The sequence below is a fragment of the Enteroscipio rubneri genome, assembly GCF_002899715.1.
Taxonomy (GTDB): domain Bacteria; phylum Actinomycetota; class Coriobacteriia; order Coriobacteriales; family Eggerthellaceae; genus Enteroscipio; species Enteroscipio rubneri.
The window spans coordinates 1-48,494 of sequence record NZ_PPEK01000016.1; the positions used below are offsets into that span (position 1 = coordinate 1).

The 48,494-nt window shown below is 62.5% G+C and carries 1 protein-coding gene and 1 pseudogene; both read left to right on the forward strand.

Annotated elements, in window-relative coordinates:
- Positions 1–46: 46 nt before the first annotated feature.
- The gene (locus C2L71_RS12055) at positions 47–47,665 is read left to right on the forward strand and encodes a M26 family metallopeptidase (RefSeq protein ID WP_204600484.1); all 47,619 of its coding nucleotides are present in this window, start codon (positions 47–49) and stop codon (positions 47,663–47,665) included.
- Between the two features lie 59 nt (positions 47,666–47,724).
- Positions 47,725–48,494 (forward strand): annotated as a pseudogene (locus C2L71_RS10615) (hypothetical protein); the annotation flags it as partial.

Below are 48,494 nucleotides of genomic sequence, written 5' to 3' on the forward strand. Positions count from 1 at the left end.
CCCCGACGCCGAGCCCACCCCCTCAGATACGGCCCCCGCCAAGCAGGTGTCCTCATGGGACGTGCCCGGCCAGGAGTCCTACGACTACTCCCTCTACGTGACCGACGCCGCAGACGGCTCCGGAAGACAGCTCGCGCTGGCAAGCCTCGCGCCGCTTGCGGACATGAGCGCCGAAGAGGCCGCAGCTGCCCTGCTGCCCAAGCAGGTCGTGGTCACGCTGGCCGCCGAGCCGGCCAACGGTGCCGCCCAAGGCGGAGCCGACGAGAGCGCATCCTCCGACGAGGCCGCCGCCAACGCCGCGTCCCCCGACGAGGGTGCCGCGTCCCCCGAGCCCTCCCTCTCCGGCGACGCCGTCGACACCACCCCCGAGCGCTCCATCCTGGACACGGGGCGCGCCCTGTCGGCGGGCCCGCTCACCCTCGAAGGCACTGCCATGACGCTCGACGTCTCCTGGGAAAGCGCCGACTACGATCAGCAAACCGTCGCAACAGAAGGTGCCACCTTCACCGCGAAGCTCCCGCAAGGCTACGAGCTGGCCGAGGGCGCTATGCCGCTGTCCATCCGCATCGCGTCCGGCGAGGCGGCACCACTGGCCAACCCCACCTATGCCGACTGGGGAGATGTGGGCGAGGCTATCGCCAACGCCGCCACCGCGGCTGGCAAGGGCTTGGCCTCCGGCGAAACCGTCTCCGTCATCAAGGCAGACGGCACGGCCAAGGACGTCGTTCTTCCCACCTACGACGCCAGCGCAGGCGGCCTGCAAATTGGCACGGCCGAACAGTTGGCGCTGTTCACCTATCTGAACGAGGGCACGTCTCGCAAGATGCAGACGTCCTCCATCGATGCCTCCAAGCAGAACCGCCAGCTCTCGGCAGTCCTCACCGCAGACATCGACCTCACCGGCACCGACTGGGGCGGCACCGATGCCGCGCCGCTCAACTGGACACCCATCGTGTCCATGGGTCACGGTGCTGCTGCCGAAGACTATTCGGGCACCTTCGACGGCAAGAGCTACACTATCGACAACATGACCATGCACCAGAATTTCGTCTTCGGAGCAGGCATTGGCCTGTTCGGCTTCGTGGGCACGGGCGGCGTGGTGAAAAACGTGCTGCTCAGTAACGTGGACATCAACTCCACCTTCGCCACCGGCAGCGAGATGTACGGCACCGTCGGTGCCGTTGCCAGCCAGCTGCTTGGCGCCACCGTGGAATCGTGCGGCGTGGTGTCGGCGACAATCCATATCGTTGATGCCGGCACCCACGGCATGACAGGTGGCCTTGTGGGCGATATCCACGCCGGAGGCGGCACCATCAAGAACTCCTTCGCGAACGCAACTATTACGTCAGGGGGAACCGATGCTGGTACCGGCGGGCTCGTAGGTCGCGCGAACAACACGGTGGCAATGGAAAACTGCTACTTCGTTGGCAGCGCCACCAAGGCGATCATCAACAAGCCCTCTTCCTCCTCTACGTTCATCAACTGCTACTATTCCAGCACGGCGACCGACGACAAAGGCACCTCCCTCACCTCCGACCAGTTGAAAACCTGGGGCGCGGCCTACCAGATGAACGGCGGTCTCACCGGCGGCACGTCAGGCGACGGCGCCATAACCAGCATGACCACCTGGCGCATGGATGACGCAACCGCTCCCACAAACAACGGCTACCCCGTGCTCTGCACCGCAGGCGAAACCATGACCAAAGCAACCGACTGGCAAGACGTGGGCGAATGGGTGGAATCCTTCAATCCCAACACCGCCAGTGGCCAACCTATAAAACCCACGGGCGACGGCACCGATGCGAACCCCTACCTCGTAGATTCCCCCGAGGCGCTTGCGTGGATTGGCTACATCACGAACGTGAAAGAGCAGCGGGCGTCCGCCAAGCTCACAAGCAGCATCGACCTGGCCGGCACTCGCTATGGCGGCCAGGTTGCCGCGGGCGCGTCGACCTCCGAAGAGCGCTATCAAAATGCTCTCACCTGGGTGCCTATTGGCAAATACTATGGTGCAGCCGCACCGGAAATCCCTGAAAATAAGGGATACATCGGTACCTTCACGGGCCAGGGCAACAGCATTCGCAACATGAAAGCAACGGCGCTGGTCAACAACGTTGACAACGCGGTTACCGGCAATCTTCCCTGGGCTGCCGGCCTGTTCGGCTGCCTCGCACACGATTCGTACCTGCGCGACCTCACGCTGGAGTCGGGAGTCGTGCTGGCTGAGAGCCCGCAAGGCGATATCTACGCGGGTGCCTTCGCCGGCGTTCTCGGCATGGACGCAACCATCGCTAACTGCAAAAACGCGGGTGTGGACGTGGTGGTGCGCAACGGCGCCGCCCAGAACGCCATCGCCGGCGGCATCGCAGGCTACACCTATTTCACCATGAGCCTCGGGTGCATCAACGACGCGAACGTGACGGCGAACCAGCCAGGCACCGGAAAAATCTCTTCTATCGGCGGCATCATCGGTGCCGACGCCGGAGCCGGACAGTCCTACATGAATGCCAACTTCGGCGATGTAGCGTTCGCCGCGGGCACCGTTGCGGACGGCTCGTCCGCCGGCGGTATCGTGGGATACGTGTACGAAGACGTCGTCGACCGTGAGACGTACCGGTTGGCCGCCTGTGCCAACGTCGGATCCATCGCCGTGGACGGCGCGGATTCTGTCGCGGGCATAATGGGCGGCAATCAGGGCGGCACTGGTTTCTTTACGGCCTCCTACAGCGGCGGCCGGGTGGGTTTGTGCTCCGGTGGATATGATGCGCAGCCGTACGCGTTTTCGACGAATGACGACTCGTGCATCGATAACGATGGAAGCGCGAACGACAACATACTGAGTTACTATGACCAGGAAGTGCTTCCGAATCCTCAGGAAGTCATAAATGGCAATCAGACCGGGGGCTTCATGGTTCCGCTGTCGGCGACGGATATGAAGTCGACTACGCTTGCCACCAACGCGAACGCGCAGATTGGTGAACTCTGCCGCCTCAATAAAGAGGACATATATTCGAGCCATTACGAAGTTCCCAATGGTCAGATGATCTCCGATGTCTACGAATGGAAGAGCGACCCGGCCGGCCACAACGGCTATCCCATACCGCGCATTAAAGCGGCCAGCTCAAGCTCGGCGTACGCCAACTGGGGCGCAGTGGGCGCGGCCATTTACGCGAAACAGGCCGACCTAACCGCCGCATCGGCCACCATCGACACCGGTCTCGCCAACCCCCTGGCAACCGGCTCATCCACCATCACGGTTCCCAAGGTACAGAAAGATTCGTCCAACACGTTGCTCATCTCCACGCCCGAGCAGCTGGCCTGGTTCCAGGCTGCGTTGGCGGCCAACGCCGCCACGTGGAAGAACGTGTCCCTCAAGCTGACTGCCGACCTCGACCTCACGGGCACCACGTACGGCGGCAGCGTGAACCCATCGGCCGCCACGCCGGCCGAGCAGTTCGCGAACTGCTTGCAATGGACGCCCATCAAGAACTACGCCGCCGGCACCTTCGACGGCCAGGGTCACGCGATATCGAACCTCTACATTTCCAACACGACCAACAAGCAAGGTCTGTTCGAAAGCTTGAACGCTTCCACGGTGAAGAACCTGAACATGGATAGCGGATGTATCAGCGCTCAATCCTACGTCGGCTCCATCGTTGGCTTCGTTGAAGCAAGTAGTGCCACGGCTACCGCCACCATCCAGGATTGCACGTCCAACGTGACCCTTTCGGGCGATCGCTACGTGGGTGGCTTCGTCGGCGAGGCCAGTACAGGCAACCTGACGATTGAGCGGTGCGCCAACTATGGTGACGCTACAGCCTTTTCAACGGCCACAACTGGCTCGGTCGAGGCTGGCGGCATCGTGGCAAGTGCGCACAGCAACGGCACGCTTACTATCAATGATTGCTACAACCGCGGCAACATGAGCGGCAAGGGTGGTGCCACCAGCACCTCTGAGGGTGGTGGAGCTGGCGGCATATTCGCCCGTGGCAACAACGGCAACAGTGGTCACGTCGTGAAAATCAACAGGTGCTACAGCACGGGCACCTTGACCGCCGCGTCGGGAATCGCGCTGCGCAGCGGTGTCGCAAATGGTGATGCCTCGTGGATCACCGTGACCGATAGCGCGTATGTCAACATCGAAGGCTTGACGCCGCATGCGGGCGAAGTTGCTCTCACCGCCGACCAGATGAAGGGTTGGTCTGTACCCTACCAGCTGAATGGCGGCGCCACAGGCGGCGACTCGTCCAAAAAGGGCGACGTGTCGGGCATGACCACCTGGCGCATGGCCTCAGCTGGCGAAAACGACGGTTACCCGGTGCTTATCTCGGCGAGCGGTGCGGGCGTCGAACAGGACGGCACCACACCGACCACCACCATGCAGAAAGCAACCAATTGGAGTCAGGTGGGCGAGTGGGTAGCGCTGTTCGACCCCACGGCCGCCGACGGCTCCACCAAACTCAAGCCCAACCTGTCCACCAACAACGGCACTGCGGCTGCCACTCCTATCACGCTGACCACCCCCGAGGCGCTGGCATGGTACGGCTATAAGCTCAATACGAATCCAACGGAAATCACCTCCGGCTCCACCACGTACGCCAATGCATACGTGAAGCTGGACGCGCCGTCGGGCACCATCGACCTCACGGGCGAACTCTACGGAGGCTCGCTCAACACCGGTGCCGCCACCCAAGAGGAGCAGCACCGAGACGTGCTGAAGTGGGTGCCTATAAATGCACCCGGCAATTACTTCTTCGGCACGTTCACGGCTACGGGGACCACGATCGAGCACCTCTCCATTTTGCAGAGTCTTAGCGGCGCGGGATTGTTCTGCTCAGTCGGGAATGCGCATCTTACGGGTATTTCCATCGGCAGCGGCTTCGTGGCCACTACAGGATCGGGTTACAATGCAGCCGCCCTCGTGGGGCAGGTTCCAAGTGGATACACGCTCACGATGACCGATTGTCGCAACGCAGCCGATGTCGTCACCGGTGATGAGAATGCCGGCGGCCTGGTCGCGTGGGTGGATGACGACCGGAACAGCGGACTCGTCATGGAACGCTGCGGCAACACGGGCAACATAGCTTCGAGTTACAATGCCGGTGGCTTGCTGGGCTATTTCGGGGGCGGTTCTCTGCGTATCGCCGACTGCTTCAATACAGGAAGCGTGACGTGCGACTTCGGCAGCGGCGGTGTGTTGGGACAAGTGCCGGATAACTATTCCGCAGGCGATTCGCTGCTCATCGCCAACTGCTACAGCACTGGCGCGGTCGCGATCACATCCACAAACACAGCCGAGATCGGCGGTATTGTGGGACTCAACACGGCATCCGATGGCGTTCTTAAAATAAGCAACTGCTACTACAGCTCCACCGCCACTCCCGGCGCGGTGGGCGACGCCGGTTCGGCCATACCCAAAACCGCCGCTGAGTTCCTCTCTGGCGAGGTAACCTGGAAGCTGAACGCCGCAAACGCAGACGGTGTGCTTAATCCCGCCACCTCTGCCAACCGCACCGCGTGGCACCAGAGTGTCACGCGCCATGCGACAACGGGTCTGCTGCAACCCTACGGCGATCCGGCACCGCTGTTGGGCGCGTCGGTAACCGTTCCCAAACTGGTACGGGCAACGTTTGTGTCACCCGCGCCGCTGGCCACTACCACGTACGCCTATGCGAACGAGAACTCGAAAATGGCGCTGCCGGCCGGCTACTCGGTTTACCACCTGGGATCCACGGGTGGCACCACAATAACCAGCCCCTACACCATTGCTGTTGGTACGGGCGATTTCGAAGTGTACACCGGCGAAACCGATTCTTGGGCAGGCATCGGCTCCCTGCAGGACGAAGCCACGCTGCGCGCCACTGACGTGCCGGGCGCAACCGGCCTCAAGGCGCTCTCCGGCTCCGGCTCCAAGGAACACCCCTACGTCATATCCACCCCCGAGGCGCTGGCATGGTTCGCTAACAAGGTGAACACCCAAAGCCTGCTCGCCATCAACAACGCGGCAGCTTCCGGCGTGGACGACCCGACTTTTGTTGCCGCGCCGACGCAGGTAGACACGACCGGTGCCGCAGAAGCCCTTACCTATTCGTCTGCGTACGCAGAGCTTGGCGCCGACATCGACCTGCTGGGTGAGGCGTACGGCGGCACGGTGAACGACGCCGGTGCCACGTCGGCCGACAAGTACGCGAACGTGCTCGACTGGGTGCCCATGGATCAGAACGCCCCCCACTTCGACGGCTTAGGCCACACGATCGACCACCTGTACATCAATGCTCCCGACAAGGATAATCAGGGTCTGTTCGGCAAAGTGTACGCCGCGGGTCAGAACACGTACGTGCAGAACGTGTCTGTCGGAAGCAAGAGCTACGTGTGCGGCGGCCAGGGCACCGGCGCCATCGCTGGATCTACGAGTACGGGCAACACCAACTTCATCAACTGCGCCAACGCGGCCGAGGTCAAGGGTGAGAGCTCGGTCGGCACGGTCGGCGGCATCGTGGGCTGGACCAACGAAAGCAAAATCATCGGCTGCTCCAACTCGGGTGCCATCAGCGCCGTTACGAGCGTCGGCGGCGTCTACGGCGTCGGCTATGCCCACTTGTCGAACTGCTCCAACATCGGCACCGTCACCGCGAGTGCCGGCAACGCCGGTGGCGTCGCCGGCGGAACGTACGGGAAACTCGTAAGCTGCTACAACGCGGGATCTGTCAGCGGCGACGCTAATTCGGGCGCCGTCGTCACCCGCGGCGGTGCGCAATGCTATAACTGCCTCTACGATGGGGAAGTCTCCAAGCCGGCCACCGTCGGGTTCGGCGCTAATTCCGACGCCCCCGGCAAGGTGGAGAGCGTTACCACCGACGTGCTCAAGAGCTGGGGTGCGGCCTACCAGCTCAGCCGGGTTGCGACAACGCTCAACGACAGCGGCACGCTCGACTATGCTTCCGTGACCGACCTCGCGAACATGACCACGTGGCGCCAGGCCACGGGCGACGCGGGCGCGGGCACACTGGAAAACAGCGGCTACCCGGTGCTCGTCGCGCTCGACGGCACCGACGCCTCCGGCAACGCGGCAGCCTCCCTGCAGAAGGCGGCCGACTGGTCTCAGGTGGGCAACTGGGTTGACGTGTTCGTCACCGTCGACGAAAAGGCCGACCAGCGCGTACCCGGCGCCACGGCGGGCGAGCCTTTGGGCTACAAGCCCAACCTCGCCACCAACAACGGCACGACCGAGGACTTGGCCATCCAACTGACCAACCCCGAGGCTTTCGCGTGGTACGCCTACAAACTGAATACCACGCCAAGTGAAACCATTTCCGGTTCCACCACATACGCCAACGCGAACGTGAAGCTGACGGCGAACATCGACCTGACGGGCGTGTCCTACGGCGGCTCGCTGGACACGACGACGGGCATCACCCCAGAGGAGAAGCACCAAAACGCCCTCAAATGGGTGCCTATGGGCAGCGCCGCCAACCCCTTCACCGGCACGTTCGCAGGTACCGGTACGCGTACAGCAAGAACCTCCATCAGCCACCTGACCATTTCCCAAGCTGCCGAAAATGCAGCTCTGTTCAGCGTTGTGGGGAATGCGAAGTTTTCGGGTTTGTCGGTGGAAAGCGGTTTCGTGGCTACCACGGAAACGAATAGCGGAGCAGCCTCCTTCGTGGGACAGGTTCTGGATGGCTCCACGCTCACAATAACCGATTGCAACAACAGTGCCGATATCAGCTCGGCGGGCTTCTTTGCCGGCGGCTTGGTAGCGAACGTGGAGGGCGACACGGCAGGTATCGTCATGGAACGGTGCAGCAATAAGTATGGCACCATTACTGCTGAAAACCGCGCTGCTGGTGGTCTGCTGGGCTACATGGGGGGCAACTCGCTTCGCATCGTCGACAGCTATAGTACCGGATATGTGACAGCCGAAGCGCGTGCCGGTGGTGTGCTGGGATCAATTGAGGAAGACGTTACCGGCTCGTTCTTGATTGCCAACTGCTACAGCACGGGCGCGATAACAAGCACCTCCACAAACGATGTTCACGGCATAGTAGGACGCTCGGGAACCAACGATCTTACCGTGTCCAACTGCTACTACAGCTCCACCACAACGCCCACCACAAATGGTGCGAAAGACGATGGGGCTATCGCAAAAACCTCCGACGAGTTCGGCTCGGGCGAGGTGGCGTGGCTGCTCAACGCCGCCAACACCGAAGGCGTGCTCGATGTGAATGCCTCTGCCGACCGCGCTTTGTGGAATCAGTATCTCGTACGCACCCCGTCTACCGGCGAATTCCAGGGCGGCGAACCGAACCCGGTGCTGGATGAGTCCGATCGCACGGGGAAGCTCGTGCGCGCGGCGTTCATGATTCCTGCACCTTTCGACAACACGTATGCCTACGCGAATGAGGGCACAAGGATAGCGCTGCCGAGAGGCTATACGGCCTACCATCTGAATTCCTCCACGGGCACCACCATAACCAACCCCTATGCAATTGCTGCTGGCACCGGCGACTTCAGTGTGTACATGGAAGGTATCGGTACCTGGGAGGCTGTGGGTGCCGGACAGGATGAAGCCACGCTGCGTACCACGGCGGTTGTCGGTTCCAACAACGGCTATGCGCTGTCGGGTTCCGGCTCCGAGGCGGACCCGTATGTCATTTCCACCCCCGAAGCGCTTGCATGGTACGCCTACAAGGTGAACCAGCACAGCAGAACCAACATCGTCAACTCCGATGGCACGCTTCCTGGTCTCACGTACGACTATGCCTATGTGCAGCTGGGTGCGAATATCGACCTGGAGGGCAAGCCCTACGGCGGATTGGCCGACGAGACCCAAACCACCGCGGCCGACAAGTACGCGAACGTGCTCAAGTGGATACCTATTGACCAGTATTACCCCCGCTTTGATGGTAAGGGTCACACTGTCGACCATCTTTACATGAACAGCAATGCAGAAAACCAGGGTCTGTTCGGCAGTGCGCGCAAAACTGACACCGAGGTCTCGTTCATTCGGAACACGTCCATCGGCAGTGCGAGCTACGTGCAAGGTATAAGCTTTGTCGGTGCCCTCGTGGGCAGCGGTGGTTCGCTCACCATTACCAATTGCACCAATGCGGCCGAAGTTGTGAACTCCGATAGCTCGTCCATGGGTGGTGTCGGTGGAATCGCGGGACAAATCTATGCTCCGGGTAGTATCGCCGGCTGTTCCAATACGGGCACCGTTTCGAAGACGGTTGCTACTACTATGAGGGGTTTCGCCGGTGGTATCGTTGGTACCTGTTCTGGTGCGTCAATTTCGAATTGCTCCAATATCGGTACCGTTACGTCGAGTACGTACTTTGCAGGTGGCATCATTGGACGAGGGATTACTTCACCAGCTGTCAAGAACTGCCTCAACGCAGGATCGGTCAGTGCCGCGAGGGCGGGTGCTATTGCGTCGCAGGGAAGCTTCGTCCTCACCAACTGTTTCTACGACAAAGAAGCTTCCAAGCCAGTCACTGTTGCAGCTTACGGCAAATCTGACGCGTATGGCGTGGCGCAGGCTGTCTCTACCGCGGCGTTGAAAACCTGGGGCGCGGCCTACCAGCTAAACGGCGGCGCTGCGGGCGGCTCGCAAAACGGCAACGTGGCCGGCATGACCGCATGGCGCCAGGCCACGGGCGACGAAGCCGCAGGCACGCTGGAAAACAAGGGCTACCCGGTGCCCATCGGTTTCAACCTAACCGATGCTGACGGCAACGCGGCAGCCTCCATGCAGAAGGCCACCGACTGGTTCGACGTGGGCGCCTGGGTTGAGAACTTCGACCCCACGCAAGCCGGCAGCTCGGATAAGTTCAAGCCCAACCTCGCCACCAACAACGGCACCACGGCCGATCTTGCCATCGAGCTTTCCAGCCCCGAGGCGCTGGCGTGGTTCGCCTACATGGCCAATAACACGCCCGACGAGGTTATCTCTGGAAGCACCGCCGCTTACAAGAATGCCTACACCAAGCTCGGTGCAAACATCGACCTTGAGGGCAAGAACTACGGCGGCGCGGCGGACGAGTCCAATGCCACCGCGGCTGAAAAGTACGCAAACGTGCTGGACTGGGTGCCCATCAAGCAGAATACCCCGAATTTCAACGGCGCGAACTTCGTGATCGACCACCTCTACATCAACGCACCTGAGAAGAGCAACCAGGGTCTGTTCGGGGTTGTGAACGACGGCAAACTGGAGAACGCATCCATCGGCAGCAAGAGCTACGTGTACGGCAACGGCTACGTGGGGGGTCTCGTCGGGCGAACGGGCATCACCAGCTTCGTTAACTGCTCGAATGCAGCCGAGGTCAAGAGCGGTTCCGTATACGCCGGCGGCATTTTCGGTGCGAGCATCCGCAGCAGCGTCACGACCGGTTGCTCCAACACCGGCACTGTTACCTGCGCAATGTCCGCTGGCGGCATTGCCGGCGGAGGCCCCGGGAATTTCTCGAACTGCTTTAACACTGGCTCCATCACGGCCACTAGCACGGCGCCCGACAGTGCCGTCGGCGGCATAGTCGGCATGTGGCAAAACAGTGCCGGCTCTATCGAGAGCTGCTACAACGTGGGTTCCGTCAGCGGGGTCAACGCGAGCGGCATCGGTGTGAGCAGCTCGTCTCGCAACAACTACTACCTGGCCGACACTGCTACCGACCTGGTAGACGGCAAGGCGGCGCGCACGGCCGACCAGTTCGCTTCCGGCCAGGTGACCTGGGAGCTGGACACGGGCGCCAATGCGGACGGCTCGCACAGCAACGCCTGGGGTCAGAAAATAACGCGCAATGCAATTACCAACGAACCGGAACCTGCGCCGCTGAGCGATCCGCTGCCGGTGCTGCGCGATGCCACGCTGCATCCGACGGTGTACCGCATGAATGTGGTGTTCGACACCACCGCGTTCCCTGGTGCTACCGGCATTACTACGTACAGCAACACCAACACCACGCTGAAGCTTCCTGTTATTTCAACGGGTACCATCCCGAACTACTACAAGGGCACTTCGTCGGCCGATGCGGTTGATGCCAACAAGCTCACCTCTCCCGTCACGCTGGCTACGGAAGACCTGTCCGTGTATGCCACACTGAGCATTACCTCCTGGACAGACGTGGGTGCCGCGCAAGACGAGGCTGCGCTGCGCTCAAGGGTGGTGGATGAGGCGACCGGCCTCAAGGCGCTCTCAGGCTCCGGCTCCAAGGAATACCCCTACGTCCTTTCAAGCCCCGAGGCGCTGGCGTGGTTTGCCAACAAGGCGAACACCCTGCACGCCGCCGCCATCACCAACACGAAGGGCGTGGAAGACCCGACGTTCGTCGCGGCGCCCGCCGGTATCACCTACGACTCCGCCTATGCCAACCTGGGCGCCAATATCGACCTGACGGGTGCGGCCTATGGCGGCAGCGTGAACGCGGCCGGCGCCACGTCGGTCGACAAGTACGCGAACGTGCTGGACTGGACGCCCATCGAACAGGAAACCCCCCACTTCGATGGCTTGGGTCACACAATCGACCACCTGTACATCAATGCTCCTACGAAAGACAACCAGGGTCTATTCGGTTACTCGGATCCCGTTTCCGGCGACTACTCGTTCGTACGAAACACGTCTGTCGGCAGCGCGAGCTACGTACACGGCAACAACAACGTGGGCGCCATTATGGGATACACGTATAACACCGATGCTGTCAACTGCTCCAATGCGGGCGAAATCGTGGCTGAAGGCCAAGGTGCCGCCGGTATCGCGGGGTTCAGCGACAGCGGTGACCCTTCTGGCTGCACAAACACGGGTAACGTTACGAGTAACGATTATGCCGCAGGTATTGTCGCTACGGGAGACTGCGCTGTCTACAGCTCCTCCAACACCGGTGCTATCACGGCAACCGCCGCAGACGGCTTCGCCTCCGGCATTGCGGTCGGCCCGAGCGGCTATTTCGAGAGCTGTTACAACGCGGGTCCCATCAAGGCCGCCAAACCATCCGCCATCGCAAGCTACGTCAGTGCAAGCTACAACTGCCTCTACGACAAGGACGCCTCCACGCCCGCCGGTGCGGCTGCACCCGTCACCGGGGGCAGAGAGGACGCCGACGCCCACGGCCGTGCGGAGGGTGTCTCGACCGAGACGCTCAAGAGCTGGGGCGCGGCTTACCAGCTGAACCGGCTGAAAACAGCGACCAACAACGATGGCATGATCAACGAAACCATCGAGACCAATGTCGCAAACATGACCGTCTGGCGCCAAGCCACCGGCGACGCGTCTGCGGGTACGCTCGAGAACAACGGCTACCCGGTGCTCTGCGCCATCGATGCGACCGATGCCTCCGGCAACGCGGCGGCCTCCCTGCAGGCTGCCGACACCTGGGCTGACGTGGGCGCGTGGGTGGATACGTTCATCGTTGCTGGCGAGCTGGACAACGCGCTCATGCCCTATGCCGACCCAGCGGACGGCACGCCGCTGAACTTCAAGCCCGACACCTCCACCGGTGCCGGTTCTGCGAGTGCCAAAGCCCTCAAGTTTACCACCCCCGAGGCCTTCGCGTGGTTCGCCTATAAGGCGAACACCGCGCCGACCGAGAACATCCCCACCACCTCCACCCCGTACGCCGGCGCGTACATTGCGCTGGGAACGGTGGGAAGCACTACCGCTCTCGACCTGACGGGCGCACCCTACGGCGGCTCGCTGGATGCGACGCCTGGCGCCACCCAGCAGGTGCAGCACCAAAACGCCCTCGCGTGGTCGTCCATCGGCGCCGATCGGGATCATCCCTTTACCGGCGATGTCATGGGGTATGTTGCGATCGATCACCTGCGCGTTCGGACTGATCGCGCAGACGGCACCGTGAACAACGCCGGCCTGTTCGGCTACGTGGGCAACGCCTCGCTCACGTACGTAAACATAACCAGCGGCTACGTGGGCGCTGACAGCGGTTCAACGACCGCGATCGGCAACGTGGGCGCCCTCGTGGGCGAGAGCGTGCCCGGCTCGCTCATTCTGCGGGGCTGCTCCAACGCGGCGGATGTGAGCGCGAATGGCGCAAACGCGGGCGCTCTGATTGGCCTGTGCGGATCTACCACGGTTACGGTGAACGAGTGCTTCAACACGGGCAGCGTGCAGGCGGCGTCGTCTGCTGGCGGCCTGGTGGGCGCCGTGCGCGACGGCGTGGCAAGCGTGGGCGGAAGCGCACAAGCCGCCTTCGCCAACTGCTTCAACACCGGTTCGGTTGCAGCCGACGACGGGAAGGCTGCGGGAGCCTTCGGAACCCCGTGCCCCGCAAGCGCTCGGTGCGGCAATATCTTCTACGACTCCACCGTCGCCCCCGCCGACGCTACGGTGGGCACTGTGGCCAAGAGCACTGCCCAGTTCGCCTCGGGCGAGGTGGCCTGGATGCTCAACGCCGTCGCCTCTTACAGTGGCGTGTTCGATCCTGATAACCTGGAGGACAGCGGTACGTGGCGCCAGCACATCGCCCGCGACGCGTCCACCGGCGAGTTGCAAACCACCGGCGATCCGCTGCCGCTGTACGGCAGACCCGAGGACGGCACCACAACGGTTGGCCGCGCAACATTCGTGGCTCCGTCTCCTCTGGCCGATACGTATGCCTACGTGAACGACGACTCGAAGCTGGCGCTGCCCGCCGGCTACTCGTCCTACCATCTGGATACCGCTACCGGCACCTCGATAACCAGCCCCTACACGGTGCCGAATGACGGCAGCGCCTACGACTTCAAGGTGTACTTGGGCGACGGCGCCATCGACTCCTGGGCGGCGGTAGGTGCCGCGCAGAACGAGGCCACGCTCCGCGCCACGGACGTGCCGGGCGTAAGCGGGCTCAAGGCGCTTTCAGGCGCAGGCTCCGAAGCGAACCCCTACGTCCTGTCCACCCCCGAGGCTCTTGCCTGGTTCGCCAACCAGGTGAACACTCAGGGTGGCAACGGCATTTCCAACACGCCGGCTCCCGGCGTAGACGACCCGACGTTCGAGGCGACCGCGGGCACGAACACCGAATGGGACGGCACTGTAGTGCCTATCACCTACGGCGAAGCCTGCGCCAGCCTGGGCGCGGATATCGACCTTCTGGGCGCAGCCTACGGCGGCGCGGCGGACGAGTCCAAAACCACCGCGGCCGAGAAGTACGCAGACGTGCTGGACTGGGTGCCCATCAACCAGAGCAACGCCAACTTCGATGGCCAGGGCTACACCATCGACCACCTCTACATCAACAGCACGGCAAACAACCAAGGCCTGTTTGGCGACGGAGCAAACGGCTACGGAGTAAATGGCACCATCAAAAACACGCTCATCGGCAGCAAGAGCTACGTGCAGGGTGGAAGCCAGGTGGGTGCCATTGCGGGCAACCCGAGTGATCTTTTCATCGAAAACTGCTCGAACGCGGCGGAGGTCGTGGGTGCCGGCGAACGCATTGGCGGTATCACCGGAGGAAGCGGCGACTCCAACGTTATCAGCTGCTCCAATACGGGCAAAATCACCGGCAATACGTCTGTCGGCGGCGTCATGGGTTACGCGGAATGTACGACCGCGAACTGCTACAACACGGGTGTTGTTACAGCCACAGCTACGAACGGCGAAGCTGGCGGTATTATGGGAATGCTAACCGGCAGCGCCTGGAACTGCTACAATGCAGGATCCGTGAGCGCCGCCAATGCGGGCGCTATCTCGGGCGACAGCAACTACTGCACCAACTGCTTCTACGACCCGGTCGCCTCCACGCCCGGCGGCACCGCTCCGTACCTTACCGGCGCCGGTTCTGACCCCGACGCTTCCGGTGAGGTGGAAGCCGTCTCGGCCGATGTCCTTAAGAGCTGGGGTGCGGCCTATCAGCTGAGCCGGATTGCCGTCACCTACGATCCTATGGACGGCAGCAACCACGCCGCCGTGGCCGACCTCGCGAACATGAACGTATGGCGCATGGCCAAGGCCGACGATGGCACGGGCAACCCGGAGAACAACGGCTATCCGGTGCTCATTGCGGTTGACGGCGAAGGCTTCGAGCAGGACGGCACCACGCCTACAACCACCATGCAGAAGGCGACCGACTGGACGCAGGTGGGCGCGTGGGTTGAAACGTTCGACCCGACGACGCCGGCCTACAGTGACAGCGGCACCGTGACCAAGATCAAGCCCGCGCCTTTGGCCGACACGTTCACCATAACCACCCCCGAGGGCTTGGCGTGGTTCGCCTACAAGGCGAGCATCGCGCCTGCGAGCGAGACCATATCCGCCGGCAGCACCAAGCACTACTCCGACGTGCCTGTGAAGCTTGGCAACGACATCGACCTTCTGGGCGACACGTACGGCGGCTCTGTCGACAGCACTGAAACCAGCGCTGCGGCCAAGTACGCGGGCGCACTCGATTGGTCGCCCATCAACCAGAATACCCCCGACTTCGACGGCCAGGGCCACACGGTAAGTCACCTGTACATCAACGCCCCAACGAAGGACTTCCAGGGTCTGATCGGCAAAACGGACGGCGGCACCATACGCAACACGTCCATCGGCTCCGAGGGCTACGTGCACGGCAACAACAACGTGGGTGCCCTCGTTGGGTACCATTTGAGCGGCGGCACCATGTCCAACTGCTCCAACGCAGCGGAGGTTGCGGGCGAGGGTAGAAGCGTCGGTGGTGTTGCGGGCATCATCAGCGGTACCATCACGAACTGCTCAAACGCGGGTAATATTACCGGCAAGGACTATAACGTCGGTGGTGTCGCAGGCAGTGCAAGCGACAACATCACCAACTGCTCCAACACGGGCACTATCACCGGCACAACGAGCGTCGGCGGCGTTGCAGGCGGCAACGACTATGACGTTGTGAACTGCTCCAACACGGGCAATGTGACCGGCGAGACATACGTCAGCGGCATTGTGGGTCGGGGCGACACCTCGTTCCGCAACAACTTCAATACGGGTGCCGTGACGGCAACCGATGCAGACGGCATGGCCGCCGGCATGCAAACGTTCGGGGCGGGCGATGTGGTGAACTGCTATAACGCAGGTCCCATCAAAGCCAACCAAGCGGCCGCCATCGTTGCGGACATGAATGAGAACTACTGCTACAACTGCTTCTACGACAAGGACGCCTCCACGCCGGCAGGCGCCACTGCACCCGTTGCGGGTGCCACCGGGTTCGCCGACGCGCACGGCCGTGTGGAGGGCGTCTCCACCGAGGCGATGAAGAGTTGGGGCGCGGCGTACCAGCTGAACCGCCTTGCGGTTACCGACGCGGGCGACTATACTCCCGAAACCAACCTTGCGAACATGACCACGTGGCGCCAGGCTACGGGCGACCAAGCCGCGGGCACGCTAGAGAACAACGGCTACCCGGTGCTTATCGCGCTCGACTCGGCCGCCGCCGATGGCACGGCGGGGGATCGTATGCAGACCGCCTCTTCCTGGTCCCAGGTGGGCCACTGGGTGGACGCGTTCCTCACCGCCGACGAGCTGGACAACGCTCGCGTGCCCTACGCCGACCCGGCCGACGGTACGCTGCTGGGCTACAAGCCCGAAATGTCCGCCACAAGCGACGGCTCGGCGGCCGACAAGGCCATCCAGCTTTCCAACCCCGAGCAGCTGGCCTGGTGGGCGTACAGCTCTACTGGCTACGCCAGCCTCGCAGGCGACATCGACCTGTTCGGCACCCCGTACACGGGTGTTGCCGCTGGTGCTAACAACATTGGCGATGCGCTTTCGTGGACAAACGACACCACGGGCACAAACCTCGATGGCGGCAAGCACACTGTCACGCACATGAATGCCACCAACGGCCTGTTGACTAATGCATTCTCTCTACGCGACCTCACGCTGGCCGACGGCCTGGTGGACGCCTCTGGGCAGTCCGCGGCAGCCGCGGGCGCGTTCGCTTCCACCGGCGCGTCGGGCGCCACCTTCGTGAACCTGACGAACAAGAACGTGGCCGTGTGCGGCTCGGGCGATGCGGGCAGCTATGCTGGCGGCATCGTGGGCTTGGGCGGCGACGATTCCGCATACGTGCTGTGCGCGAACCAGGCGGGTGTGAGCGCAGCCGAGCGGGCCGGCGGCATCGTGGGCTTCAGCAGCGGCAGCTCAGCCACTGCCTCGTCGTTCGGTCTCAGCTCCAACACGGGTGCCATTGATGTTTCCGGCGTAGACGGCTCCACTGCTGCCGGCATCGGCTCCGCCAACTACCTGAATATGGAGGCGTGTTTCAACACCGGATCGGTGGCTGCGAAGAACAACGCGGCCGGGTTGAGCTTTGTTGGCAACCGCGTTCCCCTCACGGGCAGCTACAACGCTGGCGCCGTTGCGGCCACAAACGCATTCCCTGTGGCCAACAAGGCTACTGCCACAAACACGTACCACAACTCCACGCTTGCCGACGCTACGGGCGCCGTGCACAAAGACGACGCCGACATGAAGGCCGACGCCTTCGCCGAGGCGCTTGACTCCACGCTGTCGGTCAACAATGCTCAGCTGGCGGGTATCAACCTGCACGACTATTCGTGGAAGCGCACCGCCGGCACGAACGGCGACTACCCCTACCTGACTGCCGCACGCCAGTACTCCAGCTGGGAGGACGTGGGTGCTGTGCAGAACGAGGCCATGCTGCGCGCCCAGGTTGTGACCGGGTCGGACAACGGCTACGCGCTTTCCGGCTCCGGCACACTGGAGAAGCCCTACGTCATTTCCAGCCCCGAGGCGCTGGCCTGGTATGCCTACCAGGTGAACACTAAGAAAACAACGGTCGTCGTCAACACGCCGGGCGTCGGCGTGAACGACCCGATGTTCGAGATCAGTCCCACGTATTGGGGCAGCTTCGGTTCGCGGGAAAATCTTGACTATAAACACAGTTGTGTGCAACTGGGTGCCGACATCGACCTGCTGGGCGAGCCTTACGGCGGATCGGAAGATCTCAGCAAAGGCACCGCTGCCGAAAAGTACGCAGGCGTTCTTGACTGGGTGCCCATCCAGCAGAGAACCCCCAACCTCGATGGTAAAGGCCATACGATCGACCACCTCTACATCAACAGCTCGGCGAACAATCAGGGGTTGTATGGCGGTTACCTGGATGCCTCCTACGAAATTAAATGTTCCATAACAAACACGTCTATCGGTGCGAACAGTTACGTACACGGCAACAACAACGTAGGTTCCCTTGTTGGATCTGCGGATGATGTCTACATCGTCAACTGCTCCAACGCGGGTACTGTCGAGGGCGAGAGCAAGGTCGGTGGCATTGCGGGCATCAACAATGGTAGCCTACGCGGCGGTATAACCATCGGCTGCTCCAATACGGGCACGATTACCTCCACCACCTTCGCTGGCGGCATTGTCGGTTCCGAAAACTCCAACATTGCGAACTGCTTCAATGCAGGAGCCGTTTCGGCCACGGCAGTGGACGGCCAGGCTGGCGGTATTATTTCAAGCCGCTCGCCAGGCGTGGATCATGAACTTGTGAACTGCTACAATGTGGGGCCTGTCAGCGCCGCCACAGGGGGTGCCATCACAAGCACCTCGAATGGCAGTATCTACAACTGCTTCTACAATACAGAAACTTCCACACCGGCAGGCGCAGCCACTGTTACCGGGCTTGGTAGCGGCGGTGACGTTCCCTGTCAGGTCGAGGGTCTCACAACCGATGAGCTAAAGAGCTGGGGCGCTGCCTACCAGCTGAACCGTGTCTCTTGTGTGCTCGAGGATAATTTCTACCACGTGAAATACGCCAATGAGAACAACGTGGCGAACATGACCGCGTGGCGTCAGGCCACAGGCGACGAAGCCGCGGGCACGCTGGAGAACAACGGCTACCCGGTGCCCTGCGCTCCGGGAGAGACCATGCAAGCCGCTGCCGACTGGAGGGCAGTGGGCGAGTGGGTGGATGCGTTCATCACCGTCGGCGAGCGAGAGAACAGCCGCAAGCCCTTGGAGTATGCAAGTGGTCCCGGCGCCAACCCGCCGGGCGAGCTCTTGAACTACAAGCCCGACACCTCGGTGAATGATGGCTCCGCGGCCGATAAGGCCATCGAGCTTTCCACGCCGGAAGCGCTTGCCTGGTGGGCGCTCGTGAACAGAGCGACCGGCAAATACGTTGCCATGACGACTGACATGGACCTGTTCGGTACTCCCTACACAGGTGTTGCCGCCAACCTGGTGACAAGCACCGACTGGGGTGCGCCCAGCAATATCGAAGACGGCCTTCTGTGGAAGTCTCCCGACACGACCAAGGCGCACGTTGACGGCCGTGGCAATACCATCAAGCATATGCATGCGTTCAGCGGCCTTCTGTATCAGGCGCTGGAAGTGCATGACCTTACGATGGTCGAGGGTTTGGTGGACGCAACCGGAGGATTCGGGACGTATGTTGGTGCGTTCTCGTCAGAAAGTGCGCAGGATGCAACCTTCACCAACCTGGTGAACCAGAGCGTTGCCGTGCGCGGTTCGGGCGGTTCGGGCGACTGCGCCGCTGGCATTGTGGGTCAGAGCAAAGGCAGCAGCGTGTTCGTAGGATGCGTGAACCAGGCGCCGGTGAGCAACGCGGAGTACTATACCGGCGGCATTGTGGGCAGGAACTACAGCGGTACGCCCTCGTTCTATCTCTGCGCGAACGAAGGCACCGTTGACGGCACGAACGCCTCCACTGCCAGCGGTATTGGTCACGGCGATGCAGGAGTTACTGCGGAAGCGTGCTACAACACCGGCTCCGTGGTCTCAAGTGCGAGTGCCACGGGTCTGTTCGGTGTCAGTGGCAGCAACGCCGCTGTGGTTGCGGCCAGCTACAACGCTGGTGCCGTGACGGCTCCCACCGCTTTCCAGATAGCGAAAACCTTCACCGGTACCGACACCTACTACAATTCCAGCCTCGCTGCTAGTGCGGGCACCGGCACGGCGGAGGGTAAGTCGGCCGACGACATGAAGACGACCGGGTTCGTCTCCACCCTTGACACGCCGCTGGCCGCCAGTGCCACCACGGCGGCTGGCATCAACCTGAGCGACTTTGGTTGGGTGCGCGCCGACGGCACGAACAAGGGTTATCCCTACCTTGCCAGCCGCGCACGCGACAACTGGGCGGCTGTGGGTGCCGAACAGGATGAAGCTGCGTTGCGAGCCACCGATGTGCCGGGCGCAACCGGCCTCAAGGCGCTTTCGGGTGCGGGTTCCGAAGCGAGCCCCTACGTGGTTTCCACCCCCGAGGCGCTCGCATGGTACGCCTACCAGGTGAATCAGCACAGCACCACGAACATTACTAACTCCGACGGCTCCACCCCGGGTCTCACCTACGACTATGCCTACGTGCAGTTGGGTGCCGACATCGATCTGTTGGGCGCGGCCTACGGCGGCAAGGTGAACGACGCCGGTGCCACCTCGGCCGACAAGTACGCAAACGTACTCGACTGGGTGCCCATGGATCAGAAGGCCCCGCACTTTGACGGTCAGGGTCACACGATCAACCACCTGTACATCAATGTCTCGGGGGACAACCAGGGTCTGTTCGGCACCACGGAGGCCGAAGCTGCAGACGGCGCCTTCATACAGAACACGTCCATCGGCGCCGAGGGCTATGTGTGCGGCAACGGCACCGTGGGCGCCATCGTCGGGCACGCGAAGGATACCGACCTCATCAACTGCTCGAACGCGGCTGAGGTCGAAGGATCCTTCGACCTCGGCGGCATCGCAGGCAATAACACCAGCAGTCTCTTTCTCGGCTGCGCCAACACGGGCAACATCAAAGGCAAAAGCGGCAACACCGGCGGTATCTGCGGCAGGACCGGCCAGGTCAGCGAAGAGTTCGCGAACTGCTACAACGCTGGCGCCGTCGAAACCACGTGGGACTACCGATCTGCCGCCGGCATCGTCGCGTACACCACCGGCCCGGTAACGAACTGCTACAACGTTGGCCGCATAACGTCAACAACAGACAGCGTGTACGCCATTGCAGGCGTTCCCTACGGCGCCTATCTCCATAACTGCCTCTACGACAAAGATGTCTCCAAGCAAGACGGCGCCACTGCCGACCAGGCGCAAGGCGTTACGGCTGCGGAACTCAAGAGCTGGGGCGCTGCCTACCAGCTGAACCGCGTGTCCGCCACGCCCAACGACAGCGGCGCGTTCGACTACGCCTCGGTGACCGACCTCGCGAACATGACCACGTGGCGCCAGGCCACGGGCGACGAAGCAGCGGGCACGCTCGAGAACAACGGCTACCCGGTGCTCGTCGCGCTCGACGGCACCGACGCCTCCGGCAACGCGGCAGCCTCCCTGCAGAAGGCGACCGACTGGTCTCAGGTGGGCGGCTGGGTTGACGCGTTCATCATGGCCGACGAGAAGATCGACCAGCGCGTGCCCGGCGCCACAGCGGGCGAGCCTTTGGGCTACAAGCCCGACCTCACCACCAACGACGGCTCTGCAACCGATAAGGCTATCGAGCTTTCCACGCCGGAAGCACTTGCCTGGTGGGCCTACAAAATGGGTAGCAAGTACGCCACCATCACAACCAACATTAACCTGTTTGGTACCCCCTATACGGGCGTTGCTGCCAACCTGGTAGCAACCACTTCCTACGGTGCACCTGCAAACATCGAAGACGGCCTTCTGTGGACAGACAACACCGCAGGTTCGCAGCACCTGAACGGCGGCGGCAACACCGTCAAGCACCTGCATGCAACCAACGGTCTGCTGAAGAACGTAGCAGAAATGCGTGACCTTACGCTGGCCGAGGGCCTCGTAGATGCAAGCGGGCAAACGTCGCTGGGCGGCGCAGGTGCGTTCGCGTCCACCATGGCAAGCGGTGCGACCTTCGTGAACCTGGTGAACGAGAGCGTTGCTGTGCGCGGTGCGGGCAATACGGCTGGCAGTGGCATCTACACGGGTGGCATTGCGGGTTACGGCATGGGCAGCACGCCGGTGTTTGTGATGTGTGTGAACCGTGCGCCGGTGAGCAATGCGTCCATCGCAGGCGGCATCCTCGGCTTCAACGTGGCTTCCGAAGCCTCGTTCTACCTCTGCGCCAACGAAGGGGCCATCGGCATTGCCGGTGAAGGCTCCACCACGGTTGCCGGCATCGGCTGCGCTCCCAGCGTGAATGCGGAGGCGTGCTATAACACGGGTTCCGCGACCGCAGGAAGCAACGCTGCGGGATTGTTCTTCCCCGGCAGCTCCGGCACCGTTGTCAAAAACAGCTACAACACCGGTGCCGTTACGGCTCCCACCGCTTGCCAGATATCGCCCACCTTCACCGGCACGGACGTGTTCTACAACTCCGGCCTCACCGCAGGGTCGGGCACCGGTACAGCAACACCCATGGCCGCTGTCGACATGAAGGTTGACGCGTTCATGAGAACGCTCGACACGCCGCTGGCCACCAGTGCCACCGCGGCAGCGGGCGTCAACCTCAAAGACTACAAGTGGGTGCGTGCCGACGGCACGAACGGCGGGTTCCCCTTCCTTGCCAGTCGCAACCACTCCGATTGGGCGATTGTTGGTGCCAAGCAGGACGAAGCTACGCTGCGCACCACAGACGTGCCGGGTGCAACCGGCCTCAAGGCGCTTTCGGGCGAGGGTTCTCAGGCGAGCCCCTACGTTGTTTCCACGCCTGAGGCTCTCGCGTGGTTTGCCAACAAAGTGAACAAGTACGGCAACTCGAGCATTACCAACTCCGACGGCACCACCCCGGGTCTCACCTATGGCAAGGCTTACGTGCAGTTGGGTGCCGACATCGATCTTCTGGGTGCGGCCTATGGTGGCTCGGCCGACGAGACCCTTTCCACCGCCGCCGAGCGATACGCCAACGTGCTTGAATGGGTGCCCATAGAGCAGCGCGATCCTCACTTCGACGGTTTGGGCCACACGATCGACCACCTGTACATCAATGCTCCCGACAAGGACAACCAGGGTCTGTTCGGCCAAGCGCAGGGTATGGATAGCGGCTTGTACATACAGAACGTGTCCATCGGCAGCAAGAGCTACGTGCACGGCAAAGAAAACGTTGGTGCCCTCGCCGGAATCACGGACAAAGCCGCTTTCACCAACTGCTCGAATGCGGCCGAGGTCGTGGGCGAAGGTCAGTACGTCAGCGGCATTGTGGGCGGCTGGGCGAACGGCAAGATTCTCGGGTGCTCCAACACGGGCGCCGTCACGGGTACAACCTGCGTCGGTGGCATCGCTAGCTATGGGTATTTCAATATGGTGAACTGCTTCAACACTGGCGCCGTTACCGCAACTGCCGGGTATGCCGGAGGCGTCGCTGCAGGAACGTTCGAGAAAATCGTGAACTGCTACAACGCGGGTCCCGTCGCCGGCGACAAAGCGGCTGCTATCGTGGTTTATCCCCCTTCCTCTGGCACTCCCTGCTACAACTGTCTCTACGTCACCGAGGCTTCCAAACCGGCTACCGCCGGAATCTACGACAAAAATGACGCCCACGGCAAGGTGGAGGGCGTTACGGCCGAGGCTCTCAAGAGCTGGGGCGGCGCTTACCAGATGAACCGGGTTGCGGCTTCAATCAACTCGTACAACTCGCTGGAATACGCCGCGGTAACCGACTTCGCGAACATGACTACCTGGCGCCAGGCCACGGGCGAGGGTGCCACGCTCGAGAACAACGGCTACCCGGTGCTCACCGGGATCGACTCGATCGACGCGAACGACGCTGTGGCCGACCACATGCAGAAGGCCGCCGACTGGTCGCAGGTAGGCGCGTGGGTGGACACGTTCCTCACCGCCGACGAGACCAACACCCTGCGCGTGCCCGGTGCCGATTCGACAGCGGCCACGCCTCTCAACTACAAGCCCAACCTCTCAACCAATAACGGTTCCGATGCCGACCTGTCCATCCAGCTGGCTACCCCAGAGGCCTTCGCGTGGTATGCCTACAAGGCAAACACGACGCCCACCGATGCCATCACCGGTGCCGCTGCCACCACGTACGCCGAGGCGTTCGTGAAGCTGACCGCAAACATCAACCTGACGGGCGCCCCCTACGGTGGCTCGCTCGCAACGGCCGATACCCAGCAGGCGAAGCACCAAAGCGCCCTTGCGTGGACATCTATCGGAGCGAGCAGTGACCATCCCTTCATTGGGAGGTTCGCTGGCACGGGAGCCACGATTGATCATCTGTACGTCCAGACCAAGCGCGTCGATGGCGTACTGAACAATTCTGGCCTGTTTGGCTACGTGGGTAAAGCTACGCTTAAAGATGTGGCCATCACCAGTGGTTTCGTTGGCTCCAACGATTCCTCTGCGGCGGCATTCGACAACGTGGGTGCCCTCGTAGGTTCTGCCGTGCCGGGCGGAGTGCTCACGCTGAATGGCTGCTCCAACGCAGCCGACGTCAGCGCCAGCGGCGCGAATGCCGGTGGCCTGGTGGGCACCACGGAAAGCACGGCTCTCTACCTGACTGGCTGCAGCAACACCGGCGCGGTCAACGCGACCGGTGCGAGCGCTGGTGGTCTGGTGGGGCAGTGCGCGGCAGCGAAGATGCGCGTTTCCGACTGTTACAGCACCGGCAGTGTGCATGCCGGCAATGGTGCTGGCGGCTTGGCGGGCTCCATCGATGCGGTCGTAGCAAGTTCGGCAAGCGGACAGCCCGTCTTCGTCAACTGCTACAACATAGGTTCGGTTGCCGACGAGGGTGGAAACGCCCACGCAGCATTCGGCATAAGCACCTACGCTGACGCAACCACGCCTTTGAGTGCCAATATCTACTACAACCCCGCTGTTGCTCCGGCAGACACTGCGCCGGGCCTTATTGGCAAGACCGCCGCCGAGTTCGCCTCGGGCGAGGTAACGTGGAGGCTCAACCACGCCAATGCGACCACCGGTGTGGTGGATGAGGCCAACAACTCCGCCGACCGCAATGCGTGGCACCAGGCTATCAACCGTATTCCGGATGGCAAGCCGCAATCAACGAGCGACAAGAACCCGCTGTTGGGTGCGTCGATAACCGCGCCAAAATTGGTGCGTGCAACGTTCATGTCCAACACACCAACGTTGGGCAACACGTGCGCTTACGCGAACGTGGGCTCAAAGCTGGAACTGCCCGCAGGCTACTCCAGCTATCACTTGGGATCCGCCTTCGGGGCAGCGATAACCAGCCCCTACACCGTTCCCTCCGATGTCTCCGACGCTAACTACGGCGATTTCGACGTGCACGCCGGCGACATTGAATCCTGGGTTGGCGTGGGTGTTATGCAGGATGAGGCAACCCTGCGCGCCCAAGTTGTGACCGGTTCTGACAACGGCTACGCGCTTTCGGGCGCGGGTTCTCAGGCGAACCCGTACGTCGTGTCCACCCCCGAGGCGCTGGCCTGGTTCGCCAACAAGGTGAACTCTAGGAATGGCAACCGCGTAGCAAATACGCCCGGCGTCGGTGTGAACGACCCGACATTCGAAGCCTCTCCCACCTACATAAACAATTACAACACGGAAGCCTTCCTTCCCTATGGGTACGCGTACGTGCAGCTGGGTGCCGACATTGACCTGCTGGGTACAACCTACGGCGGCAGCGTGGACGAGACTCCCGGCAAAACGTCGGCCGAGAAGTATGCGAACGTGCTCGACTGGAAGCCCATGAACCAGAGAGTCCCCAACTTCGACGGTCGGGGTCATACGATCGACCACCTCTATATCAATGCTACCGCAGGTGACGTTACGGCGAGGAACCAGGGCTTGTTCAGCTTTACGGAAGCCTCAGACGACATTCCTTCTTCCATAAAGAACACGTCAATCGGCGCAGAGAGCTACGTGCACGGTTACGACTACGTGGGCGCTTTCGCCGGATTTGCGGAGAGTATCAATTTCATCAACTGCTCGAGCGCGGCCGAGGTTTCGGGCGAGAAGCTTGTTGGTGGCTTGGCGGGCACCAGCAACTACGGCACGTTCACCAACTGCTTCAACGCGGGCAGCATCACCGCAACGAACGGACAGGCTGGCGGCATCGTTTCTGATCGAGGGTATTATCCCGGTAAGATCACGAACTGCTACAACGTGGGAAGCGTCAGTGCCACCACGGCGGCAGGCGCCATTACGAGCGGCTCGGCCGAAGGGTGCTCTAACTGCCTCTATGACAAGGAAACTTCCACGCCGGCGGGCAAACCCGCCATCATTGGAGTGGGAAGCGGCGCAGACACCCCCGGCAAGGTGGACGGTGTCACCACTGCCGACCTCAAGAGCTGGGGCGCGGCCTACCAGCTGAACCGGGTTGCGGCAACGCTCAACGACAACGGTTCTATCAGCTACGCCTCCGCGGACAACGTGGCCGACATGACCGCGTGGCGCCAGGCCACGGGTTCAGGCTCCACGCTCGAGAACAATGGCTATCCGGTGCTCGTCGCGCTCGACGGCACCGACGCCGACGGCAACGTGGCCGACCACCTGCAGAAGGCGACCAACTGGTCCAAGGTGGGCGCGTGGGTGAATACGTTCGTCGCCACTGGCGAAAAGGTCGACCAGCGGGTGCCCGGCGCCACGGCGGGTGCGGACCTGAACTACAAGCCCGACACCTCCGCGAACGACGGCTCCGCAACCGATAAGGCCATCGAGCTTTCCACGCCTGAGGCACTTGCCTGGTGGGCATACAAATCGACTGGCAAGTACGCCACCATCGCGGCGGATATCGACCTGTTCGGTACCCCCTACATGGGTGTTGCCGCCGATCTGGCGACAACCACCGACTGGGGCGCACCCGCAAACATCGATAAGGGTCTTTTGTGGACGACTCCCTCGACGACGAATCAGCACCTCGACGGCGGCGGCAACACCATCACGCATATGCATGCCTATGACGGCCTCTTGTATAACGTGCTGGAGATGCGCGACCTCACGATGGCCGAGGGACTTGTGGATGCAACCGGCGGATTCGGGGGCGTAGTTGGCTCGTTCGCTTCGAGCGGCGTGAATAACACGATCTTCGTAAATCTCGTGAACGAAAGCGTGGCCGTGCGCGGCTCGGGTGGCTCGGGAGACCGTGCCGGCGGCATCGTGGGCGGCACCAGCAGTGGAAGTGTGTTTGTAGGATGCGTGAACCGGGCACCGGTAAGCAACGCACAGAACTATATCGGCGGCATCGTGGGCTCTTCTGGGAGCGGTGCAGTATCGTTCTATCTCTGCTCGAACGAGGGTACTATCGACGGTTCGGGTGCCTACCATGCCGGTGGCATGAGCGCTGGTGGTAAAGTGGTTGCGGAGGCATGCTACAACACCGGTTCTGTAACGGGAAAGGGAGACGCCGGCGGGCTGTTCTACATCAACTCCGGTATGGGCGAGTCTGTCACCGTCAAAGACAGCTATAACGCTGGTGCCGTTACGGCCACCAATAGCGGTGGGGCCGTCTGCCAGATAGCGCCCTCCTTCACCGGTACGGACGTGTTCTACAACTCGGACGTCACCGCGGGATCAGGTACCGGCGCGGCAACGCCTATGGCCGCTGACGCGATGAAGACGTCCGAATTTGCGAGCACCCTCGACACGCCACTGGCTGCGAGCACCACCGCGGCAGCGGGCATCAACCTCAATGATTACAAGTGGATGCGCATCGATGGCACGAACTCGGGCTATCCCTTCCTCATGGCCAACCGCGAGAACCTCAACTGGTCCGCCGTGGGTGCCCTGCAGGTGGAGTCCACGCTGCGCTCCACGGACGTTGCGGGCTCAAGCGGCCTTAAGGCGCTTTCGGGCTCCGGCACGCAGGAGAAGCCCTACGTCATTTCCAGCCCCGAGGCGCTGGCCTGGTACGCCTACCAGGTGAACACAAACGGAACAAAAGTCGTCGTCAACACGCCGGGCGTCGGCGTGAACGATCCGATGTTCGAGGTTTCGCCCACGTTTGACAGTCACGGTACGACGTACGATCTCACCTACACCTACAGCTATGTGCAACTGGGTGCCGACATCGATCTGTTAGGCGCGGCCTACGGTGGATCGGAAGATCTCAGCAAAGGCGCCGCTGCCGAAAAGTACGCGAACGTGCTCGAATGGGTGCCCATCCAGCAGCACACCCCCAACCTCGATGGCTTGGGTCATACGATCGACCATCTCTACATCAACGCCACGGCAGCCGATGACACGGCGGACTACCAGGGCCTGTTCGGTCGTGGAGATGCTTCCTACGAGAAGATCGACTCTCGCATAGCAAACACCTTCATCGGCGCAAACAGCTACGTGCGCGGCAACAATTACGTTGGCGCCTTCATCGGAGGGGCAAACAGTGTCAGCATTGTCAACTGCTCGAATGCGGCTGAAGTCGAGGGCGCGAGCTGTGTTGGCGGCATAGAGGGTTCCAACGGCGGAACCCGCGGCTATACCAGCGGCTGCTCCAACGTGGGCGTGGTTGTTGGCTCAACCAACGTCGGCGGCATCGTCGGCAACGGAAACCCCTCCCTCGCGGATTGCTCCAACGTCGGAGCCGTTACGGCCACTGCGGCGAACGGCAAGGCCGGCGGCATCATGGGAACCTCCGAAGCCGCGTCCAACTACACCACGAGTTGCTACAACGCAGGGCCGGTAAGTGCTGTTACGGCAGGCGCCATTACGGCTTCTTCGGGCTACATGTTCTCCAACTGTCTCTACGACAAGGATGCTTCCACACCGGCGGGCAAACCCGCCGTCATCGGAGTCGGCGAGTACTCAGAAACTCCCGGCAAGATTGACGGTGTCTCCAGCGCCGATCTCAAGAGCTGGGGCGCGGCCTACCAGCTGAACCGCATGTCGTCTACGCCCAATGCCGGCAGCGGACTCGACTACGCCTCCGTGGAGAACGCGGCCGACATGACCACGTGGCGCCAGGCCACGGGTGTCGATGCGACGCTCGAGAACAAGGGCTACCCGGTGCTCGTCGCGCTCGACGCAACCGACGCCGACGGCAATGCGGCAGCCTCCCTGCAAGCCGCCGCCGACTGGTCCGACGTGGGCGGCTGGGTTGACGCGTTCATCATGACCGACGAGAAGATCGACCAGCGGGTGCCCGGCGCCACGCCGGGCGAGCTCTTGAACTACAAGCCCGACACCTCCGTGAACGACGGTTCCACAGACGCTAAGGCCATCGAGCTTTCCACGCCCGAGGCGCTTGCCTGGTGGGTGTATAAATCGAGCGGCTGGAGCGCCATCATCACGGCGGATATCGACCTGTTCGGTACTCCCTACACGGGCGTCGACGCCAACCTCGTGGTGAGCACCGACTGGGGTGCGCCCAGCAACATCGAAGACGGCCTTTTGTGGACAGGCACCGCCAATACAGGGGCGAGCTTGAACGGTGGTGGCAACACCGTTAAGCATATGCATGCGACCAACGGTCTGCTGGAGGGTGCGCAGGAGATGCGCGACCTCATACTGGCCGAGGGCCTTGTGGATGCCTCCGGACAAGCTTCGGCGTATGCGGGAGCGTTCGCTTCGACCAGCGCAACAGCGGGCAGCGTGGAATTCTGGAACCTCGTGAACCAGAGTGTCGCCGTGCGCGGTTCGGGCGATGCGGGCAGCGTGGCCAGCGGCATCGTGGGCTTGAACGGACGCACATCCGTGTTCGTGGGATGCGCGAACCGGGCACCGGTGAGCGCGGCGTCTATCGTAGGCGGCATCGTGGGCATAAACCCGAGCGATTCGGCCACGTTCTACCTCTGCGCGAACGACGGTTCCATCAGTGCCGCACCCGGCCTGAACCCCACCATGGCCAACGGCATCGGCTATGCCAATAATGCAACTGCGGAAGCATGCTACAACACTGGTTCTGTGAGCGCGGACGTAAGCGCTGCCGGGCTGTTCTCCTTCCAGGCCTCCGCTGTCGTCAAAGACAGTTACAACTCCGGTGCCGTTTCGGCTGCCGGCAGCGGCGGAACCGCCTACCAGATAGCATCTACCTTCACCGGTGAGTCCACCTACTACAATTCCAGTCTCGCTGCCGGTGCGGGCACCGGCACGGCGGAGGGCAAGTCGGCCGCCGATATGAAGACGGCCGGGTTCGCCTCGACCCTTGACGGGCCGCTTTCCATCAGCGACACCGTGGCAGGGGACATCAATCTCAAAGACTACAAGTGGGTACGCACCGACGGTACGAACAAGGGTTATCCCTACATCGCCAGCCGCCTCCGCGACAACTGGGCGGCTGTGGGTGCCGAACAGGTCGAAGCCGATCTGCGCGCCACGGACGTGCCGGGCTCAACCGGCCTCAAGGCGCTTTCGGGTGCGGGTTCCGAAGCGAGCCCCTACGTGGTTTCCACCCCCGAGGCGCTCGCATGGTACGCCTACCAGGTGAATCAGCACAGCACCACGAACATTACTAACTCCGACGGCTCCACCCCGGGTCTCACCTACGACTATGCCTACGTGCAGTTGGGTGCCGACATCGATCTGTTGGGCGCGGCCTACGGCGGCAAGGTGAACGACGCCGGTGCCACCTCGGCCGACAAGTACGCAAACGTACTCGACTGGGTGCCCATGGATCAGAAGGCCCCGCACTTTGACGGTCAGGGTCACACGATCAACCACCTGTACATCAATGTCTCGGGGGACAACCAGGGTCTGTTCGGCACCACGGAGGCCGAAGCTGCAGACGGCGCCTTCATACAGAACACGTCCATCGGCGCCGAGGGCTATGTGTGCGGCAACGGCACCGTGGGCGCCATCGTCGGGCACGCGAAGGATACCGACCTCATCAACTGCTCGAACGCGGCTGAGGTCGAAGGATCCTTCGACCTCGGCGGCATCGCAGGCAATAACACCAGCAGTCTCTTTCTCGGCTGCGCCAACACGGGCAACATCAAAGGCAAAAGCGGCAACACCGGCGGTATCTGCGGCAGGACCGGCCAGGTCAGCGAAGAGTTCGCGAACTGCTACAACGCTGGCGCCGTCGAAACCACGTGGGACTACCGATCTGCCGCCGGCATCGTCGCGTACACCACCGGCCCGGTAACGAACTGCTACAACGTTGGCCGCATAACGTCAACAACAGACAGCGTGTACGCCATTGCAGGCGTTCCCTACGGCGCCTATCTCCATAACTGCCTCTACGACAAAGATGTCTCCAAGCAAGACGGCGCCACTGCCGACCAGGCGCAAGGCGTTACGGCTGCGGAACTCAAGAGCTGGGGCGCTGCCTACCAGCTGAACCGCGTGTCCGCCACGCCCAACGACAGCGGCGCGTTCGACTACGCCTCGGTGACCGACCTCGCGAACATGACCACGTGGCGCCAGGCCACGGGCGACGAAGCAGCGGGCACGCTCGAGAACAACGGCTACCCGGTGCTCGTCGCGCTCGACGGCACCGACGCCTCCGGCAACGCGGCAGCCTCCCTGCAGAAGGCGACCGACTGGTCTCAGGTGGGCGGCTGGGTTGACGCGTTCATCATGGCCGACGAGAAGATCGACCAGCGCGTGCCCGGCGCCACAGCGGGCGAGCCTTTGGGCTACAAGCCCGACCTCACCACCAACGACGGCTCTGCAACCGATAAGGCTATCGAGCTTTCCACGCCGGAAGCACTTGCCTGGTGGGCCTACAAAATGGGTAGCAAGTACGCCACCATCACAACCAACATTAACCTGTTTGGTACCCCCTATACGGGCGTTGCTGCCAACCTGGTAGCAACCACTTCCTACGGTGCACCTGCAAACATCGAAGACGGCCTTCTGTGGACAGACAACACCGCAGGTTCGCAGCACCTGAACGGCGGCGGCAACACCGTCAAGCACCTGCATGCAACCAACGGTCTGCTGAAGAACGTAGCAGAAATGCGTGACCTTACGCTGGCCGAGGGCCTCGTAGATGCAAGCGGGCAAACGTCGCTGGGCGGCGCAGGTGCGTTCGCGTCCACCATGGCAAGCGGTGCGACCTTCGTGAACCTGGTGAACGAGAGCGTTGCTGTGCGCGGTGCGGGCAATACGGCTGGCAGTGGCATCTACACGGGTGGCATTGCGGGTTACGGCATGGGCAGCACGCCGGTGTTTGTGATGTGTGTGAACCGTGCGCCGGTGAGCAATGCGTCCATCGCAGGCGGCATCCTCGGCTTCAACGTGGCTTCCGAAGCCTCGTTCTACCTCTGCGCCAACGAAGGGGCCATCGGCATTGCCGGTGAAGGCTCCACCACGGTTGCCGGCATCGGCTGCGCTCCCAGCGTGAATGCGGAGGCGTGCTATAACACGGGTTCCGCGACCGCAGGAAGCAACGCTGCGGGATTGTTCTTCCCCGGCAGCTCCGGCACCGTTGTCAAAAACAGCTACAACACCGGTGCCGTTACGGCTCCCACCGCTTGCCAGATATCGCCCACCTTCACCGGCACGGACGTGTTCTACAACTCCGGCCTCACCGCAGGGTCGGGCACCGGTACAGCAACACCCATGGCCGCTGTCGACATGAAGGTTGACGCGTTCATGAGAACGCTCGACACGCCGCTGGCCACCAGTGCCACCGCGGCAGCGGGCGTCAACCTCAAAGACTACAAGTGGGTGCGTGCCGACGGCACGAACGGCGGGTTCCCCTTCCTTGCCAGTCGCAACCACTCCGATTGGGCGATTGTTGGTGCCAAGCAGGACGAAGCTACGCTGCGCACCACAGACGTGCCGGGTGCAACCGGCCTCAAGGCGCTTTCGGGCGAGGGTTCTCAGGCGAGCCCCTACGTTGTTTCCACGCCTGAGGCTCTCGCGTGGTTTGCCAACAAAGTGAACAAGTACGGCAACTCGAGCATTACCAACTCCGACGGCACCACCCCGGGTCTCACCTATGGCAAGGCTTACGTGCAGTTGGGTGCCGACATCGATCTTCTGGGTGCGGCCTATGGTGGCTCGGCCGACGAGACCCTTTCCACCGCCGCCGAGCGATACGCCAACGTGCTTGAATGGGTGCCCATAGAGCAGCGCGATCCTCACTTCGACGGTTTGGGCCACACGATCGACCACCTGTACATCAATGCTCCCGACAAGGACAACCAGGGTCTGTTCGGCCAAGCGCAGGGTATGGATAGCGGCTTGTACATACAGAACGTGTCCATCGGCAGCAAGAGCTACGTGCACGGCAAAGAAAACGTTGGTGCCCTCGCCGGAATCACGGACAAAGCCGCTTTCACCAACTGCTCGAATGCGGCCGAGGTCGTGGGCGAAGGTCAGTACGTCAGCGGCATTGTGGGCGGCTGGGCGAACGGCAAGATTCTCGGGTGCTCCAACACGGGCGCCGTCACGGGTACAACCTGCGTCGGTGGCATCGCTAGCTATGGGTATTTCAATATGGTGAACTGCTTCAACACTGGCGCCGTTACCGCAACTGCCGGGTATGCCGGAGGCGTCGCTGCAGGAACGTTCGAGAAAATCGTGAACTGCTACAACGCGGGTCCCGTCGCCGGCGACAAAGCGGCTGCTATCGTGGTTTATCCCCCTTCCTCTGGCACTCCCTGCTACAACTGTCTCTACGTCACCGAGGCTTCCAAACCGGCTACCGCCGGAATCTACGACAAAAATGACGCCCACGGCAAGGTGGAGGGCGTTACGGCCGAGGCTCTCAAGAGCTGGGGCGGCGCTTACCAGATGAACCGGGTTGCGGCTTCAATCAACTCGTACAACTCGCTGGAATACGCCGCGGTAACCGACTTCGCGAACATGACTACCTGGCGCCAGGCCACGGGCGAGGGTGCCACGCTCGAGAACAACGGCTACCCGGTGCTCACCGGGATCGACTCGATCGACGCGAACGACGCTGTGGCCGACCACATGCAGAAGGCCGCCGACTGGTCGCAGGTAGGCGCGTGGGTGGACACGTTCCTCACCGCCGACGAGACCAACACCCTGCGCGTGCCCGGTGCCGATTCGACAGCGGCCACGCCTCTCAACTACAAGCCCAACCTCTCAACCAATAACGGTTCCGATGCCGACCTGTCCATCCAGCTGGCTACCCCAGAGGCCTTCGCGTGGTATGCCTACAAGGCAAACACGACGCCCACCGATGCCATCACCGGTGCCGCTGCCACCACGTACGCCGAGGCGTTCGTGAAGCTGACCGCAAACATCAACCTGACGGGCGCCCCCTACGGTGGCTCGCTCGCAACGGCCGATACCCAGCAGGCGAAGCACCAAAGCGCCCTTGCGTGGACATCTATCGGAGCGAGCAGTGACCATCCCTTCATTGGGAGGTTCGCTGGCACGGGAGCCACGATTGATCATCTGTACGTCCAGACCAAGCGCGTCGATGGCGTACTGAACAATTCTGGCCTGTTTGGCTACGTGGGTAAAGCTACGCTTAAAGATGTGGCCATCACCAGTGGTTTCGTTGGCTCCAACGATTCCTCTGCGGCGGCATTCGACAACGTGGGTGCCCTCGTAGGTTCTGCCGTGCCGGGCGGAGTGCTCACGCTGAATGGCTGCTCCAACGCAGCCGACGTCAGCGCCAGCGGCGCGAATGCCGGTGGCCTGGTGGGCACCACGGAAAGCACGGCTCTCTACCTGACTGGCTGCAGCAACACCGGCGCGGTCAACGCGACCGGTGCGAGCGCTGGTGGTCTGGTGGGGCAGTGCGCGGCAGCGAAGATGCGCGTTTCCGACTGTTACAGCACCGGCAGTGTGCATGCCGGCAATGGTGCTGGCGGCTTGGCGGGCTCCATCGATGCGGTCGTAGCAAGTTCGGCAAGCGGACAGCCCGTCTTCGTCAACTGCTACAACATAGGTTCGGTTGCCGACGAGGGTGGAAACGCCCACGCAGCATTCGGCATAAGCACCTACGCTGACGCAACCACGCCTTTGAGTGCCAATATCTACTACAACCCCGCTGTTGCTCCGGCAGACACTGCGCCGGGCCTTATTGGCAAGACCGCCGCCGAGTTCGCCTCGGGCGAGGTAACGTGGAGGCTCAACCACGCCAATGCGACCACCGGTGTGGTGGATGAGGCCAACAACTCCGCCGACCGCAATGCGTGGCACCAGGCTATCAACCGTATTCCGGATGGCAAGCCGCAATCAACGAGCGACAAGAACCCGCTGTTGGGTGCGTCGATAACCGCGCCAAAATTGGTGCGTGCAACGTTCATGTCCAACACACCAACGTTGGGCAACACGTGCGCTTACGCGAACGTGGGCTCAAAGCTGGAACTGCCCGCAGGCTACTCCAGCTATCACTTGGGATCCGCCTTCGGGGCAGCGATAACCAGCCCCTACACCGTTCCCTCCGATGTCTCCGACGCTAACTACGGCGATTTCGACGTGCACGCCGGCGACATTGAATCCTGGGTTGGCGTGGGTGTTATGCAGGATGAGGCAACCCTGCGCGCCCAAGTTGTGACCGGTTCTGACAACGGCTACGCGCTTTCGGGCGCGGGTTCTCAGGCGAACCCGTACGTCGTGTCCACCCCCGAGGCGCTGGCCTGGTTCGCCAACAAGGTGAACTCTAGGAATGGCAACCGCGTAGCAAATACGCCCGGCGTCGGTGTGAACGACCCGACATTCGAAGCCTCTCCCACCTACATAAACAATTACAACACGGAAGCCTTCCTTCCCTATGGGTACGCGTACGTGCAGCTGGGTGCCGACATTGACCTGCTGGGTACAACCTACGGCGGCAGCGTGGACGAGACTCCCGGCAAAACGTCGGCCGAGAAGTATGCGAACGTGCTCGACTGGAAGCCCATGAACCAGAGAGTCCCCAACTTCGACGGTCGGGGTCATACGATCGACCACCTCTATATCAATGCTACCGCAGGTGACGTTACGGCGAGGAACCAGGGCTTGTTCAGCTTTACGGAAGCCTCAGACGACATTCCTTCTTCCATAAAGAACACGTCAATCGGCGCAGAGAGCTACGTGCACGGTTACGACTACGTGGGCGCTTTCGCCGGATTTGCGGAGAGTATCAATTTCATCAACTGCTCGAGCGCGGCCGAGGTTTCGGGCGAGAAGCTTGTTGGTGGCTTGGCGGGCACCAGCAACTACGGCACGTTCACCAACTGCTTCAACGCGGGCAGCATCACCGCAACGAACGGACAGGCTGGCGGCATCGTTTCTGATCGAGGGTATTATCCCGGTAAGATCACGAACTGCTACAACGTGGGAAGCGTCAGTGCCACCACGGCGGCAGGCGCCATTACGAGCGGCTCGGCCGAAGGGTGCTCTAACTGCCTCTATGACAAGGAAACTTCCACGCCGGCGGGCAAACCCGCCATCATTGGAGTGGGAAGCGGCGCAGACACCCCCGGCAAGGTGGACGGTGTCACCACTGCCGACCTCAAGAGCTGGGGCGCGGCCTACCAGCTGAACCGGGTTGCGGCAACGCTCAACGACAACGGTTCTATCAGCTACGCCTCCGCGGACAACGTGGCCGACATGACCGCGTGGCGCCAGGCCACGGGTTCAGGCTCCACGCTCGAGAACAATGGCTATCCGGTGCTCGTCGCGCTCGACGGCACCGACGCCGACGGCAACGTGGCCGACCACCTGCAGAAGGCGACCAACTGGTCCAAGGTGGGCGCGTGGGTGAATACGTTCGTCGCCACTGGCGAAAAGGTCGACCAGCGGGTGCCCGGCGCCACGGCGGGTGCGGACCTGAACTACAAGCCCGACACCTCCGCGAACGACGGCTCCGCAACCGATAAGGCCATCGAGCTTTCCACGCCTGAGGCACTTGCCTGGTGGGCATACAAATCGACTGGCAAGTACGCCACCATCGCGGCGGATATCGACCTGTTCGGTACCCCCTACATGGGTGTTGCCGCCGATCTGGCGACAACCACCGACTGGGGCGCACCCGCAAACATCGATAAGGGTCTTTTGTGGACGACTCCCTCGACGACGAATCAGCACCTCGACGGCGGCGGCAACACCATCACGCATATGCATGCCTATGACGGCCTCTTGTATAACGTGCTGGAGATGCGCGACCTCACGATGGCCGAGGGACTTGTGGATGCAACCGGCGGATTCGGGGGCGTAGTTGGCTCGTTCGCTTCGAGCGGCGTGAATAACACGATCTTCGTAAATCTCGTGAACGAAAGCGTGGCCGTGCGCGGCTCGGGTGGCTCGGGAGACCGTGCCGGCGGCATCGTGGGCGGCACCAGCAGTGGAAGTGTGTTTGTAGGATGCGTGAACCGGGCACCGGTAAGCAACGCACAGAACTATATCGGCGGCATCGTGGGCTCTTCTGGGAGCGGTGCAGTATCGTTCTATCTCTGCTCGAACGAGGGTACTATCGACGGTTCGGGTGCCTACCATGCCGGTGGCATGAGCGCTGGTGGTAAAGTGGTTGCGGAGGCATGCTACAACACCGGTTCTGTAACGGGAAAGGGAGACGCCGGCGGGCTGTTCTACATCAACTCCGGTATGGGCGAGTCTGTCACCGTCAAAGACAGCTATAACGCTGGTGCCGTTACGGCCACCAATAGCGGTGGGGCCGTCTGCCAGATAGCGCCCTCCTTCACCGGTACGGACGTGTTCTACAACTCGGACGTCACCGCGGGATCAGGTACCGGCGCGGCAACGCCTATGGCCGCTGACGCGATGAAGACGTCCGAATTTGCGAGCACCCTCGACACGCCACTGGCTGCGAGCACCACCGCGGCAGCGGGCATCAACCTCAATGATTACAAGTGGATGCGCATCGATGGCACGAACTCGGGCTATCCCTTCCTCATGGCCAACCGCGAGAACCTCAACTGGTCCGCCGTGGGTGCCCTGCAGGTGGAGTCCACGCTGCGCTCCACGGACGTTGCGGGCTCAAGCGGCCTTAAGGCGCTTTCGGGCTCCGGCACGCAGGAGAAGCCCTACGTCATTTCCAGCCCCGAGGCGCTGGCCTGGTACGCCTACCAGGTGAACACAAACGGAACAAAAGTCGTCGTCAACACGCCGGGCGTCGGCGTGAACGATCCGATGTTCGAGGTTTCGCCCACGTTTGACAGTCACGGTACGACGTACGATCTCACCTACACCTACAGCTATGTGCAACTGGGTGCCGACATCGATCTGTTAGGCGCGGCCTACGGTGGATCGGAAGATCTCAGCAAAGGCGCCGCTGCCGAAAAGTACGCGAACGTGCTCGAATGGGTGCCCATCCAGCAGCACACCCCCAACCTCGATGGCTTGGGTCATACGATCGACCATCTCTACATCAACGCCACGGCAGCCGATGACACGGCGGACTACCAGGGCCTGTTCGGTCGTGGAGATGCTTCCTACGAGAAGATCGACTCTCGCATAGCAAACACCTTCATCGGCGCAAACAGCTACGTGCGCGGCAACAATTACGTTGGCGCCTTCATCGGAGGGGCAAACAGTGTCAGCATTGTCAACTGCTCGAATGCGGCTGAAGTCGAGGGCGCGAGCTGTGTTGGCGGCATAGAGGGTTCCAACGGCGGAACCCGCGGCTATACCAGCGGCTGCTCCAACGTGGGCGTGGTTGTTGGCTCAACCAACGTCGGCGGCATCGTCGGCAACGGAAACCCCTCCCTCGCGGATTGCTCCAACGTCGGAGCCGTTACGGCCACTGCGGCGAACGGCAAGGCCGGCGGCATCATGGGAACCTCCGAAGCCGCGTCCAACTACACCACGAGTTGCTACAACGCAGGGCCGGTAAGTGCTGTTACGGCAGGCGCCATTACGGCTTCTTCGGGCTACATGTTCTCCAACTGTCTCTACGACAAGGATGCTTCCACACCGGCGGGCAAACCCGCCGTCATCGGAGTCGGCGAGTACTCAGAAACTCCCGGCAAGATTGACGGTGTCTCCAGCGCCGATCTCAAGAGCTGGGGCGCGGCCTACCAGCTGAACCGCATGTCGTCTACGCCCAATGCCGGCAGCGGACTCGACTACGCCTCCGTGGAGAACGCGGCCGACATGACCACGTGGCGCCAGGCCACGGGTGTCGATGCGACGCTCGAGAACAAGGGCTACCCGGTGCTCGTCGCGCTCGACGCAACCGACGCCGACGGCAATGCGGCAGCCTCCCTGCAAGCCGCCGCCGACTGGTCCGACGTGGGCGGCTGGGTTGACGCGTTCATCATGACCGACGAGAAGATCGACCAGCGGGTGCCCGGCGCCACGCCGGGCGAGCTCTTGAACTACAAGCCCGACACCTCCGTGAACGACGGTTCCACAGACGCTAAGGCCATCGAGCTTTCCACGCCCGAGGCGCTTGCCTGGTGGGTGTATAAATCGAGCGGCTGGAGCGCCATCATCACGGCGGATATCGACCTGTTCGGTACTCCCTACACGGGCGTCGACGCCAACCTCGTGGTGAGCACCGACTGGGGTGCGCCCAGCAACATCGAAGACGGCCTTTTGTGGACAGGCACCGCCAATACAGGGGCGAGCTTGAACGGTGGTGGCAACACCGTTAAGCATATGCATGCGACCAACGGTCTGCTGGAGGGTGCGCAGGAGATGCGCGACCTCATACTGGCCGAGGGCCTTGTGGATGCCTCCGGACAAGCTTCGGCGTATGCGGGAGCGTTCGCTTCGACCAGCGCAACAGCGGGCAGCGTGGAATTCTGGAACCTCGTGAACCAGAGTGTCGCCGTGCGCGGTTCGGGCGATGCGGGCAGCGTGGCCAGCGGCATCGTGGGCTTGAACGGACGCACATCCGTGTTCGTGGGATGCGCGAACCGGGCACCGGTGAGCGCGGCGTCTATCGTAGGCGGCATCGTGGGCATAAACCCGAGCGATTCGGCCACGTTCTACCTCTGCGCGAACGACGGTTCCATCAGTGCCGCACCCGGCCTGAACCCCTCCATGGCCAACGGCATCGGCTATGCCAATAATGCAACTGCGGAAGCATGCTACAACACTGGTTCTGTGAGCGCGGACGTAAGCGCTGCCGGGCTGTTCTCCTTCCAGGCCTCCGCTGTCGTCAAAGACAGTTACAACTCCGGTGCCGTTTCGGCTGCCGGCAGCGGCGGAACCGCCTACCAGATAGCATCTACCTTCACCGGTGAGTCCACCTACTACAATTCCAGTCTCGCTGCCGGTGCGGGCACCGGCACGGCGGAGGGCAAGTCGGCCGCCGATATGAAGACGGCCGGGTTCGCCTCGACCCTTGACGGGCCGCTTTCCATCAGCGACACCGTGGCAGGGGACATCAATCTCAAAGACTACAAGTGGGTACGCACCGACGGTACGAACAAGGGTTATCCCTACATCGCCAGCCGCCTCCGCGACAACTGGGCGGCTGTGGGTGCCGAACAGGTCGAAGCCGATCTGCGCGCCACGGACGTGCCGGGCTCAACCGGCCTCAAAGCGCTTTCGGGTGCGGGTTCCGAAGCGAGCCCCTACGTGGTATCCACGCCTGAGGCTCTTGCCTGGTACGCCTACCAGGTGAATCAGCACAGCACTACGGACATCACCAATTCCGACGGCACCACCCCGGGTCTCACCTACGACTACGCCTACGTGCAGTTGGGTGCCGACATCGATCTTCTGGGCGCGGCCTACGGCGGCAAGGTGAACGACGCCGGTGCCACCTCGGCCGACAAGTACGCAAACGTACTCGACTGGGTGCCCATGGACCAGAAGGCCCCGCATTTCGACGGCCAGGGCCACACGATCAACCACCTGTACATCAACAGCTCGGCAGAGCGCGTGGGCCTGTTCGGCAAGACCGAGGCCGAAGCAGCAGACGCCTCCTTCATACGGAACACGTCTGTGGGTGCCGAGGGCTACGTGCGCGGCAACAGCTACAGCACGGGCACCCTCGTCGGATGGGCGAAGATCATCGAACTCGTCAACTGCTCGAACGCGGCCGAGGTCTCGGGCGACACGGCCGGCGGCGTCGCGGGCTACATCGAAAGCGGCCGCACCATCGGCTGCTCCAACATGGGTGGCGTCACCGGCTCGTCCACAGCCGGCGGCATCGTGGGCCAAGGGCACGGCGATTTCGCGTACTGCTCCAACATCGGCACCGTCTACGGAGGGGTAAATAGCAATGTCGCCGGCATTGCCAATACGTATGGCAGTACAGTCGTGAGCTGCTACAATGCGGGGCGTGTCGACGGCATCAGTGGCACCGGTGGCGGGAACGCCGTCGTACGAGGTGGCAAACCCCACGAGGGCGAACCCGCTAACGACTGCTACAACTGCTTCTATGACAAGGAAACCTCCAATGCCGGCGCCGGGAAATACGGCGATGCGGACATCCCCGGCAAGATCGAGGGTGTCTCCACCGCGGCTCTCAAGAGCTGGGGCGCTGCCTACCAGCTGAACCGCGTGTCCGCCACGCCCAACGCGAGCGGCACGTTCGACTACGCCTCGGTGACCGACCTCGCGAACATGACCACGTGGCGCCAGGCCACGGGCGACGAAGCAGCGGGCACGCTGGAGAACAACGGCTACCCGGTGCTCGTCGCGCTCGACGGCACCGACGCCTCCGGCAACGCGGCAGCCTCCCTGCAGAAGGCCACCGACTGGTCTCAGGTGGGCGCATGGATTGATACGTTCCTCACCGTCGACGAGAAGATTGACCAGCGGGTGCCCGGCGCCACGGCAGGCGAGCTCTTAGGCTACAAGCCCAACCTCGCCACCAACAACGGCACCACGGCCGACTTGGCCATCGAGCTTCCCAGCCCCGAGGCGCTGGCGTGGTTCGCCTACAAGACCAATAACACGCCCGCTGAGGTGATCTCTGGAAGCACCACCTACAAGAACGCCTACACCAAGCTTGGCGCTGACATCGACCTTGAGGGCAAGAACTACGGCGGCTCGGCCGACGAGTCCAAAGCCACCGCCGCCGACAAGTACGCAAACGTGCTCGACTGGGTTGCCATGAACCAATACGCTCCCCACTTCGACGGCAAGGGCCACACGATCGACCACCTCTACATCAACGCGCCGGAGAAGAGCCAGCAAGGTCTGTTCGGCATGACGGACAGTTCGGCTCAGGACAACTTCATACAGAACGTCTCCATCGGCAGCCAGAGCTACGTGCGTTCCAAGACGGTCGCGGGCGGGCTCGCCGGGAGCGTGGCCTATGTCAACTTCACCAACTGCTCGAACGCGGCCGAGATCTCTACTGAGCCCGGACGACCCCATGATGCAAGTGCCGCTGGCGGCATTGCCGGCTATCTCCACGAGGGCAACATCTCCGGCTGCTCCAACACGGGTACCGTAACCGCCGAGGGCTACAGCAATGCCGGCGGCATCGTCGGGGACGGCTTCAAGAACAAGATCACGAACTGCTTCAACACCGGCGCCGTCACAGCTGGTGTTGCCGGCTCCGATGATGGAGGCACCAGCATTGCCAGCGGCATCGTCGCCAGGTCGTTGTACGGTGATGGCATTATGAACTGCTATAACACGGGCACCGTCAGCGGCACTACGGCGGATCCCGTCGGCGCCCGTACTGGTGTCGTGGCCAACTGCTACTACCTGGCCGACACCGCTACCGACCTGGCAGACGGCAAGGCGGCTCGCACGGCTGACCAGTTCGCCGCGGGCCAAGTGGCCTGGGAGCTTGACACGGCTGACGCCGCAGGCGCCAACGTGGGCGGCGCTCACCGCGGCACCTGGGGCCAGAACGTCGGCCGCACCAACGACGGCGAGGTTGACGCCACGCTGGGCGATGCGCTCCCGACGTTCCTTAATGCTTCTGCGCACCCGGCTGTGTTCTGCGCGAATACGGTGTTCGACTCCGCAGCGCTTCCGAGCGAGCCTGCCGCTGCCGTCTTCGGCAACGCCAACGACAAGGCAAAGCTGCCTACTCCTTCCACGGGCGCACTCATGAAGTACTACAAGGGCTCCACGTCCACTGACGTGAGCGATGCCAACAAGCTGACTTCGCCCATTACGCTGGGTACGGCCGACCTGTCCGTGTACGCCACGCCGGCCGCCTATGCCACCTGGGCTGAAGTGGGCGCCGACCAAACCGAGGAAGCACTGCGCCTCACCTACTGGGACGACGCCTCCAGCACCTGGAAGAAGGCTGCAGATGCAGCCAGTGTGCCGGCGGACGCGCTTGTTGCCCTCACGGGCGACGGCACCACCAGCCTCGCGGCGCTTACCATTGCTTCGCCCGAGGCCTTGGCGTGGTTTATGTCCGCTGTCAACAAAGACGATACTATTCGAGGTGAAACCGGTTGGATCAGGCAAAAGGCACGCGATGCGCACATGAAGCTGGCGGCCAACATCAGCCTGCAGGGTACGAAGGCTTCCGGTGCAATGTACGATTATGTGACGGCGCCCGATACCGCCCTGCCATGGATTCCTATCGCGAATAAGAGCGCCTCTATCTTTACCGGCTCCGTCGATGGCCAGGGCTTCGAGGTAGATTACCTGCATCTTGACGGAACCCTTGACGGGGCAGGCCTTGTCCAAGGCTTGTTTGGCTACCTTTCGGGTTCTCTCAAGAACCTGGGCATCGGCCAGAACGGCACCATTTCCGGGAGCGAGACTGCCGGTGCGCTGGTTGGCGCCGGCGAAACGGGCGTCACTGTTGAGGGATGCTGGAACAAGGCAGAGGTATCCGCTACCGCTACGGCGGGCGGCGTAGCTGGATTGTTCGCCGGATCGATGGCGGGCTGCACCAACTATGCATCCGTTACGGCGGTGGGGGATAGCACCTACGCCCCGCGTGCGGCTGGCCTTGTCGGCTATGGCTCCCTAGGCAACTACATAACAATAACCGACTGTTTGAATAAGGGAGCGGTGTCTGCACCAAGCGGAATTGCATCGGGCATCCACGGAGGTTCGGCCGGCTCGGGCACCAGGAGCATGTCCAACTGCTTAAGCGCTGGCCCGGTAAGCGGCGACAGCACCTATGCGCTGAACGCTGATTCCAGCTTCGCTTCCGTTACGAACTGCTATTACAACAACGTAACTATCACTTTCACGCCCGCCGCTGGGGAAGAGGGTATGCTGGGTTCCATCACGCCGGTAACTCCCGACCAGCTGGCCTCCGGCCAGGTGGCGTGGGCGCTCGACACGGCGTTGGCCGACGGTTCGAGCACGGGCAACGTCCATCGCGACGTGTGGGGTCAGAAGGTTGGCCGCAATGCGACCACCGGCGAGCTCGATTCCACGGGCGACGCCTGCCCGGCACCCGGCGTATCCAATGCGCACCCGCGCGTACTTGCGCTGGCGCAGAACTTCGAAGATGCGGTGTTTGGCGACGACACGACCGAGCCAACCCAAACGTTCTACGCAAACGCCGGCTCGAAGGTGAAGCTGGCCGTGCCGACCGATACGTCCAAGAAGCACCGCTACGTGCTGACCGGCAACGAGTCCGGCACCGATCCAGCCGTTGAAACAGCTATCAAGAGCCCTTACACGGTGGTCGCCGGCCGCACGACCGACCTGGCCATAACCGTGAAGAACGGCGCTGTGTTCAGCAGCTGGCAGGAGTTGGCCACGGCGGTGGACGAAGGCAAAACGGTCAAGCTGATGAACGACACCGACAAAGACATGGGTACCTTCAAGCCCGATACTTCCATGAACGACGGCTCAACGGCTGATAAGGCAATCCGCATCGACTCACCCGAGGCGCTGGCCTGGTGGGCGTACAAGACCACCGGCAAGTATGCCCTCATCACCGAAAACATCGACCTGTTCGGCACTGCCTACACCGGCGTTACGGTCGGCGCGGACGCCAACGACCTTGACGGCGCCACCGGTGCCGACGGCATCCCCGACAACATTGCGATGGCCCTTGTGTGGCCGAACACCACCACGGGTACCCTCCTCGACGGCGGCGGTTTCACCATCGAGCACCTCTACGCCACCAACGGCTTGTTGAAGGATCCGGAAGCCATGCGTAACCTCACGCTTGCTGCAGGTTTGGTGGATGCAGCCGGGCAAGAGGTTTGGGCGCGCGCAGGCGCGTTCGCGTCCACCACTCTGTCGTACAGATCTCCTATTTTCGCGAACCTCGTGAATGAGAGCGTGGCAGTGCGCGGCTCCGGCGGCTCGGACGGTCGCGGCTTTGCGGGAGGCATCGTAGGCGAGTCGTGCTACTACCCTGTGTTTGTGGGATGCACGAACCGGGCACCAGTGAGCGCGGCGGGGAATGTCGGTGGCATCACGGGCTACGGCTCGGGCAATGGGTGCATGGTCTCGTTCTATCGCTGCTCGAACGAGGGTACTGTCGACAACTCCGACGTGATGTACGGTCATGCCGCCGGCATTGGCAGCGCGATTAGCAAGATACAAGCGGAGGCATGCTTCAACACCGGCATCGTTGCCGGGGAGAGCGGAGCTAAAGGGTTGTTCCATACTCAGGACACATCGTCGGTTAAGAACAGCTACAACTCCGGTACCGTCACGGTGGCCGACGCTAGTAAATCAGCCTATCAGATAGCGTACGGGAGCAACTTCACCGTCGAATCCTCTTACTACAACTCCGACCCCGGCACTGCCGAGCCGGGCGTCGATTCGGGCGTAACGGGTAAGACCACGGTCGAGATGAAGACTGACGTCTTCGCCGATCTGCTGAACGAGGTGCTGGCCACCAGCACTACCGAGGTCGACGGTATCAAGCTGGCCGACTACGCTTGGGTGCGTGCCGACAGCACAAACGGCGGCTATCCTTACACGCAAGTACGTGAGTTCTTAAGCTGGGCCGACGTGGCCAAGATACAAACCGAAGCTCGCTTGCGCCTCACGGGTGTGAGCAGCTCGGGTGCACAGACGGTGTATTCCGATGCCGCTGCGCTTACTGCGTCGGGCGACACCCCGGCTCTTGCAGGCGGCGGCACCGGCGCGAATGACCAGCTGCGTGTGGCAACGCCCGAAGCGTTCGCCTGGTTTGCTTTCCAGGTAACGAACGGCGGCACCATAGCTGGTTTGGACGGTAGCGGCTCGCAGGGCGCTGGCAATGCGAATGTCGTGCTCGTACGCGACATCAGCCTGCTTGGCACCCTTGAAAGCGGCGCCGCGAAAGACTATGTGACGGCTGGCTCGTCGCTTGTCGCTACCAACGCGCTGCCGTGGAAGTCTGTTGGCACGTTCAGCGGAACCTTCTCCGGCGGCGGCAACACCGTTGATGGTTTGTATGTATACCACGACAAAGGCCTGTTCAGCACGTTGAATGGCGCGGGTTCCATCTCCGAGCTCACTATTGGTACGAACTCGCTGGTTGACGCAATGGACACTACGGGCGCCTTTGCCGCGTGGATAGAAGGCTCGGCCGCTATCCGCGATTGCGTGAACACGGCTCCTGTCAAGTCGAACGCTTCGGCGGTTGGCATCGTTGCCGATGTGCTGGGCACAGCTACCATCGAATGCTGCGGCAACGTGGGCGCCATCACTGGTGGCACGGGGCAGTCGGCTGCCGGTATCGCGGGGTGGGTGCGCGACGAGGGCACCAACCATATAAGCGACTGCTACAACCTGGGTGCCATCACCGGTGGCGGGTCTGCATCGGGGAGCGGTGGCGTGAGCCGCGCGGCGGGTATCTGCTACTCGTACAACGCGAGTGGTGCTCTTTCGGGATGCTACAACGCCGGCGCGGTTGCAGGTGCTGATGCAGTGGAGCCTATCATGTCGAAGAACGCGGGCTCGTCAAGCTCCACGGCCAACTGCTTCTACGACAGCACGATCTTCGGTGCCGGCACGGTCACCGACGGCTCCACCGGCCTGGCTACGGCCGCCATGAAGGCTCGCTCCACGGCCGATGCGCTCAACGGCTCCGGCCGCACGGGTTCGGCGCGTGTGTGGTACACCGCACTCGATACCGAGGCCACGGAGGGCTATCCCACCTTCGACGCACCTACCATGCTGGCAGCATCGGTGAAGCTTCCCGCAAGCCCGACCGAGGCCAAGCAAGCCAGCCAGCCGTTCACGGCCGTGACCCCGGGTGCGACCCCGGTGCTTGTCAATCCGCGCTTGCGCTCCTTCGGCGAGGCTGATACGTCGTTCACGCCGGCCGACGATAGCACGGTCGAAGTGACGGCGGTAACCGACGTGGAGAGCGGCTTCAGCACGTTTGGTACCACGAACGCTAACGCGAAGGTGGGTGCCGGTACGGGCACCGGCGACGCACGTGTTGACCTGTCCGTCGCGACGGCTTCGTCGAACGCGCCTTCCACATCGCTCGGTTCTGCGGTTTCCACGGTGGATCTGTACGCGGCCGCTGCCTACAACACCGCCTCCGCGCGTTACTTCCTGTTGGATGTGGCTGACAGCGGCAAGCGCTACGAGGTGCAGATTACCGTCGAGCCTCCTGCCAGCAAAACCTACCAGGTCGACGTGCCCGTGGACGCCCAGCTGTTCGAGCTGGAGCCCGACGGCACGGTGAAGCACGCCGATGCGGCCGCGGAAAGCGCCATGACCAACACCGGCGCGGCACCGGTGACCGGCTCCATCGCGTCGGTTGCGCCGGTGGCGAAGGACGATGAGATTGTTGGCGACTTCGACGGCAACGGCACGCAGGATACGGTGAAGATCACCGACGTCCTGGCTCCCGCGGCTGAGAGTGTGACGCTTGCAGATTCCAACGACTCCATCGCACGCGATGAAGGCGGCATGGTGCAGCTGGGGCTGAAGGGTGTGAGCGCCGGATCGCTGGGCAGCGTGTACTTCGTCCCCGGCATCGGGACGGCTGGTACTATTCCGCTTTCGTTCCAGCTCGCTGCCGCGACCGGCACTGCGACACCGCTCACCTGGCGGTACTTCATGGACTACACCGGCACGTACGTCAGCGAGTCGGTCGACGGCGGGACGTTCGCCTACAAGGTGGCATACGACCTGGCGCTGTCTGCCGACGACGTGTCCGCCAACGCGGCAAGCACCACCCCGTAGAGCACGGCCCAGGAGGGGGGTAGCCCCCCTCCTGGGAATCCGACTGAGGCAAGGATCGCATGGGAAAGAAGAAGGACAAGAAGAAGGGCATGGACATGGAGGCGAAGCTCGTCGCGGCTAACCGCATGGCGCTGGCCGCGTTCGAGGCGGCCGACGCCCTCCAACGCCGCGCGCTCGAGTCCGGCTCGGGAGTCGAGGAGGCCACCGACGCGCTGCGCTGTGCACTGGAGGCGCTCGGCGCCGTGCAGGCGGCCGACTCGCGCCCCCGCGACGAGGAGCTCGTGCGCAGCGCATTCAAGCGGGCGAAGGCCGTACTTAAGCGCACCGAGGCCCTCAAGGCCGCCGCCGACGCGCAGCCGTCCGAGCCGCTGAGCGTGGCCGAACCTGCGAGTGCAGCCGCGAGCGTGGCCGAACCTGCATGTGCAGCCGCGAGTGCGGCCGAGTCCGCTCCTGAGTTCGCCCCGACTCCCGTGCAGGCCGTCGCCCCGATCCCCGCGCCCGCCCCGGCGCCCGAGGATGTTTCACGTGAAACATCCGTTCGCGACGTGCACACGGCTCCCCTCCCGGCTCCCGCCTCTTCCGGCCGTGCCGCCATGGCACGGCGCATCGCGCTTGCCGCCGTCGAGGCCGCCGAGGCGGCGAGCCAAGGCGGCCTGCCGCAGGCACCCGCAACGCTCGACGCCGCCCGCGCCGCCCTGGCCCTTGCCGACGCTGCCGCGCGCGCCGAGGCCGCCTCCACCCCGGACATGGAAGCCCTCGCGCAGGTCGCCCTGGCCTCCGCCTCGCGGGCCCTGGCCGACGCCCAGTCGCTTGGCGGCCCCGTGCCCGC